This window comes from Streptomyces sp. NPDC031132, from assembly GCF_055570595.1.
Window position 1 is genome coordinate 484,536 of sequence record NZ_JBVIGX010000001.1, and the last position, 56,687, is coordinate 541,222.

The following is a 56,687-nucleotide window of genomic DNA, read 5'->3' on the forward strand; positions in this document are numbered from 1 at the left end:
CGGAAGCCCGCAGACAGCCACACCCCACCAGCCCCCTAACGACCCATCTTTCCCCCAGCCCCCCCGGCCTGCCCCCCCCCCCCCCCCCCCCCTGTCCCGGGGGGGCCGCCCCCCCGGGGCCCGCGCGGTGCACCGGTCCCGGCGTCCGCCGTCAGTCGGCGGCGACCGCGAGCCTGTCGGCCGGTGCGGCCGGGTCCGCGGTCTCGGCCGCGGCGGGGGAGCGGCGGGCGGTCAGGGCCGTGTACACCAGCCCGCCGGCCAGGCCGGAGAGGACGAAGGAGCAGTCGACGCCGCCGGTCAGGGCGAGCAGCGGGCCCTCGTAGAAGGGGGTGGTCACGGCGAGCAGGCCGACTCCGGCGCCGACGGCCCAGGAGACCGTCGCGGCGACGTTCCAGCCGGCCCGGTACCAGTAGATCCCGCCCACCGAGCGGCGGTTGAAGACCTGGAGGGCATCGGCGTCGTACTGCCCGCGGCAGCGGACGTAACCGATCAGGGTGATCACGGCCCACGGGGTGCCGATCGCGGTCAGCAGCAGGACGAACGAGGTCATCGCGGACTGCACGTCCCACTCGAAGGAGCCGATGAAGACGAACCCGGTGGCGACGCCCGCCGCGACCAGCGTGGCCTTGGCCCGGGTCGCCCTGGGCACGATGGCGTCGAGGTCGAGGCCCATGGAGTAGAGCATCAGGCCGGCGTTGCCCACCGAGCCGGCCGCCGCGGCGGCGAGCAGCGGGAGCAGGTACCAGAACGGCGCGGCCTCGACGAGGGGCCCGGCGTAGTCGGCGCCGGCCTTGGCCGCGAGCGCGGTGTAGGTGCCGAACAGCTGCGGGATCAGCAGGCCGATGAGCAGGCCGAGGCAGGTGGCCCAGAACACCTTGCGGGAGCCGTGCCTGCGGGGGGAGATGTAGCGGGTGTAGTCGCCGAGCAGGGTGATGAAGGCGACGGGCCCGCTGAGTCCGGCGGCGACGGCGGCGAGCAGCCAGGTCGGCCAGAAGGAGCCGAGCAGGTACGTGGTCTCCGGCGGCGCGGCGGTGGTGAAGTCGGGGGCGTAGGCGTAGATGCCGACGGCGAGCAGGACCACCATGCCGATGGACAGGACCTTGCTCATGCGCAGCAGCAGCCGGTAGCCGAAGACGGCCCCGACGACGGTGCAGGCGGCCAGCACGCCGTACATCACGGCCCGTGTGGCACCCGTGTCGGGCAGGCCGACGAGCCGGGACAGCGTGCCCGCCATCACGTCGCCGCCGATCCACAGGGTGAGCGCCGTGTAGCCGAGGGCGAGCAGCAGGCCGACGACCGAGCCGACGAGCCGGCCGCGGACGCCGAACTGGGCGCCGCTCGAGGTGGAGAGGTTGGTCGCCGTGCGCAGGGACACCAGCGCCAGCGGCGCGGTGAAGGCGATGCCGACCAGCGTGCCGGTCACGATGGCGGTGACCGAGGGCCACAGGCCCAGTCCGAAGGACGGGGGCAGCCAGCCGAACACGATCACACCGAGGCAGAGGTTGGAGCCGAGCAGGATCGAGATCAGGTCACGGGGACCGCTCGTCCGCTCCCCCTCGGGGATGGTGTCGACTCCGCGCTGTTCGATGGGCATGGGGGGACTCCCTTGGCAGGGCGGGGGGTGGTTCGCATTTGTTTGAGCGACACTCAATGTGACCTAAGCCCAGGTCTCAGGTCAATGCTTCATTGACGAGAAATGAAGAGTTAGAGTGATGCTCTAACCCATCGACTCAAAAGGTGGTGGATCGGCGTGCGGCTGACCCCTACGGAGCGCGACCGGCTGCTGCTGCGCAGCGCGGCGGAACTGGCCAGGGCCCGGCGGGCCCGCGGGCTCAAGCTCAACGTCCCCGAGGCCACCGCGCTGATCGCGGACACGGTCTGCGAGGCCGCGCGCGACGGCAAGCGGCTGGCGGAGGCCATCGAGGAGGCCCGCAGCGTGCTGGGCCCGGACGACGTGCTGCCCGGCGTGGCCGACGTGGTCACCGAGGTGCACGTGGAGGCCGTCTTCGACGACGGGTCCCGCCTCGCGGTGGTCTCGTCCCCGATCCGGGGCGCGGTGCCGCTCGGCGAGGACGCCCCGGGAGCGGTCGTACCGGGCCCCGGCGCCCCCCAGCCGGAGCCGGCGCTGCACGTGCACGTGCGCAACACGGCCTCCGTGCCGGTGAGCGTCACGTCCCACTTCCACTTCTTCGAGGCCAACCCCCGCCTCGAATTCGACCGCGCCGCGGCCTACGGCATGCGGCTGTGCGTGCCCGCGGGCTCGTCCGTACGGTTCGACCCGCACGGCGAGGCCGAGGTCGGCCTCGTCCCCATCGGCGGCGCCCGCATCGCGATCGGCTTCGCCGGTCTGGTCGACGGCCCCCTGGACGCCCCCGGCGCCAAGGACGAGGCCCTGCGCCGCGCCGCCGCCTGCGGCTACCTGGGGACGGGGATCAGCGGCACGGCGGAGGAAGCGGCTGACGGCACGGCGGACGGCACGGCGGACGGAGAGCAGGCGTGAGCAAGCAGACCAGGCACAGCGACCACTGTGCGCCGGGCAGCCGGCACATCGACCCCCACGAGTACGCCTCCGTCTTCGGCCCCCGCGCCGGGGACCGGGTCCGGCTCGGCGACTCCGGGCTCACCGTCCGGGTCGAGCACGACGCCCAGAAGCCGGGCGACGAGTTCCTGGCCGGCTTCGGCAAGACCGCCCGCGACGGACTGCACCTGAAGGCCGCAGCCGTCCGCGAGACCTGCGACGTCGTGATCAGCAACGTCCTGGTCATCGACGCGGTCCTCGGCATCCGCAAGGTCTCCATCGGCATCCGCGAGGGCCGCATCCACGCGATCGGCCGGGCCGGCAACCCCGACACCCTCGACGGGGTGGACGTCGTCGTCGGCACGGGCACGAGCATCGTCTCCGGCGAGGGCCTGATCGCCACCGCAGGCGCCGTCGACACCCACGTCCACCTGCTGTCCCCGCGTGTCATGGAGGCCTCGCTCGCCGCGGGCGTCACCACGATCATCGGCCAGGAGTTCGGCCCGGTCTGGGGCGTCGGCGTCAACTCGCCGTGGGCCCTCAAGCACGCGTTCAACGCCTTCGACGCCTGGCCCGTCAACATCGGCTTCCTCGCCCGCGGTTCGTCCTCGGACGCGGCTCCGCTGGTCGAGGCGCTGGCCGAGGGCGGTGCTTCCGGGTTCAAGGTCCACGAGGACATGGGCGCGCACACCCGCGCCCTGGACACCGCCCTGCGGGTGGCCGAGGAGCACGACGTACAGGTCGCCCTGCACAGCGACGGCCTCAACGAGTGCCTCTCCGTCGAGGACACCCTGCGCGTCCTGGACGGCCGCACCATCCACGCCTTCCACATCGAGGGCTGCGGCGGCGGACACGTCCCCAACGTCCTCAAGATGGCCGGCGTGCCGAACGTCATCGGCTCCTCCACCAACCCCACCCTGCCCTTCGGCCGGGACGCGGTCGCCGAGCACTACGGCATGATCGTCTCCGTCCACGACCTCAAGCCGGACCTCCCCGGCGACGCCGCCATGGCCCGCGATCGGATCCGCGCGGGCACCATGGGCGCCGAGGACGTGCTGCACGACCTGGGCGCGATCGGCATCACCTCCTCCGACGCCCAGGGCATGGGCCGCGCCGGCGAGACCATCCGCCGCACCTTCGCCATGGCCGCCAAGATGAAGGGCGAGCTCGGCCCCCTCGAAGGCGACGGCGAGGGCGACGACAACGCCCGCGTCCTGCGCTACATGGCCAAGCTGACCATCAACCCCGCCATCGCCCACGGCCTGGCCCACGAGATCGGCTCCATCGAGGTCGGCAAGCTCGCCGACATCGTGCTGTGGCGCCCCCAGTTCTTCGGCGCCAAGCCGCAGCTGGTCCTCAAGTCCGGCTTCCCCGCGTACGGGGTCACCGGCGACCCCAACGCGGCCACCGACACCTGCGAACCGCTGGTCCTCGGCCCGCAGTTCGGTTCGTACGGAGCCACCGCCGCCGACATCTCCGTCGCCTTCGTCTCGGCTGCCGCAGCCGCCCTGGGCAGCGACGAGATGCCGACCCGGCGCCGCCGGGTCGCCGTCCGCGGCACCCGCGGCATCGGCCCGGGCAACCTCCTCCTCAACTCCCGGGTGGGCGCGGTCGATGTGGACGCGCGCAGCGGGCTCGTCACCCTCGACGGCGACCCGCTGCGCTCCGAAGCGGCCGACTCGGTCTCCCTCAACCGCCTGTACTTCTTGTAAACCGGCACAGCTGTAAGCCCGTAAGGACCCTGCCATGACTGCAAAGCCCGCCGCCCACGGATTCCGGATGCCCGCCGAGTGGACGCCCCACGAGCGCACCTGGATGGCCTGGCCCGGCCCCAATCCGACCTTCACCAACGAGCAGGAGCTCGCCGAGGCCCGCGCGGCCTGGGGCGCCGTCGCCCGCGCGGTCCGCGCGTACGAGCCCGTGACCCTGGTCGTCTCGCCCGGTGACGCGGAGAGTGCGGGAGCGATCGTGGGCGACGACGTCCAGCTGGTGGAGCGCGAACTCGACGACGCCTGGATGCGCGACATCGGCCCGACGTTCGTCACCAACGGGGCCGGCGAGCTGGCCGCCGTGGACTGGACCTTCAACGGCTGGGGCGCCCAGGAGTGGGCCCGCTGGGAGCACGACTCCAAGATCGCCCGGTACGTCTCCGACCTCGCCGGGACCCGTACGTACAGCACCCCGCTGGTCAACGAGGGCGGCGCCATCCACGTCGACGGCGAGGGCACCGTGCTCCTCACCGACACCGTGCAGCTGGGCGCCGGGCGCAACCCCGACTGGACCCGCCAGCAGGTCGAGGAGGAGATCCACGCCCACCTCGGCACCACCAAGGCGATCTGGCTCCCGTACGGCCTGGCCGGCGACTACGGCACCTACGGCACGCAGGGCCACGTCGACATCGTGGCCGCCTTCGCCCGCCCCGGCGTGGTGATGGTCCACACCCAGCCCGATCCGGCCCACCCGGACCACGAGCGCTGCAAGACCATCGCCGCCATCCTGCGCGCGTCCACCGATGCGCAGGGCCGGCAGCTGGAGGTCGTGGAGATCCCGGCGCCGACAGTGCTGGAGGAGGACGGGGAGTGGGTGGACTACTCCTACATCAACCACTACCTGTGCAACGGCGGCGTCGTGCTGTGCTCCTTCGACGACCCGCGCGACGAGGAGGCCGCCGAGATCTTCCGCGGCCTGTTCCCCGAGCGGACCGTGACCCTGGTTGACGCACGTACGATTTTCGCCGGGGGTGGCGGTATCCACTGCATCACCCAGCAGCAGCCGAAGGTCTGACCCGAGGCGGAACGACAAGGAGTGGGCCATGGCGGCGGGTGGAGTGCGCGCGGTGCGGAAGAACGCGCCGCCGCGCGAGGACGTACTCGTCGCCGCCATGGCCACGATCGCCGAGCGCGGCCTGGAGGGCCTGACCATGGCCGGGCTGGGCCGCCAGGTCGGCATGAGCAGCGGCCACCTCCTCTACTACTTCGGCAGCAAGGACGAGCTCCTGCTGCAGACGCTGGAGTGGAGCGAGGCGGCCCTCGGCGCGAAGCGGCGGGCCCTGCTGTCCCGCCGCGGCCCGGCGCGCGAGCGCCTGCATGCGTACGTGGACCTGTACGTGCCCGAGGGGGCCCGGGACCCGCACTGGACCCTGTGGCTGGAGGTCTGGAACCGCTCGCAGAACGCGGGCCAGCAGGAACGCGAACGCCAGGCCGCCATCGAGGGCGCCTGGCACCGGGACCTGGTGGCCCTGCTCGCCGAGGGCGTCTCGCGCGGGGAGTTCCGGCCCGTGGACCCCGACCGGTTCGGCGCCCGGCTGCGGGCCCTGCTCGACGGGTTCAGCATCCAGGTCGCCGTCGGCCTGCCCGGGATAGGGCGGGCGGACATCCTGGCCCACGTCTCGGAATTCCTTGACGAGGCTCTCGTATCGTGAGACGCGCCGCTCTTGCGGTGAGACGGTATGACACACTGCGGATGTGCCTGCTCAGCTCATGATTATGGACAGCAGCGCGCCGGTCCGCAGTGGCCGCTGAACCGTGGAAAACCTTCGCGGAAGCGGCCATCGTGCCTCAGACCCGCGCGCAGACCTCTCGCACCCGCGAGAGGTCTTTTCGTTTCCCGGCTCCATTCCTGCCGGGAACGCACTGCGCGGGATGATGGGGGCAGTGGCGGCGGCCTGCCCCGGGGCGGGTATCCGGAACCACTCATCCGACGGGAGTCAGATCAGCATGACGACGACAGAGGCGACAGCGCCGGCGCAAGACCCCGCCGACGACAGGGACAGCTTCCACGTCTTCGACACCACCCTGCGCGACGGCGCCCAGCGTGAGGGCATCAACCTCACCGTCGCCGACAAGCTGACGATCGCACGGCACCTGGACGACTTCGGAGTGGGCTTCATCGAGGGTGGCTGGCCGGGCGCCAACCCCCGCGACACCGAGTTCTTCGCCCGCGCCCGGGCCGAGATCGACTTCAAGCACGCCCAGCTGGTCGCCTTCGGCGCGACCCGGCGGGCGGGCGGCTCGGCCGCCGAGGACCCGCAGGTGCGGGCCCTGCTCGAGTCGGGCGCCCCGGTGATCACCCTCGTCGCCAAGTCCCATGACCGGCACGTCGAACTGGCCCTGCGCACCACGCTGGACGAGAACCTGGAGATGGTCCGGGACACGGTCTCCCACCTGGTCGCCCAGGGCCGCCGCGTCTTCGTCGACTGCGAGCACTTCTTCGACGGCTACCGGGCCAACGCCGAGTACGCGAAGTCGGTCGTGCGCACCGCCCACGAGGCCGGCGCCGACGTCGTCATCCTCTGCGACACCAACGGCGGCATGCTGCCCGCGCAGGTGACGGCGACCGTCGCGACCGTACTCGCCGACACCGGAGCCCGCCTGGGCATCCACGCCCAGGACGACACCGGTTGCGCCGTCGCCAACACCCTGGCCGCCGTCGACGCCGGCGCCACGCACGTGCAGTGCACCGCGAACGGCTACGGCGAGCGGGTCGGCAACGCCAACCTCTTCCCCGTCGTCGCCGCGCTGGAGATCAAGTACGGGCGCCAGGTGCTGCCCGTCGGCGCGCTCGCCGAGATGACCCGCATCTCGCACGCCATCGCCGAGGTCGTGAACCTGACCCCGTCCACGCACCAGCCGTACGTCGGCGTCTCGGCCTTCGCGCACAAGGCGGGCCTGCACGCCTCGGCCATCAAGGTCGACCCGGACCTGTACCAGCACATCGACCCCGAGCGGGTCGGCAACACCATGCGGATGCTGGTCTCCGACATGGCCGGGCGCGCCTCCATCGAGCTCAAGGGCAAGGAGCTCGGCGTCGACCTCGGCGGGGACCGCGCGCTGGTCTCCCGGGTCGTCGAGCGCGTCAAGGAGCGGGAGCTCGCGGGCTACACGTACGAGGCCGCCGACGCCTCCTTCGAGCTGCTGCTGCGCGCGGAGGTCGAGGGCCGGGCCCGCAAGTACTTCCGTACGGAGTCCTGGCGCGCGATCGTCGAGGACCGTCCCGACGGCACCCACGCCAACGAGGCCACGGTGAAGCTGTGGGCCAAGGGCGAGCGGATCGTCGCCACGGCAGAGGGCATCGGCCCGGTCAACGCCCTGGACCGGGCGCTGCGGGTGGCCCTCGAGCGCTTCTACCCCCAACTGGCCAAGTTCGAGCTGGTCGACTACAAGGTCCGCATCCTGGAGGGCAAGCACGGTACGGAGTCCACGACCCGCGTCCTGATCGCCACGACGGACGGCAGCCGCGAGTGGTCCACGGTGGGCGTCGCGCCGAACGTGATCGCCGCGTCCTGGCAGGCCCTCGAGGACGCCATCACCTACGGCCTCCTCCACGCCGGCGTGGAACCCGCCGAGTAGCCGGGCCGCGCGCACCCCACCCCCCGCCCTCGTGGCGGGGGAGGTGGGGTTTATGTCCTGCTCACACAGGAAAGTGGCGGTTCCGGTAGCGTCGGGGACATGAGGACCAGGCTGATACCCGTACGTTCCGGTCGGCTGCTGGCCGGTCTGCTGCTGGCCCTGTCCGCGACCGCCCTCGTGGCCGCCCCGCAGGCATCGGCGGCCACCGGGCCCGCTGCCGTGGCGGAGGCCCTCAAGCAGGGCCCGGTCTACGTGGACCCCCGCGCCGAGGCGCAGCTGCCGAAGGCCCAGGCGGACGCACTGGCGAAGAAGATCAAGGACGCCGGGAAGCCGGTGTTCGTCGCCGTGCTGCCGGCCACCGCGGAGTTCCCCGCCGACAGCGTGCTGCGTACGGTTCGGGCCGAGACCGGCATCACCGGGCTCTACGCGATCCGGCTCGGCGACGGCTTCAACGCGGGCGCCGACCGGGCGGTCATGCCCACCAACGCCGTCCGCAACCTGACCGACGCCGTGAAGGCCGGCGGGCCCGTGGACGCGGGCACGCAGCTGAACAACTTCGTGGACCAGGCCCTGGCCCAGGCCAAGGGCGGCGCCCCGGCCTCCTGGGGCGACTCCGGCAGCGGTGGCGGGGTCCCGGTCGGCGGGCTGATCACGCTCGGCGCGGTGGCCGCGATCGGCGGCGGCGGTGCGTACGCGCTGGTGCGCCGCAACCGCAAGAAGAAGGAAGAGGCCGAGCGCGAGGCCATCGAGAAGCTGCGCGTGGTCGTCGACGAGGACATCACCGCGTTCGGCGAGGAGCTCGACCGACTGGACTTCCACCCCGGTGAGCCCGGCGCGGACGACGCCATGCGGGCGGACTACGAAAAGGGCCTCGACTCGTACGAGAAGGCCAAGGACATCATGGCCTCGGTCCAGCACCCCGACGAGGTCAGGGGAGTCACCCAAGCTTTGGAGGACGGCCGGTTCGCGCTGGCGAGCCTCGACGCCCGCCGTCAGGGCAGGCCGCTGCCCGAGCGCCGTTCGCCCTGCTTCTTCGACCCGCGGCACGGGCCGAGTACGGAGGATGCCGGCTGGGCGCCGGCCGGCGGGGCGGCGCGTACCGTCCCCGTGTGCGCGGCGGACGCCGTCCGCCTGCGCGAGGGCAAGGACCCGATGGTCCGCACGGTCGACACCGAGTACGGGCCGCGCCCGTACTACGACGCAGGCCCGGCGTACGGCCCCTGGGCGGGCGGATACTTCGGCGGCGGCATCCTGCCCGGCCTGCTCGTGGGCACGCTGCTCGGCTCGATGATGTCGAGCCCCGCCTACGCCTCCGACATGGGCGGCTACGACGGCGGGGACTACTCCGGCGCCGACTTCGACTCCTCCGACTTCGGGGGAGGGGACTTCGGCGGCGGCGGTGGGTTCGACGGCGGCGGCGGCTTCGACGGTGGGGGCGGCTTCTAGAACCGCCCCCGGCCCCGGCGGCGTCAGGCGGGTCAGGCCTGCTTGATGGCCGAGATGTCGAAGGTCAGCTTCACCTTGTCGCTGACCATGACGCCGCCGGCCTCCAGCGCGGCGTTCCAGGTCAGGCCCCAGTCGGAGCGCAGGATCTCGGTGGCGCCCTCGAAGCCGACGCGCTCGTTGCCGTAGACGTCGGTGGCCGAGCCGTTGAACTCCAGGTCGATGGAGAGCGGGCGGGTCACGTCCTTGATCGTCAGCTCGCCGGTGATGCGGTACTTGTCGCCGCCGAGCTGGGCCGCCTCGGTGGAGCGGAAGGTCATCAGCGGGAAGGCCTCCGTGTCGAAGAAGTCCCCGCTGCGCAGGTGGCCGTCGCGGTCGGCGATGCCGGTGTCCACGGAGGCGACCTTCACCTCGAGGGAGGCGGCGGAGCGGGCCGGGTCGCTGCCGTCGAGCTGCAGGGTGCCGGCGTAGTCGGTGAAGCTGCCGCGGACGTTGGTCACCATCGCGTGGCGGACGGTGAAGCCGATGCTGCTGTGGGCGGCGTCGATGACGTAGTCGCCGGTGAGGGCGGCCAGGGCCGGGTCCACCTCGAGGGTGGCGACGGCGGTGGTGGTGTCCTGGCTGCGGCGGGTGAAGAGACCCATGATGTGCTCCTTGGGGGATGCCCTGCTCGGGTGTTGGTTGAACTTTCAACGAGAACGACGCTAGACCTATTCCGTTCAAATTTCAACATTCCGGGGGCGTGTCGCGCCCTTTTGTGGACACTCCACAAAGGAGGGCGGCCCTGCCTGGTGGTGTCCGCGCATCACGTGGCGGTTCTGTCCGGGCCGGACAGCGGAACACACCCGAGACTGTGTGGAACCAACGGAGGTTTTTCTTCGACCGCTTCGTAAGGTCGATACATGACCGTTGTGGACCAGACTCCGAGCGAGCCGACGGACGCCCGCGGGCGCGTGGCCGAGCTGCACTCCCTGCGCGAGCAGGCGCGGCGTGGACCCAGTGACCGGGCGACCGAGGCGCAGCACGCCAAGGGCAAGCTGACCGCGCGCGAGCGCATCGCGCTGCTGCTCGACGAGGGTTCCTTCAAGGAGGTCGAACAGCTGCGCCGCCACCGGGCGACCGGCTTCGGCCTCGAGGGCAAGAAGCCGTACACCGACGGTGTCATCACCGGCTGGGGCACGGTCGAGGGCCGCACGGTCTTCGTCTACGCGCACGACTTCCGCATCTTCGGCGGCGCCCTGGGCGAGGCCCACGCCACGAAGATCCACAAGATCATGGACATGGCCATCGCGGCCGGAGCCCCGCTGGTCTCCCTGAACGACGGCGCCGGCGCCCGCATCCAGGAGGGCGTCTCCGCGCTCGCCGGCTACGGCGGCATCTTCCAGCGCAACACCAAGGCCTCGGGTGTCATCCCGCAGATCTCGGTCATGCTGGGCCCGTGCGCCGGCGGCGCCGCGTACTCGCCGGCCCTGACCGACTTCGTGTTCATGGTCCGCGAGACCTCGCAGATGTTCATCACCGGCCCCGACGTCGTCCGCGCCGTCACCGGTGAGGAGATCTCCCAGAACGGCCTCGGCGGCGCGGACGTGCACGCCGAGACCTCCGGCGTCGCGCACTTCGCGTACGACGACGAGGAGACCTGCATCTCCGAGGTGCGCTACCTCATCTCGATGCTGCCCTCCAACAACCGGGAGAACCCGCCGGTCCACGAGACCTCCGACCCCGCCGACCGGCGCTCGGACGTCCTGCTGGACCTCGTCCCGGCGGACGGCAACCGCCCGTACGACATGCTCAAGGTGATCGAGGAGCTCGTCGACGAAGGCGACGTCCTGGAGATCCACGAGCGCTGGGCCCGCAACATCATCTGCGCCCTGGCGCGGCTCGACGGCCAGGTCGTCGGCATCGTCGCCAACCAGCCCGGCCACCTCGCGGGCGTCCTCGACATCGAGGCCTCCGAGAAGGCCGCGCGCTTCGTCCAGATGTGCGACGCCTTCAACATCCCGATCATCACGCTGCTGGACGTCCCCGGCTTCCTGCCGGGCGTCGACCAGGAGCACGGCGGCATCATCCGCCACGGCGCGAAGCTCCTGTACGCGTACTGCAACGCCACGGTCCCGCGGATCTCGCTGATCCTGCGCAAGGCCTACGGCGGCGCGTACATCGTCATGGACTCCCAGTCCATCGGCGCGGACATCACGTACGCCTGGCCGACGAACGAGATCGCGGTCATGGGCGCCGAGGGCGCCGCCAACGTCATCTTCCGCAAGCAGATCGCGGAGGCCGAAGACCCCGAGGCGATGCGCGCGCGCATGGTCAAGGAGTACAAGGCCGAGCTCATGCACCCGTACTACGCCGCCGAACGCGGTCTCGTCGACGACGTCATCGACCCGGCCGAGACCCGCGAAACCCTGATCAGCGCCCTGGCGATGCTCCGCAGCAAGCACGCCGACCTGCCGTCCCGCAAGCACGGCAACCCGCCGCAGTAACAGCGAAGGAGACCTGCCACCCATGAGCAAGACCGCCGACACCCTGCTGCGCGTCGAGAAGGGCAACGCCGCCCCCGAGGAGCTGGCCGCGATCACCGCGATCCTGCTGGCCCGCGCCGCGGCCACCCCGGAGGCCCGCCCGGTGCACCGCATCGGCTCCCAGGCCCGCTGGCGGCGCCTGGAGCGCACCCCCGGCTTCCGCGCCCCGCACAGCTGGCAGGGCTAGTCCCCGCAGAGCCTCACGAAGCCCCGTACGTACGACTGCCCGTACGTACGGGGCTTCGTCGTGCGCGGCCGTGGGCGCCCGACGGAAAGGCCCCCGCACTCCGAGGAGTGCGGGGGCCTTTCGCGTGGGCCGTGGCGCCTAGCGCAGGCGGGCCATCAGGGCGTGCTCCACGAGCGTGATGAGCGCGCTCTTGGCGTCCGCTCGGTGGCGGGCGTCGGTGGTGATGATCGGGGCGTCCGGGCCGATCTGCAGGGCCTCGCGGACTTCCTCCGGAGTGTAGGGCTGGTGCCCGTCGAAGCCGTTGAGGGCGATCACGAACGGCAGGCCGCTGTTCTCGAAGTAGTCGACGGCGGGGAAGCAGTCGGCGAGGCGGCGGGTGTCGACGAGTACGACGGCGCCGATGGCGCCGCGGACGAGGTCGTCCCACATGAACCAGAACCGGTCCTGACCGGGGGTACCGAAGAGGTACAGGATCAGGTCCTGGTCCAGGGTGATGCGGCCGAAGTCCATGGCGACCGTGGTGGTCGTCTTGTCCCCGGTGTGGGTCAGATCGTCGATGCCGGCGGACGCGGAGGTCATCACGGCTTCGGTGCGCAGCGGGTTGATCTCGGAGACCGCGCCGACGAACGTGGTCTTGCCCACGCCGAAGCCGCCCGCCACCACGATCTTCGCGGAGGTGGTGGAGCGAGCCGCTCCGCCGTTAGAGCTTGCGAAGTCCACTGAGCACCCTTTCGAGCAGTGTCACATCTGGCTGGCCACCGGCAGACTCGTCGCCGCCGGGCTGGTGAATGGCGACAAGGCCCGCCTCCGCCAGGTCGGCGACGAGGATGCGGGCGACACCAAGAGGAATGGAGAGAAGTGCCGAGATCTCCGCGACGGATTTGATCTCCTGGCACAGGCGGCAGATGCGCTGGTGCTCGGGCAACTGCCCTTGCAGCCGCGCGGGATCGGCCGTGGTACTGACCAGCGCCTCGATGGCGAGCTGGTAGCGCGGCCGGGTACGGCCGCCGGTCATTGCGTACGGACGCACCAGCGGGTTGTGGGCCTTGGGGGCCTGCGGCTGCGCAGCCCGGTGGGGCGGCTGCGAAGGCCGGTGAGGCGGCTGGACCTGCTGGGGCTGGCCGTACGGCTGCTGGTAGGGGTTGTGCTCCGGCACGGGCCGGCTGGGAGCGGAGGGGAAGTTGAAGCGGTTCTGGTCGTGCTGCCCACCCTGCGGCTGCTGCGCGCCGCCATAAGGATGACCTCCGGGTGTTGTCACGTTTCCTCCTCCGACTCCAAGAACGCAGTACTCCCTGTGGAACCGCGCCACCGCACCCTATGGTGCGATGACGCGAAACGCACTGCCTGTTTGCTAGTTGAGAAGACTTCCCTGCAGCTCCGAGCGCAGTTCCGGAGTGAGGACACTGCCTGCTCGGTCCACAAGGAGGGCCATCTCGTAGCCCACGAGGCCGATGTCGCACTCGGGGTGCGCGAGCACCGCGAGCGAAGATCCGTCCGAGACGGACATGAGGAAGAGGAATCCCCGGTCCATCTCGACGACGGTCTGGTTGACGGCGCCACCCTCGAAGATGCGGGAGGCTCCTGCGGTCAGCGACGTCAGACCGGAGGCCACGGCCGCCAGCTGATCGGCGCGGTCGCGCGGGAATCCGTCGGACATCGCCAGAAGAAGGCCGTCGGCGGAGACCACCACCGTGTGGGACACCCCGGGGGTGTTGTCCACGAAGTTGGTGATCAACCAGTTCAGGTTCTGTGCCGCCTGGCTCATCGGGCTCACACTAACGCTCCTGGTCATAGCTGTTACTTGACTGCTCAGAACCCGCGCTGCGTCCCTGCTGGACACCGCGCCGCAGGTTGCTCAACCTGCCGCGGACGTCCTCCGGTGCGCGGGAGACCTGGGGGCCGCCCTGCGGGGTCGTCTCCGCCGCACCCTCGACCAGGTTGGCCTTGGGCACGCGCCGAGGGAGACCGGACGGGGTGACCCCGCCCGCCTTCGGCTCACGGAGTTTTGAGGCCTGCTGCCAGCGCTCGTCGTTGTTCGAGCGCCAGTCGTTGCCGCCTTCCTCGTCCCGCTCCGCGGCGGCGGGCTGCTGCTGTCGCTGCGGCCGCTGCGCGAAGAGGGATCCGGTGGACTCCGCTTCCTTCCGTGCCGGCTGCCCCTGCTGCTGGCTGCCGCGGCGCGGCAGGCCCGCTCCGGTCACTTGGTGGCCGGTGTCGGCAGCGGCGCCCGGACGGTCGAAGCCTACGCGCTCCGGGGCGGGTTCGGGAGCGGCCTGGGGTTCCGATTCGGTCCCGTATCCCTGCTGGTAGCCGCCCGAGTAGGTGTTCTGCTCGGGCCACTCTGCCTGCTGGGACTGGGATCCGTAGCCGCCGTCGTACGCCTGGGCGCCCTGCTGCCGATCTTGGTAGCCGGCTTCCGGATAGGCGTAGTCCTGCTGCGGGTACGCCTCGTAGCCCTGCTGGGCCCCGTGGGCCTGCCGGGAGTCGTACGAGGTGTCGTAACCCTGCTCGGGCTGCTGCTCGTACTCCTGGTACTGCTGGTACCCGTGCTCCGGCTGTGGTTCCGCATACTCCTGCTCGGAGTACTCGGCCTGCTCCTGCCCGTAGACCTGGGCCTCGAGCGCGGCTCTGCGCTCCTGCTGGGCCAGGGAGCGGCCGACCGGGTTGAGCCCGGGGGCGTCGCCGCCCTGGCCGTCGATCCCTCTGGCTTCGTATCTGGAGTCGTCGAAGCCGAGCTCGGCGGCCGTACGCATCGGGACGGCCTGCTGCGCGTGCTGCTGCGGGATCATCGAGGACACCGTGAAGTCGTCGTCCGGGATCCCCTCGCCACCACCACCATGGGTGATCGCGTCGGGCAGCATGACCAGCGACGTGGTGCCGGCGGCCTCGCCCGAGGGGCGCAGCTGGACCCGGATGCTGTGGCGGTCCGCCAGCCGGCCGACCACGAACAGACCCATGCGCTGGGAGATCGCGGCGTCCACGGTCGGCGGGTTGGCCAGCTTGTGGTTGATGTCCGCGAAGTCCTCGGCGGTGAGGCCGATGCCCTTGTCGTGGATCTCGACCATGACGCGCCCGTCGGGCAGACGCGTGGCGTTGACGCGGACCTTGGTCTGCGGGGAGGAGAACGTGGTGGCGTTCTCCAGGAGCTCGGCGAGCAGGTGCACGAGGTCGGTCACGGCCTGGCCGTGGATCTCGGCCTCGGAGACGCCCGAGAGCTCGATGCGCTCGTACTGCTCCACCTCGGAGGAGGCGGCGCGCAGGACGTCCACGAGGGGGACCGGCTGGTCCCAGCGGCGGCCCGGTTCCTCACCCGCGAGGATGAGGAGGTTCTCGCCGTTGCGGCGCATACGGGTGGCCAGGTGGTCCAGGCGGAAGAGGTTCTCCAGCTGGTCCGGGTCGGCCTCGTTGTTCTCCAGGTCCGTGATGAGGGTCAGCTGGCCCTCGATCAGGGACTGGTTGCGCATGGAGAGGTTCGTGAAGATCGCGTTGACGTTCCCTCGCAGGAGCGCCTGCTCGGCGGCGAGCCGGACCGCTTCCCGGTGGACCTGGTCGAAGGCGCGGGCGACCTCGCCGATCTCGTCCTGGGAGTTGATCGGGATCGGCGCGACACGGGTGTCGACCTTGCCCGGGTCGGTGCGCGAGAGCTGGTCGACGAGCATCGGCAGGCGCTGCTCGGCGACGTCGAAGGCGGCGGAGCGCAGGCGGCGCATCGAGCGGCTCATCGAGCGGGCCATCATGCCGGCCAGGATGAAGGCCGCGAGCAGGGCCACGACCACGGCGGCGCCGGTCCAGATGGCGTCGTTGCGGGCCTCGTCGGAGACCGCGACGGAGTCGTTGACGGCCTTGGCGAGCAGGTCCTTCTCGATCTCGGCGTAGCCCTCGAACTTGGCGGTGGCCGCGGCCTGCCAGGCCTGGGGCGTGGTGCCGTTCGCGGCGAGCTTGGTCTTGTCGGCGCCGCCGGCTATCGCCTCGGTCATGCCGGTGAGCGCGGAACCGTTCACCATGGGCGGTGCCTTGAAGACGGTGCCGGCCTGCTCGGCCTGCTGCTTGGCGGCCGCGAGCTTGGCAGCACCCTCCTGCGACTTCTTGCCCATGACCTCCTTGAGGCGGGCCACGTCGTCCTCGGTGCCGGCCGCGACGTACTCGCCGATGGCGATTTCCTCGAGGTAGGCGTACGAGGAGAAGGCGACGAGCTGGGCCTTGCGGGTCTCTTCCTTCTCGTTGGGCCGCACCAGCAGGTGGGTGCCGACGGCCCGCTGGAGGGAGTTGGCTGCCTTGGCCAGCTCGACCGCGTAGACCATGCGGCCGTAGCTGGTGACGTTGCCGGTGCCCAGGCCGAGTTCGTTGGAGAACGTCATGAGGTAGTGCTGGACCAGCACGTACCCCTCTTCGGTCGGGATCGGACCGTTCTGGGCGGGCGGGTTCTTCTTGTCCGACTCCGGCGCGATGTACGCCGTCTGCCGGACCGCCGCGAGCTTGGGCTCTTCCTGACGGAAGAGTTCCAGGCGGCGTTCCAGCCCCTGGTTCGCGTTCGAGGGGAGGTCCTTGGAGGCCTGGGCGAACCGCTCCTTGGCCGCGTCGGTGGCGTCCCGGGCCTTCGCGACGACCGCGTTGTTGGCGTCGCCCCGAAGGAGCGGTTCGGCGGTGAGGTCGCGCTCGTTGAGCAGGGCCTGGCCGTATTCGGCCGCCGCCTGGACGATGCGGGCCGTCTTCTCGGCGTCCTTGGCCTCGTTCCAGCTGTCTACGGAGCCCTTCACCTGGAACCCGCCCATGACCAGTCCGACGAGGACGGGTACGAGCAGGATGGCGTTCAGCTTGGTCGGCACACGCCAGTTACGGGGTGCGAACCTGCTGGTGCTGCCGCTCTTCGCCGGTGGGTCCACGGGTACGTCGACGTGCGACGCGGCCGCGCGCTGCGGCGGGGTGAAGTTGCCGCGCGCGGGTTCATCCGCGGGGCTCGAGTTGCTTCGCCTCACTCGACCAACAACCTTCCGGCGGTGCTACTAGCTAGTTAGTTGAATTCCAGCACGGTTAACGGCCGTGTTCCAAACAGTTGGAATCAGCCATTCCAAGAGACTTATGTCCCGCATAAATCGGACATAAAGAGCGAGCAGCGGCAAAAATGGAGCCATTTGTGCGCGCAGCGACACCAGTCGACCGCAGCCTGTGTCCAACTGGCGGCAATTCTCTGTCGAAACGTTATGAACCGAGAGGGCGGGCCGTGTCCTATGACACAGCCCGCCCTCTCACGTTGTGAAGAACCCGTGGTACTTGAGTGGTGCCCCTTGAGCCGCGTGACTCGAATCGTGTTACTTGAGTCGGGCCATGAGGGCGTGCTCGACCAACGTGATGAGCGCGCTCTTGGCGTCCGCCCGGTGGCGGGCGTCGGTGGTGATGATCGGGGCGTCCGGGCCGATCTGCAGGGCCTCGCGGACTTCCTCGGGGGTGTAAGGCTGGTGTCCCTCGAAGCCGTTGAGGGCCACGACGAACGGCAGCCCGCTGTTCTCGAAGTAGTCGACGGCGGGGAAGCAGTCGGCGAGGCGGCGGGTGTCGACGAGTACGACGGCGCCGATGGCGCCGCGGACGAGGTCGTCCCACATGAACCAGAACCGGTCCTGACCGGGGGTACCGAAGAGGTACAGGATCAGGTCCTGGTCCAGGGTGATGCGGCCGAAGTCCATGGCGACCGTGGTGGTCGTCTTGTCCCCGGTGTGGGTCAGATCGTCGATGCCGGCGGACGCGGACGTCATGACGGCCTCGGTGCGCAGCGGATTGATCTCCGAGACGGCCCCGACGAACGTGGTCTTGCCCACGCCGAACCCGCCCGCCACCACGATCTTCGCGGAGGTGGTGGAACGGGCGGTTCCGCCATTAGAGCTTGCGAAGTCCACTGAGCACCCTTTCGAGCAGCGTTACATCCGGCGTGCCGCCGGCCTCTCCATTGCCCGGCTGGTGGATGGCCACCATTCCGGCCTCGGCCAGGTCGGCGACGAGGATCCGGGCGACACCGAGCGGCATCGACAGCAGTGCGGAGACCTCCGCGACCGACTTGACCTCGCGGCACAGCGTGCAGATGCGCTGGTGCTCGGGAAGCAGGCCGGACAGGTGCATCGGATCGGCCGTGGTGCTGACCAGCGCCTCGATGGCGAGCTGGTAGCGCGGCCGGGTCCGTCCGCCGGTCATCGCGTACGGGCGAACGAGCGGCTGGTCGCCTTCCGAGTACGACGAATCGCCGTACGCATCGGAGTAGGCGGGGGGCGGGGTCATTGATCCTCCGGGCTGGACAGCAGTGGTCAGCGTGCCGTCTGACGGGGCGGCCGGTGGGGGGACGGTATGACGGCCTGGCGGTGGTACTGGGTTCCGGGGCTGGCGCCCCGGTCCCCCGGCCGGAAGTACCGTCCGGCCGGGAGATGTGGCGTCAGATGAGCAGGCTTCCCTGCAGCTCCGCGCGCAGGTCCGGGGTGAGGACGCTGCCGGCGCGGTCCACGAGGAGGGCCATCTCGTAGCCGACGAGGCCGATGTCGCATTCGGGGTGTGCGAGTACGGCCAGCGAGGACCCGTCCGAGACGGACATGAGGAAGAGGAATCCCCGGTCCATCTCGACGACGGTCTGGTTGACGGCGCCACCCTCGAAGATGCGGGAGGCTCCTGCGGTCAGCGACGTCAGACCGGAGGCCACGGCCGCCAGCTGATCGGCGCGGTCCCGGGGAAAGCCTTCGGACATCGCCAGAAGGAGGCCGTCGGCGGAGACCACCACCGTGTGGGACACCCCGGGGGTGTTGTCCACGAAGTTGGTGATCAACCAGTTCAGATTCTGTGCCGCCTGGCTCATCGAACTCAACTAACGCTCCTGCTGGTAAGTGGGGTCGATGTGGTAACTGCCGGTCGCCGGGCCGTTGTTTCCGGCCTGACGGCCCTGCTGGATACCCCGTCGGAGGTTGGTCAGACGGCCGCGGACGTCGTCCGGCGCTCGCGAGACCTGCGGGCCGGTCTGTGCGTCGGCCTGCTGCTGCGCGGTGCCGGCCACGAGGTTCGCCCGCGGTACTCGGCGGGGCAGCCCCGAGGTCGTGATGCCCCCGGCGGCGGGCTGGCGCACGCGCTCGGCCTGCCGCATCAGCTCGTCGTTCGGCGAGGACCGCCAGCTGACGGTCGGCGAGTTGCCGTTCGCCGCCTGGGCGGGCTCGGCGGCCTGCTCCTGGCCGCGCTGCGGCAGCGGCTGCTGCGGGCGCTGCTGGGGAGCCGGAGCCGGGGCGGCCTGCTGCTGGGGTACGGCCGGCGCCTGACCGGAGGACTGCTGGCCCTCCTGGTGGAACCAGTTCGACTCCAGCGTGTCGAAGATCGGGCTGCGCTCGTTGCCGGTGCCCGGGGCCGGCGGCAGTGCCTCCGGCAGGGAGGCCTGCGGCAGCTGCGGGGCCTGGGGCTGCTGCGGGGCGTATCCGCCGACACCGGGGCCGCCGGGCCGCGGGGCCTGGTGGTCCGGGCGGGCGAACTGGCCCGTGGTGGACGGGTCCGCCGGACCGCGCAGCTCCGGGCGCTCGAACTGTCCGGTGGTGGACATGTTCTGGCCGGCCGGGGGCAGTGGGGCCCGCAGATCGGGACGCTCGAACTGACCGGTGGTGCTGTTGCCGGCCGGCGGGCGCGGGGCGTTGAAGTCCGGACGGGGGAACTCCGCCGTCGCACCGGGGCCCGAGAGCTCGTCGTGGCCGCGCGGGACGTCCGCCTGGCCGCCGCTGCGCGCCGGGTCGGCGCCCCAGCTGGTGGTCTGCGGGATCCCGGCGGGACCGCCGCCCGCACCCGGAAGCTCCGGACGGGGCGCGCCACCGCGCGGCGGCAGCTGCGGACGGTTGCCGCGGGGAGCCGGGGCGGCGGGTGCCTGGGCCGAGGGGACCGGGCCCGTGGGGGCGGGCTGCTGCGGCGCCTGCGGCCGCTCGAAGCCGTTGCCCTGCGGGAATCCGCCCTGACCGGAAGCCGTGGGCGCGGGCATCGGACGCGACGGGGGACCGCCGGCCGGACCGCGGCCCGGCAGCGGGGCACCGCCGCCGAAGCCACCCTGGCCCTGGCCGGTCGGAGCGCCCGGCATGCCCGGACCGCCCTGCGGACGCCCGCCGGTGCCGCCCTGCTGCGGACGTGCACCGGGACCGCCCTGCGGACCGCCATCACGTCCCGGCAGCGCGGCACGCTGGCCGCCGCCGGAGACCTGGCCGCGCTGCGGGCCGGCGCCCACGGGCTGACGTGCGCCGCCGCCCGGGACGGAACCCTGCGCGGAAGCACCCGGCATGCCCTGCTGGCCGCCGGCGCCCGGACCACCGGGAACGCCCTGACCGCCCTGGCCCGGCATCGGACCCGGCTTCTTGCCGCCCTGGGCGACGTCCACCGGCAGCATGACGAGGGCCGTCGTACCACCGGAGTCGGACGGGCGCAGCTGGATGCGGATGCCGTGTCGCAGGGACAGGCGGCCGACCACGAACAGGCCCATGCGGCGGGAGACGGAGACGTCCACGGTCGGCGGCGACGCGAGCCGCTCGTTGATCGCGGCGAGGTCCTCGGGGGAGAGGCCGATACCGGTGTCGTGGATCTCCACGAGCACACGGCCGTCGGGCAGCGCGTGACCGGTGACCTTGACCTTGGTCTGCGGGGAGGAGAACGAGGTGGCGTTCTCCAGCAGCTCGGCGAGCAGGTGCACGAGGTCGTTGACGACGCGGCCGGCGACATCGGTGCCGGGCACCGACGCCAGCTCGATGCGCTCGTACTGCTCCACCTCGGACGCGGCGGCGCGGAGCACGTCGACGAGCGGGACGGGGCGGGTCCACCGGCGGCCCGGCTCCTCGCCCGCGAGGACGAGGAGGTTTTCGCCGTTACGGCGCATACGGGTCGCGAGGTGGTCGAGCTTGAAGAGCGAGGACAGCTGGTCCGGGTCGGCCTCGCGCGACTCCAGCTCGGAGATGAGCGAGAGCTGGCGCTGGATGAGGCCCTGCGAACGGCGCGAGAGGTTGGTGAACATCGCGTTGACGTTGCCCCGGAGGAGGGCCTGCTCGGCGGCGAGGCGGACGGCCTCGCGGTGCACGTCGTCGAAGGCCGCGGCCACCTGGCCGATCTCGTCGCGGGTGTGCAGACCGACCGACTCCACGGACGTGTCCACGTCCTGCGGGTCGGAGTCGGACAGCTGCTTGACGAGCTCGGGCAGTCGGTCCTGGGCGACCCGGGTCGCGGTGTCCTGCAGGCGGCGCAGCGAGCGGATCATCGACCGCGCCATGACGAAGGCACCGACGAGCGAGACACCGAGGACGAGGAGGATCAGGGCACCGTTGATGATGGCGTCCTGCTGCGAGGAGTTCTTGAGCTCGCGGGCCTTCTGCTCCATGTCCTCGAGCAGGGTGAGCTCGATCTGCTTCATCGCCTGGACCTTGGTGTCGTCCGCGTCGTACCAGTCCATCCAGGACCGGTACTGCGTCTCCTTGGCGAACTGACCCTGGGTCGACAGGACGCGGCGGGTGTAGTGGTCCGCCTTGCCGATCTCCGCGTTGCCGTCACCGAGCACCGCGAGGAGTTCCTCGGGCTTGCCCTGGTAGACGAGTTCGAAGGTCTTCTTCGCCTGGCTCTCGCCGCGGAGCGCGGCGAGGGCGTACAGGCGGTCGTTCTCGGAGAGGGCGGTGGCCTGCGCGCCGCTGTCGGGCAGCGAGGCGGCGATGACGGCGCGCTGGATCGAGGCGTACTCCTTGGCGGAGGAGAAGGCCGCCAGGGCGCGCGTACGCTTGATCATCTCCGGGCTGGAGGTGGCCTGCGCCATGTCCTGGGAGAGCGAGAGCAGAGAGACGATCAGCGCGTTGTACTCGGTGACTGTCTGCTGGGCGCTGTTGCGGTACGCGTTCTTGCGGATTTCCTCGATGCCGGTGAGCTGGCGGCCGATCTGCAGGATGTTGTTGCGGATCGACTTGAGGGTCTCGTCCTTGTCCTCCGCGCTGTCGACCTTGTCGGTCGCGGCGGCGAAAGACTTGGCGGCGGCGTCGGTCTGGTCGCGGACACCCGTGACGAGGGTGTTGGGCTTGCCCGACTTGTCGGCCGACAGCGGACCCGCGGACCTGTCCCGCTCCTCCTGGAGCATGGCGGCCAGGTTGGTGGCCTGCCGGGTCATCGTCGTCAGCAGCTGCATGTGCTCCAGCTGGTCGATGTCGTTGAGCGAGTCGTTGATGCGGAAGCCACCGAGCGTGGTGGCGGCGACGACCGGCAGGGTCAGCAGCGACACGAGTCGCGTGCTGATGCGCCAGTTCTGCATGGCGAATCGCGAACCGGGCCCGCTGGGGGCCTTCGGTATCGCCACGTCCTTGTCGGCGGGCTCTTCGCTCTTCGCCTTGCCCCGGGGCTTGAGGCGTGCCTTCCCCTTCACGGCGTTCACCGTGGCGGAGGAGTCGGAGCGTGCGCCTTCGACAGCCGGCCCGCGGTTCTGGGCGTGCTGGGGCGAGGAGCCACGGTCGGTCCCGCCGCGCGGCTCCTGCTCCGCCGCAGCGCTGCCATCCCTCTTGAATCGTCCCTGCACTAGCGTCGCAACCTCTGGACCAGGCGTCCCGCCGGGCGACCGGTGGGACGGTGTCGAGTCGTGGGGCATTTCGGCCCCATGGTGGTCGTCGGTGACCGGCGCGTCTCCCTCTCCTTGCCGCCGCGCGCGGCGCTGTGTCGCGCCACCTGCGCGCCGGCTGTTCCCGCGGCGGTCCCGCGAATTCCAGCACAGTGGCGGATCTCCAACAAGGTGCGCGTGTCGGCCCGGGAGGTTGGTGACTTCCCGTGATGGAGGCACTACGCGATGTGGTGCGCGTTTAGGGAGGAAACGGACTTACGCCATCCAAACACGGTGGCTGGCAAGGTGTCCCAGTCGAGATGATCAGGAGCGGAATGGCTGATTCAGTGGCGCAATGTCCGTTTCGCCACCCTACATCGACCGCCCGTTATGCCCGTATTGCCTGGTCACGGGTGAGCAAACTCACACAGCCGTGGCCATTACTTCCCGGTTGAGCCGGGGAATCGGATGTTTAGCCTTGCCCTTTACAGGGTTGACGGATCCGACAACCCCCACCCCACAACCGAGCCGAGGGCCCGAGACACCGTGAAGACGACGATGATGTTCCGCAACATAGCCAACCCCCGCCGCACCACCCTCGCGCACCTCAAGGACGCCGAGGAGCTGCAGGCGGCCGAGGCTCCGGAGCACGCCGTCGAGCTCCCCACCCAGACCGCGAACCCGCGCCGCACGATCCTGATGGACGCGCCGGTCGCCGCCGCGCAGTAAGCCACTCGGCAAAAGGAGCGCGAAGCGCCGCTGCCCGCCGCGTTAGCCTGGGGACGCAGACTCCAGCCAGCGGAAATACAGAGGGGCAGACGCAACACGTGCGCATCGCCAGGTTCTCCATCGACGGCAATGTCGCGTTCGGCGCGGTCGAGGGCAGCACTGCCCCCGGCGCCGAGGGTGAGCTCGTCCTCGACATCATCAAGGGCATTCCGTTCGCGGACTTCGAGCTCTCGGGCACGAAGGTCCCGCTGAGCAAGGTCCGGCTGCTGCCGCCCGTGCTCCCGAACAAGGTCGTGGCCATCGGCCGCAACTACGCGGAGCACGCGGCGGAGCTCGGAAACCAGGTCCCTGACGTCCCGATCACCTTCTTCAAGCCGTCCACCTCGGTGGTCGGTCCGGGCGACCCGATCACGTACCCCTCCTTCTCCCAGGACCTCCACCACGAGGCGGAGCTCGCCGTGGTCATCGGCCGCATGTGCCGCGAGGTCCCGAAGGAGCGCGTCAAGGACGTGATCCTCGGCTACACCTGCGCCAACGACGTCACCGCGCGCGACGTCCAGCAGCGCGAGAAGCAGTGGGCCCGGGCCAAGGGCTTCGACAGCTCCTGCCCCCTCGGCCCGTGGATCGAGACCGAGCTCGACCCGAGCGATCTGACCATCCAGTGCACCGTGAACGGCGAACAGCGCCAGCTCGGCCGCACCAGCGACATGGTCCGCTCCATCGAGGACCTGATCGTCCACATCACCGAGGCCATGACGCTGCTCCCCGGCGACGTCATCCTCACGGGGACCCCGGCCGGAGTCGGCCCCCTCAACGTCGGCGACGAGGTCGCCGTCACCATCGAAGGCATCGGCACTCTCACCAACAAGGTGATCAAGCGTGGCTAACGCGAACGTCCGCGTACGTTTCTGTCCCTCCCCGACCGGCAACCCCCACGTGGGTCTGGTCCGGACCGCCCTCTTCAACTGGGCGTTCGCCCGCCACCACGGCGGTACGTTCGTCTTCCGCATCGAGGACACCGACGCGGCCCGCGACTCCGAGGAGTCGTACGGCCAGCTGCTCGACTCGCTGCGCTGGCTCGGCTTCACCTGGGACGAGGGCCCCGAGGTGGGCGGCCCGCACGCCCCGTACCGCCAGTCCGAGCGCATGGACATCTACGCGGACATCGCCCAGCGCCTGCGCGACGGCGGCTACGCGTACGACTGCTACTGCACCACCGAGGAGCTGGACGCGCGCCGTGCCGCCGCACGCGCCGCCGGCAAGCCCTCCGGCTACGACGGCCACTGCCGCGAGCTGACCCAGGTGCAGCTGGAGGCCTTCCAGGGCGAGCACCGCCCCTCGATCGTCCGCTTCCGGATGCCCGACGAGACGATCACCTTCACGGACCTGGTCCGCGGCGAGATCTCCGTCACCCCGGAGAACGTCTCCGACTTCGGCATCCTGCGGGCCAACGGCGCGCCGCTGTACACGCTCGTCAACCCGGTCGACGACGCGCTGATGCAGATCACCCACGTGCTCCGCGGCGAGGACCTGCTGTCCTCCACCCCGCGCCAGATCGCGCTCTACAAGGCGCTGATGGAGCTCGGCGTCGCCACGGGCGTCCCGCAGTTCGGCCACCTGCCGTACGTCATGGGCGAGGGCAACAAGAAGCTCTCCAAGCGCGACCCGGAGAGCTCGCTCAACCTGTACCGCGAGCGCGGCTTCCTCCCCGAGGGCCTGCTGAACTACCTCTCGCTCCTCGGCTGGTCCTTCTCCAAGGACCAGGACATCTTCTCGATCGAGGAGATGGTGGCGAAGTTCGACATCCCGGACGTCAACGCCAACCCGGCGCGCTTCGACCTCAAGAAGGCCGAGGCCATCAACGCCGACCACATCCGCCTGCTGGACCCGAAGGCCTTCGCGGACGCCTGCGCCCCGTGGCTGCAGGCCCCGCACGCCAACTGGGAGGCGGAGGACTTCGACGCCGAGGCCTGGGCGGCCATCGCGCCGTACGCCCAGACCCGCGTGACCGTCCTGTCGGACATCACCGCCAACGTCGACTTCCTGTTCCGCAAGGAGCCGGTCGAGGACCAGGCGTCCTGGGACAAGGCGATGAAGGGCGAGCCCGCGGCCCTCCTGACCACCGCCCGCGCCCACCTGGACGTGGCCGACTGGAGCGACCCCGAGTCCCTCAAGCAGGCCGTCCTGACCGCCGGCGAGGCCCACGGGCTCAAGCTCGGCAAGGCCCAGGCCCCGGTCCGCGTGGCCGTCACCGGCCGCACGGTCGGCCTGCCGCTCTTCGAGTCCCTGCAGATCCTGGGCAAGGAGCGCTCGCTGTCCCGCATCGACGCGGCCCTGGCCAAGCTCACCGCGTAAGCGAGCCCGTACTCCCTCAGGGGCGGCAGCCGGAATCCCCGGCCGCCGCCCCTGAGGTGTTTCGGCAAACCCCGGGGGCGGCGCCCGGCGATGTCGTAGCGTCGGAGGTATGCCGATCCGCGCCGTGCTCTGGGACATCGACGACACCCTGTTCGACTACACCGGGGCGGACAGCGCCGGCCTCGCGCGCCGGCTCGGCGAGGAGGGCATCGCGCAGCGGTACGGGTCCCCCGCGCAGGCGCTCGCCCTGTGGCGGGAGATCACCACCCGCCACTGGGACCGCTTCGCCGCCGGGGAGGTGAGCTTCCCGGAGCAGCGCCGGGACCGGGTGCGGGACTTCCTCGGGGAGCCCGGGATGAGCGCCGCCGAGGCCGACGGCTGGTTCGACCGGTACGTCGAGCACTACAAGGCCGCCTGGACGCTGTTCCCCGACGTGGTGCCCGTACTGGACGCCCTCGCGGCCGGCTACCGGCACGGGGTGCTCTCCAACTCCTCCGCGGTCAACCAGGACCCCAAGCTGCGCCACCTCGGGCTGCGCGAGCGCTTCGAGGTGCTCGTGTGCGCCGCGGAACTGGGCGTCAGCAAGCCCGAGGCGGCGGCCTTCCTGGCGGCCTGCGCCGCGCTCGGGCTGCCGCCGGGCGACGTGGCGTACGTGGGGGACCAGCCGGAGATCGACGCGCGCGGCGCCCGCGACGCCGGGCTGACCGCGATCTGGCTCGACCGCGACGGCGGGCGCGGGCCGGGCCCCGACGGCGTGCACCGGATTGCCGGGCTCGCCCGGCTCCCGGAGCTGCTGGCCTCCGATACCCGTTTTGGAGCACGGTCAGGCATCCGGTAATGTTCTTTCTGCGCCGCCGGAGCGGGCCGAAAGGCCGGACGGAGGCGCCACTCGAAAGAAAATCCCCCCAGGGGGTTGACTTTCGGTGGGGTATAGTGTAATTGGCAACACGAGGGTTTCTGGTTCCCTTATTCTAGGTTCGAGTCCTGGTACCCCAGCGCAGTGCAGTAGTAACGCAGTGCTTAGCCCCCGTTGTGTAGCGGCCTAGCACGCCGCCCTCTCAAGGCGGTAGCGCCGGTTCGAATCCGGTCGGGGGTACAGATCCTTCCCGCAAGATCTTCATTTGGGTAGCTCCCGGACGTCTTGATGCAGGATCGCTAGGGCCCCCGTTGTGTAGCGGCCTAGCACGCCGCCCTCTCAAGGCGGTAGCGCCGGTTCGAATCCGGTCGGGGGTACTGGTCTGGTATAGACCACATTGGGCTATGGTGTAATTGGCAACACGAAGGTTTCTGGTTCCTTTGTTCTAGGTTCGAGTCCTGGTAGCCCAGCGCAGTACAGAGCAAGCCCCCGTTGTGTAGCGGCCTAGCACGCCGCCCTCTCAAGGCGGTAGCGCCGGTTCGAATCCGGTCGGGGGTACGCACTGAAGAGGCCCTCCGCGTTCGTCGCGGAGGGCCTCTTCGCTGTTCCCGAACGCCCGGCCCCGTGCCGGGCCTCCGGACAAGTACGGGCCCGGAGGCGCGTGTTCGGACGTGTGCGGCGTCGTACGCGCCCCCGGGCCCGGGGGATGGGGGAGAGGCCTGCGGCCGGGAAGGGTCAGCCGGAGCGGCGCAGGGCCTCCGTCAGGCGGGCGGCCGCGTCGATGACGGCCTGGGCGTGCATCCGGCCCGGGTGGCGGGTCAGGCGCTCGATCGGCCCGGAGACCGACACGGCGGCCACCACGCGGTTCGACGGCCCGCGCACCGGCGCCGAGACCGACGCCACGCCGGGCTCCCGCTCGCCGATCGACTGCGCCCAGCCGCGGCGTCGTACGCCCGACAGGGCCGTCGCCGTGAAGCGCGCGCCCTGCAGCCCGCGGTGGAGCCGCTCGGGCTCCTCCCAGGCCATCAGGATCTGCGCGGCCGAGCCGGCCTTCATCGGGAGCGTGGAGCCCACCGGGACGGTGTCCCGGAGGCCCGACAGCCGCTCCGCGGCCGCGACACAGATGCGCATGTCGCCCTGACGCCGGTAGAGCTGCGCGCTCTCGCCCGTCACGTCACGGAGGTGGGTGAGTACCGGTCCCGCCGTGGCCAGCAGGCGGTCCTCGCCGGCCGCCGCGGCGAGCTCAGCCAGCCGCGGTCCGAGGATGAACCGGCCCTGCATGTCCCTCGCCACCATCCGGTGGTGTTCCAGTGCCACGGCCAGGCGATGTGCCGTGGGTCGTGCGAGCCCTGTCGCCGCGACCAGCCCGGCGAGGGTGGCCGGACCGGACTCCAGTGCGCTCAGTACCAGAGCTGCCTTGTCGAGAACGCCGACGCCGCTAGAGTTGTCCATGAAACGATATTCGCGTCTCACACTGTGAAACGCAAGTTCAATTTTTCCAAGAAACAGCGAGTCTGTATGTACGGGTCCACGAACCACTGGATCCGGGACGGTGAGCCGGAGGGAAAGCGATGGGTAGGACACTCGCGGAGAAGGTCTGGGACGACCATGTCGTCCGGCGCGCCGAGGGCGAGCCCGACCTCCTCTTCATCGATCTGCACCTGCTGCACGAGGTGACCAGCCCCCAGGCCTTCGAGGGCCTGCGTCAGGCCGGCCGCAAGGTCCGTCGGCTCGACCTCACCATCGCCACCGAGGACCACAACACCCCCACCATCGACATCGACAAGCCGATCGCGGACCCGGTCTCCCGGGCCCAGCTGGAGACGCTGCGCAGCAACTGCGCGGAGTTCGGCGTACGCCTGCACTCCCTGGGCGACGTGGAGCAGGGCGTCGTCCACGTCGTGGGACCGCAGCTGGGCCTGACCCAGCCGGGCACCACCGTGGTCTGCGGCGACTCCCACACCTCCACGCACGGCGCCTTCGGTGCGCTGGCCTTCGGCATCGGCACCAGCCAGGTCGAGCACGTGCTGGCCACCCAGACGCTGCCGCTGGCCCGACCCAAGACGATGGCCATCACCGTCACCGGCGAGCTGGCCGAGGGCGTCACCGCCAAGGACCTGATCCTGGCGATCATCGCCAAGATCGGCACCGGCGGCGGCCAGGGCTACATCCTGGAATACCGCGGCGAGGCCATCGAGAAGCTCTCGATGGAAGCGCGCATGACCATCTGCAACATGTCGATCGAGGCCGGCGCCCGCGCGGGCATGATCGCCCCCGACCGGACCACCTTCGACTACCTCGAGGGCCGCGACCACGCCCCCGAAGGTGCGGACTGGGACGCGGCGGTCGCGTACTGGAAGACCCTGCGCACCGACGACGACGCCGTCTTCGACGCCGAGGTCGTCATCGACGGCGCCACGCTGTCCCCGTTCGTCACCTGGGGCACCAACCCGGGCCAGGGCGCGCCCCTGTCGGCGAACGTCCCCGACCCGGCTTCGTACGAGGACGCTTCGGAGCGCCACGCCGCCGAAAAGGCCCTGGAGTACATGGGGTTGACCGCCGGGCAGCCGCTGCGCGACATCAAGGTCGACACCGTCTTCGTAGGTTCGTGCACCAACGGCCGCATCGAGGACCTGCGCGCCGTCGCCGGCATCATCGGGGGCCGCAAAGTCGCCGACGGCGTACGGATGCTGGTCGTCCCGGGCTCCGTCCGGGTCGCCCTGCAGGCCGTGGAGGAGGGCCTGGACAAGGTCTTCAAGGAGGCCGGCGCCGAATGGCGGCACGCGGGCTGTTCGATGTGTCTGGGCATGAACCCCGACCAACTGGCCCCCGGTGAGCGCTCCGCGTCCACCTCCAACCGCAACTTCGAGGGCCGGCAGGGCAAGGGCGGGCGGACCCACCTGGTCTCCCCGCAGGTGGCCGCCGCCACCGCGGTGCTGGGCCATCTGGCCTCGCCCGCCGACCTGTCCGACGCCAACGCGACCGCCGGAGTCTGAGAACCATGGAAGCCTTCACCACCCACACCGGCCGGGCCGTCCCGCTGCGCCGCAGCAACGTCGACACCGACCAGATCATCCCGGCCCACTGGCTGAAGAAGATCACCCGCGACGGGTTCGAGGACGGGCTCTTCGAGGCCTGGCGCAAGGACCCGGAGTTCGTCACGAACCGCCCGGAGCGCCAGGGCGCGACCGTGCTGGTCGCCGGCCCCGACTTCGGCACCGGTTCCTCGCGCGAGCACGCCGTCTGGGCCCTGCAGAACTTCGGGTTCAAGACGGTCATCTCCTCCCGCTTCGCCGACATCTTCCGCGGCAACTCGCTGAAGAACGGTCTGCTGACGGTGGTCCTGCCGCAGGAGACCGTCGACCGGCTGTGGGCGCTGACCGAGGCCGACCCGACCGCCGAGGTCACGGTCGACCTGGTCGCCCGCCAGGTCCGCGCGGCGGGAATCGAGGCGGAGTTCGAACTCGACGACAACGCCCGCTGGCGTCTGCTGGAGGGTCTGGACGACATCTCGCTCACCCTTCAGAACGAAGCGGACATCGCCACGTACGAAAGCGCCCGGCCGAGCTTCAAGCCGCGCACGATTCAGGCCTGATTCCTGCCTGATCAGCGCTTATTCACCCTTGGGTGATCACATCGACAACACTGTGCCCCCCGCCTTCCGGCGGGGGGCACAGCCGTGTGTTGAGGCCCCGTGAGGCGACAACTCGCCCCAGATGGCACAATCTGTGCATGGAACGCGACAGTCAACTTGAGCTCTACGAACTCGTCGCGGACCGGCTGAAAGAAGCACACGCAAAGGTGCGCACACTGCAAGTCCCGGAGGCGGTAAGGATGGCGCTGTCCCGGAAGCTGTTGGTCGTCACGGCCGCGGCGAAGCACGATCTCGCCGATGCGGCAAGGCGCCTGGACAGGTTGATGAAGGACCTCGACGAGGGTCGATTCCCTGAAGGCGACTGATGCGAAGGAACTCCGTAACGACCTACACCGTTGCGGCACTAGGGTGATTAGCCCGTTTCGTGTTTGATTTGCGGTATATATCCGCCTAACGTGCGAAATAAGCTTGAACACATTCGTTCTGGCGAAGTCTCCGAAGGGGAAGACGTGAACAAGGCGCAGCTCGTAGAAGCGATTGCCGACAAGCTGGGCGGCCGCCAGCAGGCCGCGGACGCTGTCGACGCGGTACTGGACGCGATGGTCCGCGCTGTGGTCGCGGGCGACCGGGTCTCGGTCACGGGCTTCGGCTCGTTCGAGAAGGTCGACCGCCCGGCCCGCTACGCACGTAACCCGCAGACGGGTGAGCGCGTCCGGGTCAAGAAGACCTCTGTTCCCCGCTTCCGTGCGGGCCAGGGCTTCAAGGACCTGGTCGCGGGCACCAAGAAGCTGCCCAAGGGCGGCGAGGTGTCGGTGAAGAAGGCGCCCAAGGGCAGCCTCTCCGGCGGAGCTTCCGCGACGGTCAAGAAGGCCGCGGCCAAGAAGGCCACCACCGCCAAGAAGGCGGCGGCGAAGACCGCGGTCGCCAAGAAGACCACCGCCAAGAAGGTCGCCACCGCCAAGAAGGTGGTCGCCAAGACCGCCGCGGCGAAGAAGACCACCGCGACGGCGAAGAAGACCACCGCCACGGCCAAGAAGGCCGCGCCGACGGCGAAGAAGACCACCGCCACCGCCAAGAAGACGGCTCCGGCGGCCAAGAAGGCCACTGCGAAGACCACGGCGCCCGCCAAGAAGACGACGGCGCGCAAGACCACCGCGAAGAAGACCACGGCCCGCAAGAAGTAAGGCCACGAGTCACACACGCCGGGCCGGTTTCCCCTCCCTGGGGAAGCCGGCCCGCGGTGCTGTCCGTGCAGGTCAGAAGGCCGGCACGGCCGAGGCTCAGAAGGTCTGCAGGGTGATCAGGGTGATCCGCAGCGCCGGCCCCTCGCCGTCCGTCTCGATCCGGACCCGCTGCCCGGGGCGCAGCAGCCGCAGGCCGCCCGCGTCGAACGCCGGGGCCTCGAAGGGCACCGGGGTGCCGTCGTCCAGCAGCACACTGCCGCTGCGGGTCTGGGAGTCGTACGTGTACGCGGTCGCCTGCATACCGGCACTGTATCGGGCCGTGTGACGGCCCACACCGAGGGCGAGGGCCGTCCGCAGATCCGCGGCCGTGTCCACGTCCCGGCGCACGCTCTCGACATCCGCGAGCGCTATTTCCGCAGCTCCCGACGCCGAATGCCGGGCCCGCGACGGGCCTCCGAACGAGGGTGCCAATTCCACGTCCGGCGCAGCGGAAAGCAGGGTCGTACCGATTCCCGCCGCATCCGCCAGAAATGCCCGGGGAAATGCGGATGCGACTTCGAGCACGCGTAGCAATTCCGGCGGCCGTAGCGCGGGCAGATCCGCGTTCATCGCGGCCACCGCCGCCCCGGGCCGCCCGGCGCGTATCTCCCGCGCCCCGTGGGCCAGCGCCGCGTTGAGCCCGGCGGCCGGGGTGTCCGGCACGATCCGCGCCCCGAGCCGGGCCAGTTCCGCACCGGCCCGTGCGTCGTCCGTGACGACCACCACATCCGTTACTGCCGCGCAGGCCAGCGCCCCTGCCACGGTGTCCTGCGCGAACGCCAGCGCGAGCCCGGGACGGGACGCGCCCACGGCCGCCGCGAGACGGCTCTTGGCCACCGCCAGAGGCTTCAGCGGGACCACCAGACTCCAGACCGCGTTCGTGGCGGGCCCCTTCCCTCCGGTGCGCGTCCTTGCACGGATCGACCAAGGCCGGGTCATGGCCGGGTCATGCGTCGGCCCATTGTCACCTCTGCCCGGTCGACCCGGCGGTCCGGTGCTCCGGGCGGGGCGTACGGTGTTCTCGACAGAGACCGGACCTGAGGCCACACTTGTCCGGCCGACGAGGTGCCCAAGCCACGCACCGGTCCTAGAGGAAGGTGTCCGAGTGTCCCGCCGCAGAATCGGCTTCTGGTACCGCCTGGCGGCGGTCATCGCAAAACCGCCGCTGGTGGTGCTCTTCAAGCGGGACTGGCGGGGAATGGATCACATTCCGGCCGACGGCGGGTTTATCACGGCCGTCAATCACAACTCGTATCTGGACCCGCTCTCCTACGCGCACTTCCAGTACAACACCGGCCGGGTGCCCCGATTGCTCGCCAAGGCGGCCCTCTTCAAGGTCCCCTTTGTCGGGGCGATCCTGCGCGGCTCCGGCCAGATCCCGGTCTACCGCGAGACCACCAACGCCCTGGACGCATTCCGGGCCGCCGTGGACGCCATCGAGCGCGGCGAATGCGTGGCCTTTTATCCGGAAGGCACCCTCACCCGCGATCCGGACATGTGGCCGATGGCCGGCAAGACCGGCGCGGCCCGGGTCGCGCTGATGACCAAGGCGCCGGTCATTCCGGTGGCCCAGTGGGGCGCGAACCTCGCGATGCCGCCCTACGCCAAGGAGGACAAGGTGCGGCTGTTCCCGCGCAAGACCCTCCAGGTGCTCGCCGGACCTCCCGTGGACCTCTCCGAGTTCTACGACCGGGAGCCCACCTCGGACGTGCTCAAGGCCGCCACGGAGACGATCATGGAGGCCATCACGGGGCTGCTGGAGGAGCTGCGCGGCGAGAAGGCGCCCGAGCAGCCGTACGACCATCGCAGGGCCAGGGCGGATCAGCGGCGCAAGGCCGCGGGGGAGGACCTGAAGTGACACGTCCCGTGAAGGCAGCCGTCTTCGGAACCGGCTCCTGGGGCACGGCCTTCGGCATGGTGCTCGCCGACGCAGGCTGCGAGGTGACCCTCTGGGGCCGCCGCCGCGAGGTCGTCGACGCCGTCAACACCGGCCGGACCAACCCGGACTACTTCCCGGACGTCGAACTCCCCGCCAACATGCGCGCCACCACCGACCCGGCCGAGGCCGCGGCCGGCGCCGATTTCGCGGTCCTCGCCATCCCCTCCCAGACCCTGCGCGGCAACCTCGCCGAATGGGCCCCGCTGCTGCCCGCCGACGCCGTGCTCGTCTCCCTGATGAAGGGCATCGAACTCGGCACCGCCAAGCGGATGAGCGAGGTCATCGAGGAGGTGGCCAAGGTCCCCGCCGAGCGCGTCGCCGTCGTCACCGGCCCCAACCTGGCCCGTGAGATCGCCGCCCGGCAGCCGGCCGCCGCCGTCGTCGCCTGCTCCGACGAAGCCGTCGCGCAGCGCCTCCAGGCGGCTTGCCACACCCCGTACTTCCGCCCGTACACGAGCACCGACGTCATCGGCTGCGAGCTGGGCGGCGCCGTCAAGAACGTCATCGGCCTCGCCGTCGGCATCGCGGACGGCATGGGCCTGGGCGACAACACCAAGGGCTCGCTCATCACCCGCGGCCTCGCCGAAGCGACCCGGCTGGGCCTGGCGATGGGCGCCGACCCGCTCACCTTCTCCGGCCTCGCGGGCCTCGGCGACCTCGTCGCCACCTGCTCCTCGCCGCTCTCCCGCAACCACACCTTCGGCACCAACCTCGGCCGCGGAATGACCCTCGAGGAGACCATCGCGGTCACCAAGCAGACCGCCGAAGGGGTCAAGTCCTGCCAGTCCGTGGCAGATCTGGCACGGCGCCACGGAGTGGACATGCCGATCACCGACACGGTCGTCGACATCGTCCACCACGGCAAGCCCCCGCTGGTCGCGCTCAAGGAACTGATGGGACGCAGCGCCAAACCGGAACGGCGCTGACTCCATTCCGGACGTGTGAGCGGGTATCGTCGTGGCGATATGAGCAGCGAGAACCTCCCCCAGACCCCTGAGCAGCAGGGCCGCAAGCCCCGCGTGGCCGTCGTGTTCGGCGGCCGCAGCTCGGAACACGCCATCTCGGTCGTCACGGCGGGCGCCGTGCTGCGCTCCATCGACCGGTCCAAGTACGAGGTGCTGCCGATCGGCATCACCACGGACGGCCGGTGGGCGCTGACCGCCGACGAGCCCGCGCGGATGGCCATCGCCGACCGCAAGCTCCCGAGCGTCGAGGAGCTTGCGGTCTCCGAGGACGGCGCCGTGGTGCTCTCCGTCGACCCGGCCAACCGCGAGGTCGTCTACACCGAGCCGGGAGCCGTCCCCAAGGCCCTGGGCGAGGTCGACGTCGTCTTCCCGATGCTGCACGGCCCGTACGGCGAGGACGGCACCCTGCAGGGCCTCCTGGAGCTCTCCGGCATCCCGTACGTCGGCTCGGGCGTCCTCGCCTCCGCCGTCGGCCAGGACAAGGAGTACATGAAGCGGGTCTTCACCTCCTTCGGCCTCCCCGTCGGCCCGTACGTGACCATCCGCCCCCGCGAGTGGGACGCGGACCAGGACGCCGCCAAGGCGCGGATCCTGGAATTCGCCGGCGAACACGGCTGGCCGCTCTTCGTCAAGCCCGCCCGGGCCGGCTCCTCCATCGGCATCACCAAGGTCGACGACGTCTCCGGCCTGGACGAGGCGATCCTCGAGGCCCGGCGCCACGACCCGAAGATCCTCGTGGAGGCGCTGCTGCGCGGCCGCGAGATCGAGTGCGGGGTGCTGGAGTTCGAGGACGGGCCGCGCGCGAGCGTCCCCGCCGAGATCCCGCCGGTCTCCAGCCACGACTTCTACGACTTCGAGGCGAAGTACATCGACTCCGCCTCCGGGATCGTGCCCGCCCCGCTGACCCCGGAGCAGACCGCCGAGGTGCAGCGGCTCGCGGTCGAGGCATTCGATGCCGCGTCCTGCGAGGGCCTGGTGCGCGCCGACTTCTTCCTCACCGAGGACGGCATTTTCGTCATCAACGAGATCAACACCATGCCGGGCTTCACGCCGATCTCCATGTACCCGCGGATGTGGCAGGAGTCGGGCATCGAGTACCCGGAGCTGGTGGACCGCCTGATCCAGGCGGCCCTGCGCCGCTCCACCGGGCTGCGCTAGACCCAGCCGCAGAGCGCAATGCCGACCGCCCGCCGGGATTCCCGGCGGGCGGTCGGTGTGCGGAGCGGGGTCCCGGCCGTCGGGCCGGGTGGCCGTCAATACGAAGAGATGCCCTCCGGAACGGTCCTGGCCACCACGCCGGACAGACCGACCAGCATGCCCGCATCCGTGGCATGCTCCTTGTCGACCCGGACCTCGGTGTAAGCCAGCCGCATCCCGGTGATGAACCGGAACCCCCCGCCGGCGCTGTCGGGGACCTCCTTCAGCAGCCACCGGACGCCGTCGACCTCGACGCCGCCCAGCTTTTCATCCGTCATCTCGGGGGGCTTGGGGATACCGCACCGCAGTACGATCGCCGAGCCGCCCCACGCGGCGGTCAGATCCGACTCCGGCGCGGTCCTGGCCCGCACCAGGCCGGCCACCGTCTCCGGGAGCTCCTTGTGCAGTGCTGCACAGAAACCCGCGACGGCGGCGGGCGGCGTGGGCGGCGGGTCCACCCGGGCTTCGGAATCACCCGGGGTACAGCCGGCGAGGGCCAGTACCGCGACCAGTACGGGCAGGGCGGGCAGACGCAGGGGCCGGCGGTGGAAGGACGTCACCGGCCAAGAGTAGACGGGGGCTACAGATGGACCACCGGGCAGGTCAAGGTGCGGGTGATGCCCTCCACCTGCTGGACCTTGGCGACGACCATGCGGCCGAGCTCGTCCACGGTGTCGGCCTGGGCGCGCACGATCACGTCGTACGGGCCCGTCACGTCCTCGGCCTGGATCACCCCCGCGATCTGGCTGATGGACTCGGCGACGAACGACGCCTTGCCCACCTCGGTCTGGATAAGGATGTACGCCTGTACCACGGAACCTCCAGGGCGGCCACGAGGATCAATTCCCCTAACCTTCGGGTGGGCCCAGGGATTCGGGTGGGCCCGGGGAAGAAGGGACGCCACGGTACCGCGTTGCCGAGCACCACGGGGAGACCCGGGGGCACGGCGCCACGCACAGCGGGGCGTACGGAGAGCAGAAGTTGACGTATCTGTTGACGGTACCCAGAGCTGTGACGGCTCGCGACCGCAAGCGGACTGGGCAAGAAGGGGCACAGCGATGAAGGGCACTGTGGGCGAGCTGGGGGAGTTCGGGCTCATTCGGGAGCTCACCTCACGGCTCACCACCACCCCGGCGGTCCGGCTCGGACCGGGCGACGACGCCGCGGTCGTGTCGGCCCCCGACCGGCGGGTCGTGGCGAGCACCGACATCCTGCTCGAGGGCAGGCACTTCCGGCGCGACTGGTCCACGGCGTACGACGTCGGCCGCAAGGCCGCCGCGCAGAACCTGGCCGACATCGCCGCCATGGGCGCGGTGCCGACCGCACTGCTGCTCGGCCTGGTCGTCCCGGCCGAGCTGCCGGTCACCTGGCCCACCGAGCTGATGGACGGGCTGCGCGACGAGTGCCAGGTCGCCGGCGCGGCCGTGGTCGGCGGCGACGTCGTCCGCGGGGACACCATCACCGTCGCCATCACCGCCCTCGGCGACCTGCGCAACCACGAGCCCGTGCTGCGCTCCGGCGCCCAGCCCGGCGACGTCGTGGCCGTCACGGGCTGGCTGGGCTGGTCCGCGGCCGGATTCGCCGTGCTCTCGCGCGGCTTCCGCTCCCCGCGGGCCTTCGTCGAGGCGCACCGGCGTCCCGAGCCCCCGTACCACGCGGGCCCCGCGGCCGCCGGACTCGGCGCCACCGCCATGACCGACGTCAGCGACGGCCTGATCGCCGACCTCGGGCACATCGCGGAGGCCAGCAAGGTACGGATCGACCTGCGCTCGGCGGCCGTCGACATCCCGACCCAGATGCACGACATCGGGCAGGCCGTCGGGGTCGACCCCTTGCAGTGGGTGCTCACCGGAGGGGAAGATCACGCCATCGTGGCGACCTTCCCGCCCGACGTGAAACTGCCGGCCCGCTGGAAGGTCATCGGGGAGGTGCTGAACCGGTCCGCGCTGCCGCAGGTGACCGTGGACGGCGCCCCCTGGACGAGCACCGGCGGGTGGGACCACTTCGGCTCCGACCCGTCCACCGAGGAGACCACCAGATGACCGACGCGCCACCGCTGTGCCTGACCGTCGCCGGATCCGACTCCGGCGGTGGCGCCGGGATCCAGGCCGACCTCAAGACGATGCTGGCACTCGGCGTGCACGGGATGAGCGTGGTGACCGCCGTGACCGCGCAGAACTCCCTCGGGGTCCAGGGGGTCTGGGAACTGCCCGCCGAGGCCGTACAGGCCCAGTACCGGGCCGTCGTGGACGACATCGGCGTGCACGCGGTCAAGACCGGGATGCTGTCCTCCGCCGCGCTGGTGGAGACGGTGGCCGAGCTGCTCGCCGCCACCTCCGCCCCCGCCGTCGTGGACCCCGTCGGGGTCTCCAAGCACGGGGACGCGCTGCTCGCCGACTCGGCGCTGGACGCCGTACGCAAGGAGCTGCTGCCGCGGGCCACCGTGGCCACGCCCAACCTGGACGAGGTGGCGCAGCTCACGGGCGTGGTGGTGGAGAGCGAGGACGACATGCGGCGCGCGGCCGACGCGGTCCTCTCGTACGGGCCCGAGTGGGCGCTGATCAAGGGCGGCCACCTGGCGGCCCACGGGAACGAGGCCGCCGACCTGCTGACCGACGGCGAGACCCAGCTGTGGCTGCGGGCGCCGCGCCACGACAACCGGCACGCGCACGGCACCGGCTGCACCCTCGCCAGTGCGATCGCCGCCGGGCTCGCCAAGGGCCAGGACGTGCCGCAGGCCGTCATGGAAGCCAAGGAGTACGTGACCGGCGCCATCGCGTCCGGCTTCGCGCTCGGCGGCGGCATCGGCCCGGTGGACCACGCCTGGCAGTGGCACCGCTGAGGCGACCGGACCACGGAACCCCGGACAGCAGTGGACCCCCGCATCACATGATGCGGGGGTCCACTGCCGCCCGGTCGGTCCAGGCAAGGCAAAAGGCCGGTCCACCAGGTGGACCGGCCTTTTTGGCAACCGGAAAGGCTGCGCTACGACGGTTGGCGTCAGCGCGAGACCTTGCCGGCCTTGATGCACGAGGTGCAGACGTTGAGGCGCTTCGGCGTCCCACTGACCATGGCACGAACGCGCTGGATGTTCGGGTTCCAGCGACGCGAGGTGCGGCGGTGCGAGTGGGAGATGTTGTTGCCGAAGCTCGGCCCCTTGGCGCAAACGTCGCAGTTGGCAGCCACAGGTCACTCCAAAGACTTCAGATGCACTTACAGTGAAATCCGGCGCACCGGATCAGAAGTCTGAGAAGTCTGAGTGGTTTGCCGGGGGAATGGCCCGACTCTCATCGGGCAACCGGAGCAGCATACAACGACTGCGTCGGTCCAAGAAAACTACCATGGCTGCCACCGACCCCGCCCCGCGGTCCCGGACGCCCGGCAGTCCTTGGTTACCCTGCGGTGAACCCTGGCCCGCACAAGGAGGAACGCCCGGTGCCGCACGAGCCGCAGCCGCAGCACGCCGACGAGCTCGACGCCCGAGCGGTGCGCACCTGGAGCTCGCTGGCCGTGGCCGCACTGGGCCGGGCCCGCGAGGACATCGACGCGATCAACGTCTACCCGGTCGCGGACGCTGACACCGGCACCAACCTCTACCTGACCGCCGAATCGGCGGACCGCGCACTGGCCGTGGCCCTCGGGACGGCGCCCGCGGACGTGAGCGAGACCACAGGACCCGGGCCGCACCCCGGGGCCCGGATCCCCTCCCTCGCCCAGGCCGTACGGGCCTACGCGCACGGCGCCCTCATAGGCGCCCGGGGGAACTCCGGGACGATCCTGGCGCAGCTGCTGCGCGGAGTGGCCGACGTCCTGGGGGACGAGCCCGGGGACCGCGGGCCCGGCCGGCTGCTCGCCCAGGCGCTGACCCGGGCCGCCGAGGAGGCCTACCGGGCGGTCGCACACCCGGTGGAGGGCACGATGCTCACCGTCGCCGCCGCGGCGGCACGGGCCGGCGAGGCGGCCGGGGCGGCCGCCGGAACCGCCGCGGACGTGGCCCGGGCCGCCTACGACGCGGCCCGCGCGGCCCTGGCGGACACCCCGGGGCAGCTGGCCGAGCTGGGCCGGGCCGGGGTGGTCGACGCCGGGGGCTGCGGACTGGTCGCCGTACTCGGGGCGCTGTGGCAGGCGCTGTCCGGCCAGGAGCCCGCCGCCGAGGCGGTCCGCGGCCGGGCCGTGCCCGTACCGCGACCGCCGCAGCCCTGCGACGCGGAGGAGCAGGGCGGGCCCGCGTACGAGGTGATCTACCTCCTGGAGGCCGCCGAGCAGGCCGTGGCGGAGCTGCGCGAGCGCCTCGACGGGCTCGGGGACTCCCTGGTCGTGGTCGGCGGCGACGGACTGTGGAACGTGCACGTCCACGTCGACGACCCCGGCGCCGCCGTGGAGGCCGGCGTGATCGCCGGGCGGCCGTACCGGATCCGCATCACCCACTTCGGCGACGAGCGGCGCCGGGCGCGCGGGCAACGCGTCCAGCGGGCCGTGGTCGCCGTGGTCCCGGGCGAGGGGCTGGCCGGGCTGTGCGGGGAGGCGGGCGCAACCACCGTGCTCGCCCGCCCCGGAGAGGCCCCGGACGCCGCCGCACTCGTCGATGCCATCCGGCGCGCGCACGCCCGGGAGGTGGTGCTGCTGCCCGGCGGCGCCGACCAGCGTGCCGCCGCGGCCGCCGCGGCCGAGCGGGTCCGCGCCGACGGCGTACGGGTGGCGGTGATCCCCACCCGGTCCGCGGTCCAGGGCTTGGCCGCCCTCGCCGTGCACGACCCGGACGGCAGCTTCGACGAGGACGTCGTCGCCATGACCGCGGCGGCCGGCGCCACCCGCTACGCGGAACTCGCCGTCGCCGAACGGCAGTCCTTCACCTCCGCCGGCATCTGCCAGGCCGGGGACGTGCTCGGGCTCATCGACGGAGACGTCGCCGTCATCGGCGCTGGCCTCACCGAGACCGCCGAGGCCGTCCTGGAGCGGATGCTGGGCTCCGGCGGCGAACTCGTCACCCTGGTCCTGGGACCGGAGGTGCCGGACGCCCTCGCCGAGCGCCTGGAGGCGTACGTACAGCACGGGCACCTGGCGGTGGACACCGTCACCTACCACGGCGGCCGGTACTCGGCGCCCCTCCTCATCGGGGTCGAATAGCCGGCTTGTCAGCGCGATGGTGTGCAATGAACACGTGCCCGCGCTCGACGAAGACCTCAAGAAGACGCTCGGCCCCGCCACCGCCAAGGTGCTGGCCGAGCAGCTCGGCCTGCACACGGCCCTGGACCTGCTCCACCACTACCCGCGGCGGTACGCCGAGCGCGGCGAGCTGACCTCGCTGGCGGAGCTCGCCGACCAGATCGACGAGCACGTGACGGTGGTCGCGCAGGTGGCCGACGCCCGGATCCTGACGTTCAACGGGGGCCGCGGCAAGCGCCTGGAGGTGACCATCACCGACGGCAGCGGCCGCCTCCAGCTGGTCTTCTTCGGGGCGGGCGTCCACAAGCCGCACAAGGAGCTGCTGCCGGGCAGCCGCGCGATGTTCGCGGGCAAGGTCGGCATGTTCAACCGCAAGCTCCAGCTGGCCCACCCCGCGTACGAGCCGCTCGGCGCGGAGGCCTCCGACCGGGACGCCGCCACCGCGTTCGCCAACCAGCTGATCCCGATCTACCCGGCCTGCGCCAAGCTGGAGTCCTGGAAGATCGCCAAATGCGTGGACGCCGTACTGCCCAGCGCCCAGGAGGCCGTGGACCCGCTGCCGGACGCACTGCGCGAGGGCCGCGGGCTGGTCCCGCTCACCGAGGCCCTGCTGAAGATCCACCGGCCGGGCACCAAGGCCGACATCGACGACGCCCGGCAGCGGCTGAAGTGGGACGAGGCCTTCGTCCTCCAGGTCGCCCTGGCCCGCCGCCGGCACGCGGACTCCCAGCTCCCGGCCGTCCCGCGCCGCCCCGCACCCGGCGGCCTGCTCGACGCCTTCGACGCCAAGCTCCCCTTCACCCTCACCGAGGGCCAGCAAAGCGTCTCGAAGGAGATCTTCGACGACCTGGCCACCGAACACCCCATGCACCGCCTCCTCCAGGGCGAGGTCGGCAGCGGGAAGACGATGGTCGCGCTGCGGGCCATGCTCGCCGTCGTGGACTGCGGCGGGCAGGCCGCCATGCTGGCTCCCACCGAGGTGCTCGCCCAGCAGCACCACCGCTCCATCACCGAGATGATGGGCGAGCTCGCCGAAGGGGGCATGCTCGGCGGCTCCGACCGGGGCACCAAGGTCGTGCTGCTCACCGGCTCCATGGGGATGCCCGCGCGCCGCCAGGCCCTGCTCGACCTGGTCACCGGCGAGGCCGGCATCGTGATCGGCACGCACGCGCTCATCGAGGACAAGGTCCAGTTCCACGACCTCGGCCTGGTCGTGGTCGACGAACAGCACCGCTTCGGCGTGGAGCAGCGCGACGCGCTCCGGTCCAAGGGGAAGCAGCCCCCGCACCTGCTGGTGATGACCGCGACCCCGATCCCGCGCACGGTCGCGATGACCGTCTTCGGAGACCTGGAGACCTCCGTCCTCGACCAGCTGCCCGCCGGCCGCTCCCCGATCGCCACCCACGTCGTACCGGCCAAGGACAAGCCGCACTTCCTGACCCGGGCCTGGGAGCGGGTGCGGGAGGAAGTCGAGAACGGGCACCAGGCGTACGTGGTGTGCCCGCGCATCGGCGACGGCGAGGACGACCCGAAGAAGAAGACCGCGGAGGACGACGGCGAGAAGCGGCCGCCGCTGGCCGTCCTGGAGATCGCCGAGCAGCTCACCCGCGGGCCGCTCGCCGGGCTGTCGGTGGAGGTGCTGCACGGCCGGATGGACCCGGCCGACAAGGACGACGTCATGCGCCGCTTCGCCGCCGGCGAGGTCAAGGTGCTGGTCGCCACCACCGTCATCGAGGTCGGCGTGAACGTCCCGAACTCCACGGTCATGGTGATCATGGACGCGGACCGGTTCGGCGTCTCCCAGCTCCACCAGCTGCGCGGCCGCGTCGGCCGCGGCTCCGCGCCGGGCCTGTGCCTGCTGGTCAGCGAGATGCACGAGGCGAGCCCCGCCCGGGCCCGGCTCGCCGCGGTCGCCGCCACCCTGGACGGCTTCGAGCTCTCCCGGATCGACCTGGAACAGCGCCGCGAGGGCGACGTGCTGGGCCAGGCCCAGTCGGGCGTGCGGTCCTCGCTGCGCATGCTCGCGGTCATCGAGGACGAGGAGGTCATCGCCCAGGCACGGGAGGAGGCCACCCGCGTGGTCGCCGCAGACCCGGAACTGGAGCGGCTGCCGGGTCTGAGGAGCGCGCTGGACGCCCTGCTGGACACCGAGCGGGAGCAGTACCTGGAGAAGGGCTGAGCGGTACCGCCCGGGGCCGCCCGGAGCGGTACGACCTATCGTTGGACTCCGCAGTACCGGGCAGGAGCGGAAACGGCCCGGGCCGCACCCGGCAGTACCCCGACCGCCACCGTCGTACCGAAGGACCCCCAGATGACCCGCGTGATCGCCGGCAGCGCCGGCGGGCGACGGCTGACCGTGCCCCCGGGCACCGGCACCCGGCCGACCTCGGACCGGATGCGCGAAGGCCTGTTCTCCACCTGGGAGTCGCTGCACGGCGTCGAGGGCGCCCGGGTGCTCGACCTGTACGCCGGCTCCGGCGCCGTCGGCCTGGAGGCCCTCTCCCGCGGCGCCTCCCACGCGCTGCTGGTCGAGCCCGAGGCCAAGGCCGCCAAAGCGGTCCGGGACAACATCAAGGCGCTGGGCCTGCCCGGCGCCGAGTTCCGGGCCGGCAAGGCGGAGCAGATCGTCGCGGCCGCCGCGGGCGGGGACCCGTACGACGTCGTCTTCCTGGACCCGCCGTACGCCGTCGATCACGGCGATCTTGGCGAGATCCTCCTCACACTCCGCGCCAATGGCTGGATCACGGACGATGCGCTCGTCACCGTGGAGCGCAGCACCAGGAGCGGTGCCTTCCCGTGGCCCGAGGGCTTCGAGCCGCTCCGGTCGCGCAAGTACGGTGAGGGCACCCTGTGGTACGGCCGCGCCGCCTTCACCAGCGAAGACTCATGAACGAGGGAGTTCAGTTGCGCCGCGCAGTCTGTCCGGGGTCCTTCGATCCCATCCACAACGGACACCTCGACGTCATCGGACGCGCCTCCAAGCTGTACGACGTCGTGCACGTCGCGGTGATGATCAACCAGTCGAAGCAGAGCCTGTTCACCGTCGAGGAGCGGATCGAGCTGATCCGCGAGGCGACGGCCGACTACGGCAACATCGAGGTCGAGTCCTTCCACGGCCTGCTCGTCGACTTCTGCAAGCAGCGGGACATCCCGGCCATCGTCAAGGGCCTGCGCGCGGTCAGCGACTTCGACTACGAGCTCCAGATGGCCCAGATGAACATGGGCCTCTCGGGCGTCGAGACGTTGTTCGTCCCGACCATCCCCACCTACAGCTTCCTGTCCTCCTCGCTGGTCAAGGAGGTCGCTACCTGGGGCGGCGACGTCGCCCACCTGCTGCCGGAGCACGTCCACGCGGCGCTCCTGGAGCGGCTGCGCAACCGCTGACCGACTGACGGGCCATCAGGCAGTGTCGGGGGTCCGTCCGGTGGCCTTACAGTCGTCCCGTCCGTCTCAGGAACCGCCCGAGGCCGAGAGAGTGCGAGCCCCCATGGACGTGCAGAAGAAGCTCGACGAGATCGTCGCGGCCGTCGGCGGCGCCCGGTCCATGCCCATGTCGGCCTCCTGCGTGATCAACCGCGCCGAGCTGCTCGCCCAGCTCGAAGAGGTGCGCCAGGCGCTGCCCGGCTCGCTCGCGCAGGCGCAGGAGCTCATCGGCGGCCGGGAGCAGATGGTCGAGGACGCCCGCCGGGAGGCGGAGCGGATCATCGAGTCCGCGCACGCCCACCGCGGTTCGCTGATCTCCGACACCGAGGTCGCGCGCCGCTCGCAGGCGGAGGCGGACCGGATCCTGGCGGACGCCCGCAGGGAGGCCGAGGAGATCCGGGCCGAGGCCGACGACTACGTCGACAGCAAGCTCGCGAACTTCGAGGTCGTCCTCAGCAAGACCATCGGCTCGGTCGACCGCGGCCGCGAGAAGCTGCTGGGCCGCGGCCCGGGCCTGGACGACCAGGGCTACCCCGACGCGGACGCGCCCGAGCGCAGCCACGACCCGGACACGCAGCGGCAGCAGGCGGACGCGTACGTGGACACCAAGCTGGCGACCTTCGAGGCGGTGCTCTCCAAGACCCTCGAGGCGGTCGGCCGGGGCCGCCAGAAGCTGCTGGGCCGGGTGCCCACGGACGACCTCGGCGCGCACATGGCCGCCCAGGACGCCGCGGGCGGGCAGCAGTCCCGCTCGGCGAGCGACGCGGACTTCCTGGCGGGCCTGGCGGAGCCGGAGGCCGCGACGGCCCCCGCGATCCCGGCGCAGGCCCAGCAGGAGCCCGCGTACGACGCGTACGGCTACCAGCAGCACCAGCAGCAGGACGCCTATGCCTACCAGGACCCCTACGGCTACCAGCAGCAGGTCCAGCAGCCGGATCCGTACGCGACGATGGGCTACGAGCAGCAGCCGGACCCCTACGCGGCCTACCAGCAGCAGCCGCAGGCCCCGCAGCAGCCGCAGCAGCCCGCCCTCGACGAGACCAGCCTCTTCGACACGAGCATGATCAACCTGGACCAGCTGCGCCAGTACGAGCAGGGGCGCTAGGGGGTGTCGTCACAGTCCCGTCTGGCCGGCGTCACGGGCGGACGACGCTACTTTGACAACACCCCCTAGGGCCGGATTGGGCTCAGAGCGAAGCGCCGGGTATCCTGGCTCTTCGGTCGCGCGTATGCACCGCGATCCATGCTGCCCGCAAGTGGCGGAAATCTTGATCTTCAGCGATCTGTGAAAGCAGGAACGGCCCTGAATACCCGCCTCGACCACCGCAACCCCCTCGTGTTCGACACGCACGAGCTGGGTCGGCGTCCTGGTGCCATGCAGCGGCTGTCCCGTGAGATCGCGGCACCGGCGGACCTCGGTCTCGTCGGCGTCATCGGGGTACCGGAAGGTGCCCCGCTGAAGCTCAGCCTCCGCCTCGAGTCGGTCATGGAAGGGGTGCTTGTCACAGGCACCGCCCGTGCATCGGCCGTAGGGGAGTGCGTAAGGTGTCTGGAGCCCGTCGAGCGTGAGCTCAAGGCGGACTTCCAGGAGATGTTCTCGTACCCTGACGCCGACGACCGGAGCCGCAGCAAGGCGGAGCCGGCCGACGACGCCGAGGACGACGAGGACACGCTCTTCCTCGAGGACGGTTTGTTCGACCTCGAACCCGTGCTGCGGGATGTGGTGGTGCTCGCACTGCCCATGCAGCCGGTGTGCCGGGAGGACTGTCTCGGACTGTGCCCCGATTGCGGGCTCAGCCTGAACGACGACCCGGACCACCACCATGACGCCGTCGACATCCGTTGGGCGGCACTGCAAGGACTCGTCACCGATCAGGGCGTCGAGAAGGACAACATGAGCGGCACTGCCTCTGACGGAGTTCAGGGCGCCGCCGAGAAGCAGGAGAAGTAGCCGTGGCTGTTCCGAAGCGGAAGATGTCGCGCAGCAACACGCGCCACCGCCGGTCGCAGTGGAAGGCTGCGGTCCCCACCCTGGTTTCGTGTGAGCGTTGCCAGGAGCCGAAGCTCCAGCACATTGCGTGCCCGAGCTGCGGCACCTACAACAAGCGCCAGGTCCTCGAGGTCTGAGCGGCTGGTGAGAGGCGCAATGTCTGAGCTGTCCAACGCTGAGAAGCAGGCAGACAGTAACAACGCGGCCTCGTCCCACACGCTTCTGGAAGGGCGGCTCGGGTATCGACTCGAGTCCGCCCTTCTGGTGCGTGCACTGACCCACCGCTCGTACGCGTACGAGAACGGCGGTCTGCCCACCAACGAGCGCCTGGAGTTCCTCGGGGACTCCGTGCTCGGCCTGGTGGTCACGGACACGCTGTACACGACCCACCCCGACCTGCCCGAAGGCCAGCTGGCCAAACTGCGGGCCGCGGTGGTCAACTCGCGCGCACTGGCGGAGGTCGGGCGCGGCCTCGACCTCGGCTCCTTCATCCGGCTCGGCCGGGGCGAAGAGGGCACGGGTGGCCGGGACAAGGCCTCCATCCTCGCCGACACGCTTGAAGCGGTGATCGGCGCGGTCTACCTCGACCAGGGCCTCGAAGCGGCCTCGGAGCTGGTCCACCGGCTCTTCGACCCGCTCATCGAGAAGTCCTCGAACCTCGGGGCCGGCCTGGACTGGAAGACCAGTCTCCAGGAGCTCACGGCGGCCGAAGGCCTCGGCGTACCGGAATACCTGGTCACCGAGACCGGTCCGGACCACGAGAAGACCTTCACCGCTGCCGCCCGCGTCGGTGGTGTCTCGTACGGCACCGGCACCGGCCGCAGCAAGAAGGAAGCGGAACAGCAGGCTGCGGAGTCCGCATGGCGCGGTATCCGTGCCAAGGCGGACGAGCGGATCGCGGCGGAAGCCGCTGCCGCCGCGGCCGCAAAGGTCACGGTGGCGGCCCCGGCCGACATCGAGGCCCCGGCCGAGGACGGCGGGTCGCCGACGCCCGCCGAACCGACGCCGAACGGCTGAGCCCTTCCTTCGGGATCTCCCGCCCGCCCCTGCCGCGCAGGGGCGGGCGGACCCGTTTCCGGGCCCGGCGGGGCAGGCCGGTACGCTCGCCGGGAGCGACCAGAACGCACCCATCCGGAGGACCACCGTGCCCGAGCTGCCCGAAGTCGAAGTCGTACGGCGGGGCTTGGAGCGCTGGGTGGCCGGCCGGACCGTCGAGGCCGTCGAGGTGCTGCACCCGCGCGCGGTGCGCCGCCACCCCGCCGGCGGAACCGATTTCGCGGCGCGGCTGACGGGCGAGACGATCGGGGTCGCGCAGCGGCGCGGCAAGTACCTGTGGCTGCCCCTGGAGGGGCGGGACCTCTCCGTGCTCGGGCACCTCGGCATGAGCGGACAGCTCCTCGTGCAGCCCGAGGAGGCCGCCGACGAGAAGCACCTGCGCATCCGCGTGCGCTTCCGGGACACCGCCGGGACCGAGCTCCGCTTCGTCGACCAGCGCACCTTCGGCGGGCTCTCGCTCCACGAGAACACGTCCGACGGGCTGCCCGACGTCATCGCGCACATCGCCCGGGACCCGCTGGACCCGCTCTTCGACGAGGCGGCCTACCACGCGGCCCTGCGCGCCAGGCGGACCACCGTCAAGCGGGCCCTGCTGGACCAGTCCCTGATCAGCGGGGTCGGGAACATCTACGCCGACGAGGCGCTGTGGCGGGCCAGGCTGCACTACGAACGCGCCACCGCCACGCTGACGCGCCCCCGGAGCGCGGAACTCCTCGGGCACGTCCGGGACGTGATGAACGCGGCCCTCGAGGTCGGCGGCACCAGCTTCGACAGCCTCTACGTCAACGTGAACGGAGAGTCCGGCTACTTCGACCGCTCGCTCGACGCCTACGGGCGTGAGGACGAGCCGTGCCGGCGCTGCGGCACCCCGATGCGCCGGCGCCCGTGGATGAACCGGTCCAGCTACTTCTGCCCGCGCTGTCAGCGGCCGCCGCGCGTGGTGTCGTAGGACTCCCTGGCGGTCAGCACCCGGGGCATGCTGCCCTCGAGGAAGTGGATGAGCGCGAGCAGCCGGTCGGCGACCTCGACGCCGAGCGGGGTCAGCTCGTAGTCGACGCGCGGCGGGTTCGTCGGCTGTGCCTCGCGGTGGACGATGCCGTCGCGCTCCAGCGCCTGCAGGGTCTGGGAGAGCATCTTCTCGCTCACGCCGTCGACCTTGCGGCGCAGCTCGTTGAAGCGGCACGAGCCGTCGCGCAGGGCGCCCACGGTGAGGCTGCCCCAGCGGCCCGTGACGTGCTCCAGGGTCTCCCGGGACGGGCACGCGCGCGCGAAGGCGTCGAACGGAAGCTGTGTCTCCATGGCGACCAGCTTAACTCCGCACAGCGCTTACCAGAAGCTTGCGCTTTCGGTCGGTAAGTGCTCGCGAGGGCTCGTCGTGGTGCTGGGCTAGAAGCCGAAGTCCTGGGTCCACCAGGGGCCGCCGGCCGCGACGTAGGCGCCGACGCCCAGGGTGCGGAACTCGCAGTTGAGGATGTTCGCCTTGTGGCCCGGGCTGTTCATCCACGCGTTCATGACCGCCTGGGCGTCACCCTGGCCGCGGGCGATGTTCTCGCCGCCGAGCCCGGAGAGGCCCGCCTTGGTGGCGCGGTCCCACGGGGTGTTCCCGTCGGGGTCGGTGTGGTCGAAGAAGCCGCGGGTCGCCATGTCCTTGCTGAAGGCGCCGGCCAGCGCCGCGAGCGGCGGGTTCGCCCGGACCGGACCGCAGCCGGCCTGCGCGCGCTCCTGGTTGACCAGGGTCAGTACGGCGGCCTCCTCCGCGGAGTGACCGTCGTCGGGCGTCGGGACCGGCGGGACCGGCGGCTTGGGTGCGGCCGTCTTCGGCGGCACCGGCACCGGGACCGGCTTCTTCTCCGGCTTCGGCGCTTCCTTGGCCCGGGCAGGGGTGGAGGTGGCCGGGGTGGGCGTGGCGGAGCGGCTCGGCGAGGCCGACGGGGAAGGGGAAGCCGACGGCGAGGGGGAGGCCGAGGGGGACGGGGAGGCCGAGGAGGGGGACGGGCTGCTCGTGTCGGGCGCCGACGAGGCGCGCCCGGACAGGTTGGCGAGGCCGCCCTGCTGCTCGATCGCGGTGTCGGGGCTCGGTGAGGCCTTCGCCTCGGTCCGCGTCTCGGTGGTCGGGCTGTCGGCGCTGACGCCGACATAGGGGAAGGAGGTGCTGACCGGCACCATGCCGGTGGTCACCGCCGCCGTGCCGAGGGCCACGGCCACGGAGACGCCCAGCAGGCCGCCCCGCACGAGGGCGCGGCGCTTGTCACCGCGGTCGGGTGCGGCGGGGAGTCGGTGGCGTCCCATCGGCGCGTACCTTCCTTGCAGCTCAAGATCATCCCTTACTCACCCAAATGGGTGAGTTCATTGCTGCGCGACTGTACGCGATGGGGCGCGGGGGCGGTGTGGGGCGAAACTCTTCGCCCGGTTAGCGTTCACGCATGAATGAAGATGTCCGCCTGACCGCCTGGGTGCGCGGCCGTGTACAGGGAGTGGGCTTCCGCTGGTTCACCAGGGCCAATGCGCTGGAGATCGGTGGAGTCGTCGGGTTCGCGCTCAACCTCGACGACGGACGAGTGCAGGTGGTGGCCGAAGGTCAACGTGAGAATTGCCACCGGCTGCTCGACTGGCTGCGCTCCGCCGACACGCCCGGGAGGGTCGACGGAGTGACAGAGATCTGGGGCACACCGCGCGGTGGCTACGACGGGTTCGTCAGCAGGTGACCGATCGGCTGATCATGTACTGATCACACCTCTGCACGCTCCGCACCTGGTCGGATCTGCACGTTCGCCGTCGACGCGTTGCCGGTCGGCCCGAACCGTGGAAGGCTCGAATCAGCGGACGATCTCCACATCCCTTGGGAGAGCCGGGCTGCCCGCCGATACGGGGCGTGATCGTGTTGACCGTCAAACTTTTTGGTGAGACGCTGGAAGCCCCGCGCACCTGAGCTGTTTGGCAGTGCTGGTACTAGTAAGCGCAGTGACTGACAGTCGCTGCCGGACATCCGCGGGTGCGATTCCCTCACGACCCACACCGCTTCGGTCGGTCACTCAGTGTGGAGGACCATCCATCATGGCAAAGGCGCTTCTCGGTTACGTCGGCGGTTCCGATCCGCGACTCCTCGCCGAGATGCGACGGCTTCAGCAGCGCGTCCAGGACCTCGAGTCCGAGCTCGTACGGATTCAGTCCGAAAACGACGCGCTGAATGCGGCCGCCGCTCAGCACGGAGACTCGCTGCTGGACCGCATCGACATCGACGTACCCCAGGCGGAGCCTGCGCTCACCTGACGCTCACCTGATCCGCGCTCAACTCGTCGCTCGACTACAGCCCCGCATGATCTGCAAGGGACGCTCCGGCGTCCCTTCTTTCTTTGACCACCGCGTCAGCGACCACCGCGTCACTCGTGCGCGAGCACGTTGGGCCAGGTGGGGGGCCGATTCCTTTAACGTCAGTTGTGCCCTGCACCTTCATGGGTGAAACCGAACGCGAAAGGTAGAGTCCGGCGGCGTGCACCTCAAGTCCCTGACCCTGCGTGGCTTCAAGTCCTTCGCCTCTGCAACCACCCTGCGCTTCGAGCCCGGCATCACCTGCGTCGTGGGCCCGAACGGCTCGGGCAAGTCCAACGTGGTGGACGCGCTGTCCTGGGTCATGGGGGAGCAGGGTGCCAAGTCCCTGCGCGGCGGCAAGATGGAGGACGTCATCTTCGCCGGGACCACCGGGCGGCCGCCGCTGGGGCGCGCCGAGGTCTCGCTGACCATCGACAACTCCGACGGCGCCCTGCCGATCGAGTACGCCGAGGTCACCATCACGCGGATCATGTTCCGCGGCGGCAGCAGCGAGTACCAGATCAACGGCGACACCTGCCGGCTGCTCGACATCCAGGAGCTGCTCTCCGACTCCGGCATCGGCCGCGAGATGCACGTCATCGTCGGCCAGGGCCAGCTGGACTCCGTGCTGCACGCCGATCCGATGGGCCGCCGCGCCTTCATCGAGGAGGCGGCCGGCGTACTCAAGCACCGCAAGCGCAAAGAGAAGGCGCTGCGGAAGCTGGACGCGATGCAGGCCAACCTCGCGCGCGTGCAGGACCTCAACGACGAACTGCGCCGTCAGCTGAAGCCGCTGGGGCGACAGGCCGCGGTGGCCCGGCGGGCCGCGGTCATCCAGGCCGACCTGCGCGACGCACGGCTGCGGCTGCTCGCCGACGACCTGGTCACGCTGCGGGGCGCGCTCGACGCGGAGATCGCGGACGAGGCGGCGCTGAAGGAGCGCAAGGAGGCGGCCGAGGCCCAGCTCGCGGAGGCGCTGCGGCGCGAGGCGGAGCTTGAGGAAACGGTGCGGCAGTTGACGCCGCGGCTCCAGCGGGCCCAGCAGACCTGGTACGAGCTGTCGCAGCTGGCCGAGCGGGTACGGGGGACTGCGTCCCTTGCCGACGCGCGGGTCAAGTCGGCCTCGGCCCCGGCGGAGGAGGAGCGGCGAGGCCGCGATCCGGAGGACATGGAGCGGGAGGCCGCGCGGATCCGCGAGCAGGAGGCGGAACTGACGGCTGCGCTGGAGGCGGCCTCGCGGGCGCTCGAGGACACGGTCGAGCACCGGGCGGAGCTGGAGCGGTCGCTGGCCGAGGAGGAGCGGCGGCTGCGGGACGCCGCGCGGGCCATCGCCGACCGGCGCGAGGGGCTGGCCCGGCTGACGGGGCGGCTGGGCGCGGCCCGGTCCCGGGCGGGGGCCGCGCAGGCGGAGATCGACCGGCTGGTGGCGGCGCGGGACGGGGCCGAGTCCCGGGCCGCGGCGGCGCAGGCGGAGTACGAGGCGCTGGCCGAGGAGGTCGGCGGGCTCGAGGACCCGGCGGTGGACGAGGAGTACGCGACGGCGCGGGCGGAACTCACGGCCGCGGAGGCCGCGCAGACGGCGGCGCGGGAAGCGGTGACGGCCGCGGAGAAGTCGCGGGCGGCGGTGTCGGCGCGGCGGGATGCGCTGGCGCTCGGGCTGCGGCGGAAGGACGGCACGGGAGCGCTGCTCGCGGCGCGGGAGCGGCTGGCCGGGCTGCTCGGGCCGGCGGCGGAGCGGCTGTCGGTGACCCCGGGGTACGAGGTCGCGGTGGCGGCGGCGCTGGGCTCGGCGGCGGACGCGCTGGCGGTGGCCTCCCCGGGCGCGGCGGCCGGCGCCATCCGCCACCTGCGGGACGCGGATGCGGGCCGGGCCACCTTCCTGATCACCCCGGCCCCGGCGGACCCGTCGGCCGGGATCCCGATCCCGGGTCAGGCCGTGGCCGCTGCCGGCTTGGCGGCCCACTCGGCCGCGGTCCCGTTCCCGGGGCACGCCGCGGGCCCGGGTGGCGGCGCGGCTGCCCTGCCCCGGGCGGGTTCGCCGTCCGGGACGCCCTTCCCGGGCCGGGCCGGGTCCGCGGAAGGCCCGACGGGCCGGGCGGCCACCGGCCGGGATGCGGCGGATCCGGCGGGCCCTTCGGCAGCGCCCCCGGTCCCGGGGGAGTCCGCGGTTGACGGGGTCGGGCCGGGGGGAGCCTTCCCCCACCCCGCCCCGTCCCGCAGCACTGCATCATGCGGCTCCTCCGCGTGGCAGGGCCCCGCCACGGACCCCGCGCCGCAAACGCCCGCGGGGGCGGCGCCCGCAGGGGCTGCCGCGCTCCCCGCCGCGCGGGACGAGCAGGGTTCCGCGTCGGACCCCGCCCCCGCGGCGTTGCCTGCCGTGGGGTTGGTGCAGGGGGACGTAGAGGTCGTGCGGGCCGTGGCCTGGGTGTTGCGGGAGTACGTCGTCGTCGGGACCCTCGACGAGGCCGAGGGGGTCGTCGGGGCGCGGCCCGACCTCGTCGCCGTGACCCTCGACGGGGACGTGCTCGGCGCGCACCTCGCGTACGGGGGTTCCGCAGGGGTTCCCAGCCTGATCGAGGTGCAGGCCGCCGTCGACGAGGCGGAGGGCGAGCTCGTACGGCTCGATACGCAGTGCGCGGAGCTCGGCGCGGCACGGGACGCGGCACAGGCCCTGCGGCGGGAACTCGTCGCGCGGGTCGAGGAGATCGGCGAGCGCCGCCGGGCCGGGGAGCAGGCCCGGGCCGGGGTGGCGCAGCAGCTGGGGCGGCTCGCCGGGCAGGCGAAGGGGGCCGCCGGGGAGGCCGAGCGCAGTGCCGCCGCCGCGGCCAAGGCCCAGGACGCGCTGGAGCAGGCGCTGGCCGACGTCGAGGAGTGCGCCGAACGCCTGGCCATCGCCGAGGAGATGCCGGTCGAGGAGGAGCCCGACACCGCGGTGCGGGACCGGCTCGCCGCCGACGGGGCCAACGCCCGGCAGACCGAGATGGAGGCCCGGCTGCAGCTCAGGACCCACGAGGAGCGGGTCAAGGGCCTGGCCGGCCGGGCCGATGCACTCGACCGCGGGGCCCGCGCCGAGCGGGAGGCCCGGGCCCGCGCCGAGCGGCGCCGCGCACGGCTGCGCCACGAGGCCGAGGTGGCCCGCGCCGTCGCCGACGGAGCCCGGCAGCTGCTCGCGCACCTGGAGGTCTCGCTGCGCCGGGCCGAACAGGAGCGCGCCGCCGCCGAGTACGCCAAGGGCCTGCGCGAGCGGGAGCTCGGCGACGCACGGACCCGCGGCCGCGACCTCAAGGGCGAGCTCGACAAGCTCACCGACTCCGTGCACCGCGGCGAGGTGCTCGGCGCCGAGAAGCGGCTGCGCATCGAGCAGGTGGAGTCGCGTGCGCTGGAGGAGTTCGGGATGGAGGCCGCCGGTCTCGTCGCCGAGTACGGGCCGGACCAGCCCGTGCCGCCGAGCCCGCCCGCCGAGGGGGAGGACCCGGACGAGGACGCCGCGCCGGAGCCCTTCGTACGCGCCCGGCAGGAGAAGCGGCTCAAGGCGGCCGAGCGCGCCTACCAGCAGCTCGGCAAGGTCAATCCGCTCGCCCTGGAGGAGTTCGCGGCGCTGGAGGAGCGCCACCGGTTCCTGAGCGAGCAGCTCGAGGACCTGCGCAAGACCCGGGCCGATCTCCTTCAGGTCGTGAAGGAGGTCGACGAGCGCGTCGAGCAGGTGTTCACCGAGGCCTACCGGGACACGGCCCGGGAGTTCGAGGGGGTGTTCTCGCGGCTGTTCCCCGGCGGCGAGGGCCGGCTGATCCTCACCGACCCCGACAACATGCTGACCACCGGCGTGGACGTGGAGGCCCGGCCGCCCGGCAAGAAGGTCAAGAGGCTCTCCCTGCTCTCCGGCGGCGAGCGGTCGCTGACGGCCGTCGCCTTGCTGGTGTCCATCTTCAAGGCCCGGCCCAGCCCGTTCTACGTGATGGACGAGGTCGAGGCCGCGCTCGACGACACCAACCTGCAGCGGTTGATCCGGATCATGGAGGAGCTCCAGGAGAGCTCCCAGCTGATCGTCATCACGCACCAGAAGCGGACGATGGAGGTCGCCGACGCGCTGTACGGCGTCTCCATGCAGGGCGACGGCGTCTCCAAGGTCATCAGCCAGCGACTTCGTTGACTCCCGCCCGCCCGCCCCCTTCACTTCACTTAGTGAAGACATCTGCGGCAGCTTCCGAGTCGGCTCTGTGCGGAATCGGGCCCATCCCCCCTCTTGACTTCAGAAAGTGAAGCCATAGGCTCTGCTGTGCCGTGTTGACGTTCAGGTGGTGGCAAGCAGTTTGCTGTGCGCCACTAGAGGAACACGAGCAAGCAGCAACGAGACCCCCACACAGCCCGCCGTCGCCGCCGGGCCCAGGAGCGCACCTTGACCAGCACAGCGAACGCACCCGCGTCAGGCGGTGGAAGCGCGTCCCAGCCCGACCACCTCGGCCACGTCATCTTCATCACCGCGGCCGCTGCCATGGGCGGCTTCCTCTTCGGCTACGACAGCTCCGTCATCAACGGCGCCGTGGAGGCCATCCGCGACCGCTTCGACGTCGGCTCGGGCGCCCTCGCCCAGGTGATCGCCGCCGCACTGATCGGCTGCGCCTTCGGCGCGGCCACCGCCGGGCGCATCGCCGACCGGATCGGCCGTATCCGCTGCATGCAGATCGCCTCCGTCCTGTTCACGGCGAGCGCCATCGGCTCCGCCCTCCCGTTCGCCCTCTGGGACCTCGCCACCTGGCGCGTGATCGGCGGCTTCGGCATCGGCATGGCCTCGGTCATCGGCCCCGCCTACATCGCAGAGGTCTCCCCGCCCGCCTACCGCGGCCGGCTGGCCTCTTTCCAGCAGGCGGCCATCGTCATCGGCATCGCCGTCTCGCAGCTGGTCAACTGGGGCATCCTCAACCTCGCCGACGGCGAACAGCGCGGCGAGATCGGCGGCCTGGAAGCCTGGCAGTGGATGCTCGGCGTGATGGTCGTGCCGGCCGTGCTCTACGGGGTGCTGTCCTTCGCCATCCCCGAGTCCCCGCGCTTCCTGGTCTCCGTCGGCCGCACGGAGAAGGCCAAGGAGGTCCTGCGGGACGTCGAGGGCAAGGGCATCGACGCCGACGCCCGCGTCCGCGAGATCGACCACGCCATGCGGTCCGAGCACAAGTCCACCTTCAGGGACCTGCTCGGCGGCCGCTTCGGGTTCCTGCCCATCGTGTGGGTCGGCATCGGACTCTCGGTCTTCCAGCAGCTCGTCGGCATCAACGTGATCTTCTACTACAGCTCCTCGCTGTGGCAGTCGGTCGGCATCGACCCCAGCTCTTCGTTCCTGTACTCCTTCGAGACGTCGGTCGTGAACATCATCGGTACGGTGATCGCGATGGTCTTCGTGGACCGGCTCGGCCGCAAACCCCTGGCGCTCATCGGCTCCGTCGGCATGGCGCTGTCGCTCGGAACGGCGGCCTGGGCGTTCTCCTTCAAGTCCGGAACCGGCGACGACATCGCCCTGCCGCACGCGCAGGGCATCGTGGCCCTGATCGCCGCCAACTTCTTCGTGCTCTTCTTCGCCCTGTCCTGGGGCGTGGTGGTCTGGGTGCTGCTCGGCGAGATGTTCCCCGGCCGCATCCGCGCCGCCGCCCTCGGTGTGGCGGCCGCCGCCCAGTGGATCGCCAACTGGCTCATCACCGTCACGTTCCCGACGCTGTCCGACTGGAACCTGTCGGGCGCCTACATGATCTACACGTTCTTCGCCGTGCTTTCGATCCCGTTCATCCTCAAATGGGTGCCGGAGACCAAGGGCAAGGCGTTGGAGGAGATGGGGTAACCACCCCCGCCAACACCCCCTCTCCTCTACGGCAGGTGCTGCCCCCGCTCAGTCCTTGAGCCGGGGCAGCACCTGTTCGCACAGCAGGTGCAGGCTGCGCCAGCCCTCGTCCAGCGGCATCCCGCCGCACAGCGGGTGCAGCACCAGGTTCCCCGCCTCGCCCGCGCCCCGCGCGTACGCAACCGCCTCGTCGGGGGTCAGGACCCGGTACACGCCCTCCGTGCGCAGCTCCGCCACCGAGCGCGCGGCCGACCGAACGGCGCTGCGGATGTCCTTCGACTGCCAGGACGCGTACATGCCCGCCTCGTGCAGGAAGCGGTCGCCGTACTCGGCCCAGACCCGGTCCGGGTCCTCCGCAATGTGCAGCAGCGGGGTCTCGGCCGCCGGCATCATGCAGAACCCTTCCGTCCCGTGCTCCGCGAGCTGCGCGTGGTAGTACGCCTCCAGCTCCGGCAGGTGCGCGCTGGGGAAGAACGGCAGCCCGAGC

The 56,687-nt window shown here is 71.1% G+C and carries 51 protein-coding genes, 5 tRNA genes and 1 pseudogene (1 of these 57 only partly in view); 39 read left to right on the top strand and 18 right to left on the bottom strand.

The features are described 5' to 3' along the window. Nucleotides 1-151: 151 nt before the first annotated feature. Complete coding sequence (locus ACZ49B_RS02180) at nt 152-1,594, bottom strand: cytosine permease (RefSeq protein ID WP_468299574.1); 1,443 nt, start codon at nt 1,592-1,594, stop codon at nt 152-154. A gap of 156 nt (nt 1,595-1,750) precedes the next feature. Here ACZ49B_RS02180 and ureA point away from each other — a divergent pair, with 156 nt between their 5' ends. The 6 genes from ureA (at nt 1,751) to ACZ49B_RS02210 (ending at nt 9,312) form a co-directional block, all read left to right on the top strand. Then, complete coding sequence (ureA, locus tag ACZ49B_RS02185) at nt 1,751-2,500, top strand: urease subunit gamma (RefSeq protein ID WP_468299576.1); 750 nt, start codon at nt 1,751-1,753, stop codon at nt 2,498-2,500. Further along, on the top strand, nt 2,497-4,230 hold the full coding sequence (locus tag ACZ49B_RS02190) for an urease subunit alpha (RefSeq protein WP_468299578.1): 1,734 nt from the start codon (nt 2,497-2,499) through the stop codon (nt 4,228-4,230). The genes ureA and ACZ49B_RS02190 overlap by 4 nt, the downstream gene beginning before the upstream one ends. A gap of 34 nt (nt 4,231-4,264) precedes the next feature. Beyond that, nucleotides 4,265-5,302 carry an agmatine deiminase family protein gene (locus ACZ49B_RS02195; protein WP_468299580.1) on the top strand — a complete coding sequence of 346 codons (1,038 nt, stop codon included), beginning with the start codon at nt 4,265-4,267 and terminating at the stop codon, nt 5,300-5,302. 28 nt (nt 5,303-5,330) lie between these two features. Next, a complete protein-coding gene (locus tag ACZ49B_RS02200; protein ID WP_468299582.1) occupies nt 5,331-5,939 on the top strand; it encodes a TetR/AcrR family transcriptional regulator in 609 nt (202 codons plus the stop codon). A gap of 295 nt (nt 5,940-6,234) precedes the next feature. Next, nucleotides 6,235-7,866, top strand: a complete 1,632-nt coding sequence (cimA, locus tag ACZ49B_RS02205; RefSeq protein WP_468299584.1) for a citramalate synthase — start codon at nt 6,235-6,237, stop codon at nt 7,864-7,866. A gap of 99 nt (nt 7,867-7,965) precedes the next feature. Then, complete coding sequence (locus ACZ49B_RS02210; RefSeq protein WP_468299586.1) at nt 7,966-9,312, top strand: hypothetical protein; 1,347 nt, start codon at nt 7,966-7,968, stop codon at nt 9,310-9,312. A 32-nt stretch (nt 9,313-9,344) separates the two neighbouring features. Here the strand turns inward: ACZ49B_RS02210 and ACZ49B_RS02215 are convergent, their stop codons facing one another. Next, nucleotides 9,345-9,953 (bottom strand): YceI family protein, encoded by a 609-nt coding sequence (locus ACZ49B_RS02215; RefSeq protein WP_468299588.1) that lies wholly within the window; start codon nt 9,951-9,953, stop codon nt 9,345-9,347. Between the two features lie 258 nt (nt 9,954-10,211). On the opposite strand from ACZ49B_RS02215, the gene ACZ49B_RS02220 reads away from it, so the two are divergent. Both ACZ49B_RS02220 and ACZ49B_RS02225 read left to right on the top strand, forming a co-directional pair. Beyond that, nucleotides 10,212-11,795, top strand: a complete 1,584-nt coding sequence (locus tag ACZ49B_RS02220; protein WP_030304122.1) for an acyl-CoA carboxylase subunit beta — start codon at nt 10,212-10,214, stop codon at nt 11,793-11,795. 22 nt (nt 11,796-11,817) lie between these two features. Beyond that, nucleotides 11,818-12,021, top strand: a complete 204-nt coding sequence (locus ACZ49B_RS02225) for an acyl-CoA carboxylase subunit epsilon (RefSeq protein ID WP_383515365.1) — start codon at nt 11,818-11,820, stop codon at nt 12,019-12,021. Between the two features lie 138 nt (nt 12,022-12,159). On the opposite strand, the gene ACZ49B_RS02230 is transcribed toward ACZ49B_RS02225, so the two are convergent. The 8 genes from ACZ49B_RS02230 to ACZ49B_RS02265 form a co-directional block, all read right to left on the bottom strand. Next, the gene (locus tag ACZ49B_RS02230; protein WP_037792108.1) at nt 12,160-12,741 is read right to left on the bottom strand and encodes a GTP-binding protein; all 582 of its coding nucleotides are present in this window, start codon (nt 12,739-12,741) and stop codon (nt 12,160-12,162) included. After that, on the bottom strand, nt 12,722-13,279 hold the full coding sequence (locus ACZ49B_RS02235) for a DUF742 domain-containing protein (protein ID WP_468299592.1): 558 nt from the start codon (nt 13,277-13,279) through the stop codon (nt 12,722-12,724). Before ACZ49B_RS02235 ends, ACZ49B_RS02230 begins: the two co-directional genes overlap by 20 nt. A 93-nt stretch (nt 13,280-13,372) precedes the next feature. Then, nucleotides 13,373-13,786 carry a roadblock/LC7 domain-containing protein gene (locus tag ACZ49B_RS02240; protein WP_008739857.1) on the bottom strand — a complete coding sequence of 138 codons (414 nt, stop codon included), beginning with the start codon at nt 13,784-13,786 and terminating at the stop codon, nt 13,373-13,375. Between the two features lie 10 nt (nt 13,787-13,796). Further along, nucleotides 13,797-16,994 carry a sensor histidine kinase gene (locus tag ACZ49B_RS02245; RefSeq protein WP_468299594.1) on the bottom strand — a complete coding sequence of 1,066 codons (3,198 nt, stop codon included), beginning with the start codon at nt 16,992-16,994 and terminating at the stop codon, nt 13,797-13,799. Nucleotides 16,995-17,327: 333 nt separating this feature from the next. Continuing rightward, nucleotides 17,328-17,909, bottom strand: a complete 582-nt coding sequence (locus ACZ49B_RS02250; RefSeq protein WP_132757017.1) for an ATP/GTP-binding protein — start codon at nt 17,907-17,909, stop codon at nt 17,328-17,330. Continuing rightward, complete coding sequence (locus ACZ49B_RS02255; protein WP_030162861.1) at nt 17,890-18,285, bottom strand: DUF742 domain-containing protein; 396 nt, start codon at nt 18,283-18,285, stop codon at nt 17,890-17,892. The genes ACZ49B_RS02250 and ACZ49B_RS02255 overlap by 20 nt, the downstream gene beginning before the upstream one ends. A 151-nt stretch (nt 18,286-18,436) precedes the next feature. Next, the gene (locus ACZ49B_RS02260; RefSeq protein WP_008739864.1) at nt 18,437-18,850 is read right to left on the bottom strand and encodes a roadblock/LC7 domain-containing protein; all 414 of its coding nucleotides are present in this window, start codon (nt 18,848-18,850) and stop codon (nt 18,437-18,439) included. Nucleotides 18,851-18,859: 9 nt separating this feature from the next. Next, nucleotides 18,860-22,552, bottom strand: a complete 3,693-nt coding sequence (locus ACZ49B_RS02265; RefSeq protein ID WP_468299597.1) for a nitrate- and nitrite sensing domain-containing protein — start codon at nt 22,550-22,552, stop codon at nt 18,860-18,862. Nucleotides 22,553-23,116: 564 nt separating this feature from the next. Here ACZ49B_RS02265 and ACZ49B_RS02270 point away from each other — a divergent pair. The 9 genes from ACZ49B_RS02270 to ACZ49B_RS02310 all read left to right on the top strand — a co-directional run bounded on the left by ACZ49B_RS02270 (nt 23,117) and on the right by ACZ49B_RS02310 (nt 27,068). Further along, nucleotides 23,117-23,299 (top strand): hypothetical protein, encoded by a 183-nt coding sequence (locus tag ACZ49B_RS02270; protein ID WP_383515507.1) that lies wholly within the window; start codon nt 23,117-23,119, stop codon nt 23,297-23,299. Between the two features lie 98 nt (nt 23,300-23,397). Continuing rightward, a complete protein-coding gene (locus tag ACZ49B_RS02275) occupies nt 23,398-24,186 on the top strand; it encodes a fumarylacetoacetate hydrolase family protein (RefSeq protein ID WP_383515357.1) in 789 nt (262 codons plus the stop codon). Continuing rightward, complete coding sequence (gene gltX / locus ACZ49B_RS02280; RefSeq protein WP_468299600.1) at nt 24,179-25,654, top strand: glutamate--tRNA ligase; 1,476 nt, start codon at nt 24,179-24,181, stop codon at nt 25,652-25,654. The genes ACZ49B_RS02275 and gltX overlap by 8 nt, the downstream gene beginning before the upstream one ends. Nucleotides 25,655-25,763: 109 nt before the next feature. Continuing rightward, the gene (locus ACZ49B_RS02285) at nt 25,764-26,492 is read left to right on the top strand and encodes an HAD family hydrolase (RefSeq protein ID WP_468299602.1); all 729 of its coding nucleotides are present in this window, start codon (nt 25,764-25,766) and stop codon (nt 26,490-26,492) included. An 86-nt stretch (nt 26,493-26,578) separates the two neighbouring features. Then, nucleotides 26,579-26,650: transfer RNA gene (locus ACZ49B_RS02290), tRNA-Gln, on the top strand. A gap of 27 nt (nt 26,651-26,677) precedes the next feature. After that, nucleotides 26,678-26,750: transfer RNA gene (locus ACZ49B_RS02295), tRNA-Glu, on the top strand. A gap of 64 nt (nt 26,751-26,814) precedes the next feature. Continuing rightward, nucleotides 26,815-26,887, top strand: a tRNA-Glu gene (locus ACZ49B_RS02300). A gap of 21 nt (nt 26,888-26,908) precedes the next feature. Beyond that, nucleotides 26,909-26,980 (top strand) — tRNA-Gln (locus tag ACZ49B_RS02305). A 15-nt stretch (nt 26,981-26,995) separates the two neighbouring features. Then, nucleotides 26,996-27,068 (top strand) — tRNA-Glu (locus tag ACZ49B_RS02310). A 177-nt stretch (nt 27,069-27,245) separates the two neighbouring features. On the opposite strand, the gene ndgR is transcribed toward ACZ49B_RS02310, so the two are convergent. After that, nucleotides 27,246-27,962 (bottom strand): IclR family transcriptional regulator NdgR, encoded by a 717-nt coding sequence (ndgR, locus tag ACZ49B_RS02315; protein ID WP_030304142.1) that lies wholly within the window; start codon nt 27,960-27,962, stop codon nt 27,246-27,248. Nucleotides 27,963-28,081: 119 nt separating this feature from the next. Between ndgR and leuC the strand changes: the two genes are divergently transcribed. The 4 genes from leuC to ACZ49B_RS02335 all read left to right on the top strand — a co-directional run bounded on the left by leuC (nt 28,082) and on the right by ACZ49B_RS02335 (nt 31,289). Further along, nucleotides 28,082-29,506 (top strand): 3-isopropylmalate dehydratase large subunit, encoded by a 1,425-nt coding sequence (gene leuC / locus ACZ49B_RS02320; protein WP_468299604.1) that lies wholly within the window; start codon nt 28,082-28,084, stop codon nt 29,504-29,506. 5 nt (nt 29,507-29,511) lie between these two features. Next, nucleotides 29,512-30,105, top strand: coding sequence for a 3-isopropylmalate dehydratase small subunit (gene leuD, locus ACZ49B_RS02325; protein ID WP_468299606.1), 594 nt, complete (start codon nt 29,512-29,514; stop codon nt 30,103-30,105). A 137-nt stretch (nt 30,106-30,242) separates the two neighbouring features. Continuing rightward, nucleotides 30,243-30,470, top strand: coding sequence for an SCO5555 family protein (locus ACZ49B_RS02330; protein ID WP_030298523.1), 228 nt, complete (start codon nt 30,243-30,245; stop codon nt 30,468-30,470). A gap of 144 nt (nt 30,471-30,614) precedes the next feature. Next, entirely contained in the window at nt 30,615-31,289 is a 675-nt protein-coding gene (locus ACZ49B_RS02335) for an HU family DNA-binding protein (RefSeq protein WP_468299609.1), read from the top strand. A 300-nt stretch (nt 31,290-31,589) separates the two neighbouring features. Here the strand turns inward: ACZ49B_RS02335 and cofC are convergent. Further along, nucleotides 31,590-32,249 (bottom strand): annotated as a pseudogene (cofC, locus tag ACZ49B_RS02340) (2-phospho-L-lactate guanylyltransferase); the annotation flags it as partial. 184 nt (nt 32,250-32,433) lie between these two features. Here cofC and ACZ49B_RS02345 point away from each other — a divergent pair. From ACZ49B_RS02345 to ACZ49B_RS02355, 3 genes are read left to right on the top strand one after another with little or no spacing between them, the layout of a single operon-like run. Next, nucleotides 32,434-33,186: a lysophospholipid acyltransferase family protein gene (locus tag ACZ49B_RS02345; protein ID WP_468299611.1), complete on the top strand. Its 753-nt coding sequence runs from the start codon at nt 32,434-32,436 to the stop codon at nt 33,184-33,186. Then, on the top strand, nt 33,183-34,193 hold the full coding sequence (locus tag ACZ49B_RS02350) for an NAD(P)H-dependent glycerol-3-phosphate dehydrogenase (RefSeq protein ID WP_468299613.1): 1,011 nt from the start codon (nt 33,183-33,185) through the stop codon (nt 34,191-34,193). Before ACZ49B_RS02345 ends, ACZ49B_RS02350 begins: the two co-directional genes overlap by 4 nt. A 39-nt stretch (nt 34,194-34,232) precedes the next feature. Further along, the gene (locus ACZ49B_RS02355; protein ID WP_468299615.1) at nt 34,233-35,390 is read left to right on the top strand and encodes a D-alanine--D-alanine ligase family protein; all 1,158 of its coding nucleotides are present in this window, start codon (nt 34,233-34,235) and stop codon (nt 35,388-35,390) included. 95 nt (nt 35,391-35,485) lie between these two features. On the opposite strand, the gene ACZ49B_RS02360 is transcribed toward ACZ49B_RS02355, so the two are convergent. Next, nucleotides 35,486-35,989, bottom strand: coding sequence for a DUF3515 domain-containing protein (locus ACZ49B_RS02360; RefSeq protein ID WP_468299617.1), 504 nt, complete (start codon nt 35,987-35,989; stop codon nt 35,486-35,488). Between the two features lie 20 nt (nt 35,990-36,009). After that, entirely contained in the window at nt 36,010-36,243 is a 234-nt protein-coding gene (locus ACZ49B_RS02365) for an Lrp/AsnC ligand binding domain-containing protein (protein WP_030298511.1), read from the bottom strand. Between the two features lie 244 nt (nt 36,244-36,487). On the opposite strand from ACZ49B_RS02365, the gene ACZ49B_RS02370 reads away from it, so the two are divergent. After that, nucleotides 36,488-37,471: a thiamine-phosphate kinase gene (locus ACZ49B_RS02370; RefSeq protein WP_468299620.1), complete on the top strand. Its 984-nt coding sequence runs from the start codon at nt 36,488-36,490 to the stop codon at nt 37,469-37,471. Beyond that, on the top strand, nt 37,468-38,271 hold the full coding sequence (thiD, locus tag ACZ49B_RS02375; protein ID WP_468299622.1) for a bifunctional hydroxymethylpyrimidine kinase/phosphomethylpyrimidine kinase: 804 nt from the start codon (nt 37,468-37,470) through the stop codon (nt 38,269-38,271). The genes ACZ49B_RS02370 and thiD overlap by 4 nt, the downstream gene beginning before the upstream one ends. 158 nt (nt 38,272-38,429) lie before the next feature. Here the strand turns inward: thiD and rpmB are convergent, their stop codons facing one another. Beyond that, the gene (rpmB, locus tag ACZ49B_RS02380) at nt 38,430-38,615 is read right to left on the bottom strand and encodes a 50S ribosomal protein L28 (RefSeq protein ID WP_030298506.1); all 186 of its coding nucleotides are present in this window, start codon (nt 38,613-38,615) and stop codon (nt 38,430-38,432) included. A 249-nt stretch (nt 38,616-38,864) separates the two neighbouring features. On the opposite strand from rpmB, the gene ACZ49B_RS02385 reads away from it, so the two are divergent. The 9 genes from ACZ49B_RS02385 to mutM all read left to right on the top strand — a co-directional run bounded on the left by ACZ49B_RS02385 (nt 38,865) and on the right by mutM (nt 48,013). Beyond that, a complete protein-coding gene (locus tag ACZ49B_RS02385) occupies nt 38,865-40,556 on the top strand; it encodes a DAK2 domain-containing protein (protein WP_468299624.1) in 1,692 nt (563 codons plus the stop codon). 16 nt (nt 40,557-40,572) lie between these two features. After that, a complete protein-coding gene (gene recG / locus ACZ49B_RS02390; protein ID WP_468299626.1) occupies nt 40,573-42,774 on the top strand; it encodes an ATP-dependent DNA helicase RecG in 2,202 nt (733 codons plus the stop codon). A gap of 132 nt (nt 42,775-42,906) precedes the next feature. Then, nucleotides 42,907-43,485, top strand: a complete 579-nt coding sequence (gene rsmD / locus ACZ49B_RS02395) for a 16S rRNA (guanine(966)-N(2))-methyltransferase RsmD (protein ID WP_468299628.1) — start codon at nt 42,907-42,909, stop codon at nt 43,483-43,485. 14 nt (nt 43,486-43,499) lie between these two features. Further along, the gene (gene coaD / locus ACZ49B_RS02400) at nt 43,500-43,979 is read left to right on the top strand and encodes a pantetheine-phosphate adenylyltransferase (RefSeq protein WP_468299868.1); all 480 of its coding nucleotides are present in this window, start codon (nt 43,500-43,502) and stop codon (nt 43,977-43,979) included. A gap of 103 nt (nt 43,980-44,082) precedes the next feature. Next, a complete protein-coding gene (locus ACZ49B_RS02405) occupies nt 44,083-45,123 on the top strand; it encodes a DivIVA domain-containing protein (protein WP_468299630.1) in 1,041 nt (346 codons plus the stop codon). A gap of 138 nt (nt 45,124-45,261) precedes the next feature. After that, nucleotides 45,262-45,969, top strand: a complete 708-nt coding sequence (locus ACZ49B_RS02410; protein ID WP_468299632.1) for a YceD family protein — start codon at nt 45,262-45,264, stop codon at nt 45,967-45,969. 2 nt (nt 45,970-45,971) lie between these two features. Then, complete coding sequence (rpmF, locus tag ACZ49B_RS02415; protein WP_003965982.1) at nt 45,972-46,145, top strand: 50S ribosomal protein L32; 174 nt, start codon at nt 45,972-45,974, stop codon at nt 46,143-46,145. A 19-nt stretch (nt 46,146-46,164) separates the two neighbouring features. After that, entirely contained in the window at nt 46,165-47,025 is an 861-nt protein-coding gene (gene rnc / locus ACZ49B_RS02420; RefSeq protein ID WP_468299634.1) for a ribonuclease III, read from the top strand. A 127-nt stretch (nt 47,026-47,152) separates the two neighbouring features. Next, nucleotides 47,153-48,013, top strand: a complete 861-nt coding sequence (mutM, locus tag ACZ49B_RS02425; protein ID WP_468299636.1) for a bifunctional DNA-formamidopyrimidine glycosylase/DNA-(apurinic or apyrimidinic site) lyase — start codon at nt 47,153-47,155, stop codon at nt 48,011-48,013. On the opposite strand, the gene ACZ49B_RS02430 is transcribed toward mutM, so the two are convergent. Beyond that, nucleotides 47,986-48,363, bottom strand: a complete 378-nt coding sequence (locus ACZ49B_RS02430; protein ID WP_468299638.1) for a winged helix-turn-helix transcriptional regulator — start codon at nt 48,361-48,363, stop codon at nt 47,986-47,988. The genes mutM and ACZ49B_RS02430 overlap by 28 nt on opposite strands. Before the next feature lie 87 nt (nt 48,364-48,450). Continuing rightward, nucleotides 48,451-49,353 carry a CAP domain-containing protein gene (locus tag ACZ49B_RS02435; RefSeq protein ID WP_468299640.1) on the bottom strand — a complete coding sequence of 301 codons (903 nt, stop codon included), beginning with the start codon at nt 49,351-49,353 and terminating at the stop codon, nt 48,451-48,453. A gap of 134 nt (nt 49,354-49,487) precedes the next feature. Here ACZ49B_RS02435 and ACZ49B_RS02440 point away from each other — a divergent pair, with 134 nt between their 5' ends. The 4 genes from ACZ49B_RS02440 to ACZ49B_RS02455 all read left to right on the top strand — a co-directional run bounded on the left by ACZ49B_RS02440 (nt 49,488) and on the right by ACZ49B_RS02455 (nt 56,200). After that, nucleotides 49,488-49,769, top strand: a complete 282-nt coding sequence (locus tag ACZ49B_RS02440; RefSeq protein WP_266997234.1) for an acylphosphatase — start codon at nt 49,488-49,490, stop codon at nt 49,767-49,769. 349 nt (nt 49,770-50,118) lie between these two features. Then, the gene (locus ACZ49B_RS02445) at nt 50,119-50,334 is read left to right on the top strand and encodes a hypothetical protein (protein WP_030162422.1); all 216 of its coding nucleotides are present in this window, start codon (nt 50,119-50,121) and stop codon (nt 50,332-50,334) included. A gap of 220 nt (nt 50,335-50,554) precedes the next feature. Beyond that, the gene (locus ACZ49B_RS02450) at nt 50,555-54,523 is read left to right on the top strand and encodes an AAA family ATPase (protein WP_468299642.1); all 3,969 of its coding nucleotides are present in this window, start codon (nt 50,555-50,557) and stop codon (nt 54,521-54,523) included. A 246-nt stretch (nt 54,524-54,769) separates the two neighbouring features. Continuing rightward, complete coding sequence (locus ACZ49B_RS02455) at nt 54,770-56,200, top strand: sugar porter family MFS transporter (protein WP_468299644.1); 1,431 nt, start codon at nt 54,770-54,772, stop codon at nt 56,198-56,200. Nucleotides 56,201-56,248: 48 nt separating this feature from the next. On the opposite strand, the gene ACZ49B_RS02460 is transcribed toward ACZ49B_RS02455, so the two are convergent. Beyond that, on the bottom strand, nt 56,249-56,687 hold the final stretch of the coding sequence (locus ACZ49B_RS02460) for an LLM class flavin-dependent oxidoreductase (RefSeq protein WP_468299646.1). 548 nt of this gene lie beyond the right edge of the window; 439 of the gene's 987 nt are visible here — the last part of the coding sequence; the start codon falls outside the window, past its right edge; its stop codon occupies nt 56,249-56,251.

Bases quoted from the DNA above. Each gene is read 5' to 3' on its own strand.
- ACZ49B_RS02430 (WP_468299638.1), bottom strand. From the start codon at position 48,363: ATGGAGACACAGCTTCCGTTCGACGCCTTCGCGCGCGCGTGCCCGTCC.
- ACZ49B_RS02260 (WP_008739864.1), bottom strand. From the start codon at position 18,850: ATGAGCCAGGCGGCACAGAATCTGAACTGGTTGATCACCAACTTCGTG.
- ACZ49B_RS02410 (WP_468299632.1), top strand. From the start codon at position 45,262: ATGCTGCCCGCAAGTGGCGGAAATCTTGATCTTCAGCGATCTGTGAAA.
- ACZ49B_RS02210 (WP_468299586.1), top strand. From the start codon at position 7,966: ATGAGGACCAGGCTGATACCCGTACGTTCCGGTCGGCTGCTGGCCGGT.
- ACZ49B_RS02225 (WP_383515365.1), top strand. From the start codon at position 11,818: ATGAGCAAGACCGCCGACACCCTGCTGCGCGTCGAGAAGGGCAACGCC.
- ACZ49B_RS02285 (WP_468299602.1), top strand. From the start codon at position 25,764: ATGCCGATCCGCGCCGTGCTCTGGGACATCGACGACACCCTGTTCGAC.
- ACZ49B_RS02200 (WP_468299582.1), top strand. From the start codon at position 5,331: ATGGCGGCGGGTGGAGTGCGCGCGGTGCGGAAGAACGCGCCGCCGCGC.
- ACZ49B_RS02440 (WP_266997234.1), top strand. From the start codon at position 49,488: ATGAATGAAGATGTCCGCCTGACCGCCTGGGTGCGCGGCCGTGTACAG.
- leuC (WP_468299604.1), top strand. From the start codon at position 28,082: ATGGGTAGGACACTCGCGGAGAAGGTCTGGGACGACCATGTCGTCCGG.
- ACZ49B_RS02330 (WP_030298523.1), top strand. From the start codon at position 30,243: ATGGAACGCGACAGTCAACTTGAGCTCTACGAACTCGTCGCGGACCGG.
- ACZ49B_RS02370 (WP_468299620.1), top strand. From the start codon at position 36,488: ATGAAGGGCACTGTGGGCGAGCTGGGGGAGTTCGGGCTCATTCGGGAG.
- thiD (WP_468299622.1), top strand. From the start codon at position 37,468: ATGACCGACGCGCCACCGCTGTGCCTGACCGTCGCCGGATCCGACTCC.
- ndgR (WP_030304142.1), bottom strand. From the start codon at position 27,962: ATGGACAACTCTAGCGGCGTCGGCGTTCTCGACAAGGCAGCTCTGGTA.
- ACZ49B_RS02240 (WP_008739857.1), bottom strand. From the start codon at position 13,786: ATGAGCCAGGCGGCACAGAACCTGAACTGGTTGATCACCAACTTCGTG.
- ACZ49B_RS02220 (WP_030304122.1), top strand. From the start codon at position 10,212: ATGACCGTTGTGGACCAGACTCCGAGCGAGCCGACGGACGCCCGCGGG.
- cimA (WP_468299584.1), top strand. From the start codon at position 6,235: ATGACGACGACAGAGGCGACAGCGCCGGCGCAAGACCCCGCCGACGAC.
- ACZ49B_RS02215 (WP_468299588.1), bottom strand. From the start codon at position 9,953: ATGGGTCTCTTCACCCGCCGCAGCCAGGACACCACCACCGCCGTCGCC.
- rsmD (WP_468299628.1), top strand. From the start codon at position 42,907: ATGACCCGCGTGATCGCCGGCAGCGCCGGCGGGCGACGGCTGACCGTG.
- rnc (WP_468299634.1), top strand. From the start codon at position 46,165: ATGTCTGAGCTGTCCAACGCTGAGAAGCAGGCAGACAGTAACAACGCG.
- recG (WP_468299626.1), top strand. From the start codon at position 40,573: ATGGTGTGCAATGAACACGTGCCCGCGCTCGACGAAGACCTCAAGAAG.
- ACZ49B_RS02255 (WP_030162861.1), bottom strand. From the start codon at position 18,285: ATGACCCCGCCCCCCGCCTACTCCGATGCGTACGGCGATTCGTCGTAC.
- ACZ49B_RS02445 (WP_030162422.1), top strand. From the start codon at position 50,119: ATGGCAAAGGCGCTTCTCGGTTACGTCGGCGGTTCCGATCCGCGACTC.
- leuD (WP_468299606.1), top strand. From the start codon at position 29,512: ATGGAAGCCTTCACCACCCACACCGGCCGGGCCGTCCCGCTGCGCCGC.
- ACZ49B_RS02195 (WP_468299580.1), top strand. From the start codon at position 4,265: ATGACTGCAAAGCCCGCCGCCCACGGATTCCGGATGCCCGCCGAGTGG.
- ACZ49B_RS02355 (WP_468299615.1), top strand. From the start codon at position 34,233: ATGAGCAGCGAGAACCTCCCCCAGACCCCTGAGCAGCAGGGCCGCAAG.
- ACZ49B_RS02405 (WP_468299630.1), top strand. From the start codon at position 44,083: ATGGACGTGCAGAAGAAGCTCGACGAGATCGTCGCGGCCGTCGGCGGC.
- ACZ49B_RS02180 (WP_468299574.1), bottom strand. From the start codon at position 1,594: ATGCCCATCGAACAGCGCGGAGTCGACACCATCCCCGAGGGGGAGCGG.
- ACZ49B_RS02435 (WP_468299640.1), bottom strand. From the start codon at position 49,353: ATGGGACGCCACCGACTCCCCGCCGCACCCGACCGCGGTGACAAGCGC.